The sequence below is a fragment of the Vibrio hepatarius genome (assembly GCF_011806575.1).
Classification (GTDB): Bacteria; Pseudomonadota; Gammaproteobacteria; order Enterobacterales; family Vibrionaceae; genus Vibrio; species Vibrio hepatarius_A.
This window is the reverse complement of the sequence record NZ_JAATOO010000004.1, coordinates 173015-230685: the sequence shown is the minus strand read 5'-3', so window position 1 is coordinate 230685 and position 57671 is coordinate 173015. Positions and strand designations below refer to the sequence as shown.

At 46.3% G+C, this 57671-nt stretch carries 55 protein-coding genes, 1 tRNA gene and 1 riboswitch (2 of these 57 running past the window's edge); of the genes, 33 read left to right on the top strand and 23 right to left on the bottom strand.

All coding sequences use genetic code 11. The features are described from left to right. Nucleotides 1-224: the final stretch of a DUF2066 domain-containing protein gene (locus tag HCZ42_RS04785; RefSeq protein WP_167419600.1), read on the top strand. The gene continues 1045 nt to the left of window position 1, outside the view; only the last 224 of its 1269 coding nucleotides appear in the window; its start codon lies off the left edge, out of view; the stop codon is at nt 222-224. Between the two features lie 75 nt (nt 225-299). On the opposite strand, the gene HCZ42_RS04780 is transcribed toward HCZ42_RS04785, so the two are convergent. From HCZ42_RS04780 to HCZ42_RS04765, 4 genes are read right to left on the bottom strand one after another with little or no spacing between them, the layout of a single operon-like run. Further along, nucleotides 300-725 (bottom strand): DUF2069 domain-containing protein, encoded by a 426-nt coding sequence (locus HCZ42_RS04780; RefSeq protein ID WP_167419599.1) that lies wholly within the window; start codon nt 723-725, stop codon nt 300-302. A 5-nt stretch (nt 726-730) separates the two neighbouring features. Next, nucleotides 731-1297 carry an NAD(P)H:quinone oxidoreductase gene (gene wrbA, locus HCZ42_RS04775; RefSeq protein WP_167419598.1) on the bottom strand — a complete coding sequence of 189 codons (567 nt, stop codon included), beginning with the start codon at nt 1295-1297 and terminating at the stop codon, nt 731-733. Further along, nucleotides 1294-1638 (bottom strand): arsenate reductase (glutaredoxin), encoded by a 345-nt coding sequence (gene arsC / locus HCZ42_RS04770; protein WP_167419597.1) that lies wholly within the window; start codon nt 1636-1638, stop codon nt 1294-1296. The genes wrbA and arsC overlap by 4 nt, the downstream gene beginning before the upstream one ends. A 17-nt stretch (nt 1639-1655) precedes the next feature. Beyond that, entirely contained in the window at nt 1656-3107 is a 1452-nt protein-coding gene (locus tag HCZ42_RS04765) for a beta-barrel assembly-enhancing protease (protein ID WP_167419596.1), read from the bottom strand. A gap of 236 nt (nt 3108-3343) precedes the next feature. On the opposite strand from HCZ42_RS04765, the gene HCZ42_RS04760 reads away from it, so the two are divergent. The 3 genes from HCZ42_RS04760 to HCZ42_RS04750 all read left to right on the top strand — a co-directional run bounded on the left by HCZ42_RS04760 (nt 3344) and on the right by HCZ42_RS04750 (nt 6722). Further along, on the top strand, nt 3344-3571 hold the full coding sequence (locus HCZ42_RS04760) for a sulfurtransferase TusA family protein (RefSeq protein ID WP_167419595.1): 228 nt from the start codon (nt 3344-3346) through the stop codon (nt 3569-3571). After that, nucleotides 3572-4639: an AI-2E family transporter gene (locus tag HCZ42_RS04755; RefSeq protein WP_053408313.1), complete on the top strand. Its 1068-nt coding sequence runs from the start codon at nt 3572-3574 to the stop codon at nt 4637-4639. It abuts the gene before it with no gap. 211 nt (nt 4640-4850) lie between these two features. Then, nucleotides 4851-6722 (top strand): methyl-accepting chemotaxis protein, encoded by a 1872-nt coding sequence (locus HCZ42_RS04750; protein ID WP_167419594.1) that lies wholly within the window; start codon nt 4851-4853, stop codon nt 6720-6722. 65 nt (nt 6723-6787) lie between these two features. Here HCZ42_RS04750 and bcp read toward each other — a convergent pair whose 3' ends face one another. Then, complete coding sequence (bcp, locus tag HCZ42_RS04745) at nt 6788-7258, bottom strand: thioredoxin-dependent thiol peroxidase (RefSeq protein ID WP_217702281.1); 471 nt, start codon at nt 7256-7258, stop codon at nt 6788-6790. A gap of 13 nt (nt 7259-7271) precedes the next feature. Beyond that, a complete protein-coding gene (locus HCZ42_RS04740; protein ID WP_167419593.1) occupies nt 7272-7814 on the bottom strand; it encodes a glycine cleavage system protein R in 543 nt (180 codons plus the stop codon). Nucleotides 7815-8101: 287 nt separating this feature from the next. Here HCZ42_RS04740 and dapA point away from each other — a divergent pair, with 287 nt between their 5' ends. Further along, nucleotides 8102-8980, top strand: a complete 879-nt coding sequence (gene dapA / locus HCZ42_RS04735; RefSeq protein WP_167419592.1) for a 4-hydroxy-tetrahydrodipicolinate synthase — start codon at nt 8102-8104, stop codon at nt 8978-8980. Between the two features lie 55 nt (nt 8981-9035). After that, entirely contained in the window at nt 9036-10061 is a 1026-nt protein-coding gene (bamC, locus tag HCZ42_RS04730; RefSeq protein ID WP_167419591.1) for an outer membrane protein assembly factor BamC, read from the top strand. A 68-nt stretch (nt 10062-10129) separates the two neighbouring features. Here the strand turns inward: bamC and HCZ42_RS04725 are convergent, their stop codons facing one another. Next, the gene (locus tag HCZ42_RS04725; protein WP_167419590.1) at nt 10130-11455 is read right to left on the bottom strand and encodes a Na+/H+ antiporter family protein; all 1326 of its coding nucleotides are present in this window, start codon (nt 11453-11455) and stop codon (nt 10130-10132) included. A gap of 27 nt (nt 11456-11482) precedes the next feature. Beyond that, on the bottom strand, nt 11483-12142 hold the full coding sequence (rnt, locus tag HCZ42_RS04720; protein ID WP_167419589.1) for a ribonuclease T: 660 nt from the start codon (nt 12140-12142) through the stop codon (nt 11483-11485). Between the two features lie 220 nt (nt 12143-12362). Between rnt and motY the strand changes: the two genes are divergently transcribed. Beyond that, a complete protein-coding gene (gene motY / locus HCZ42_RS04715; protein ID WP_167419588.1) occupies nt 12363-13244 on the top strand; it encodes a flagellar protein MotY in 882 nt (293 codons plus the stop codon). A 59-nt stretch (nt 13245-13303) separates the two neighbouring features. On the opposite strand, the gene HCZ42_RS04710 is transcribed toward motY, so the two are convergent. The 10 genes from HCZ42_RS04710 to HCZ42_RS04665 all read right to left on the bottom strand — a co-directional run bounded on the left by HCZ42_RS04710 (nt 13304) and on the right by HCZ42_RS04665 (nt 22172). Next, nucleotides 13304-13741, bottom strand: coding sequence for a DUF2753 domain-containing protein (locus tag HCZ42_RS04710; RefSeq protein WP_167419587.1), 438 nt, complete (start codon nt 13739-13741; stop codon nt 13304-13306). Nucleotides 13742-13851: 110 nt separating this feature from the next. Then, nucleotides 13852-14268, bottom strand: a complete 417-nt coding sequence (gene gloA, locus HCZ42_RS04705) for a lactoylglutathione lyase (RefSeq protein WP_167419586.1) — start codon at nt 14266-14268, stop codon at nt 13852-13854. A 12-nt stretch (nt 14269-14280) separates the two neighbouring features. Further along, a complete protein-coding gene (gene nth / locus HCZ42_RS04700) occupies nt 14281-14922 on the bottom strand; it encodes an endonuclease III (RefSeq protein WP_167419585.1) in 642 nt (213 codons plus the stop codon). 26 nt (nt 14923-14948) lie between these two features. Further along, the gene (locus HCZ42_RS04695; protein ID WP_053408301.1) at nt 14949-15638 is read right to left on the bottom strand and encodes an electron transport complex subunit E; all 690 of its coding nucleotides are present in this window, start codon (nt 15636-15638) and stop codon (nt 14949-14951) included. Then, entirely contained in the window at nt 15631-16266 is a 636-nt protein-coding gene (gene rsxG / locus HCZ42_RS04690; protein WP_167419584.1) for an electron transport complex subunit RsxG, read from the bottom strand. Before rsxG ends, HCZ42_RS04695 begins: the two co-directional genes overlap by 8 nt. 8 nt (nt 16267-16274) lie before the next feature. Beyond that, nucleotides 16275-17321 carry an electron transport complex subunit RsxD gene (gene rsxD / locus HCZ42_RS04685; RefSeq protein ID WP_167419583.1) on the bottom strand — a complete coding sequence of 349 codons (1047 nt, stop codon included), beginning with the start codon at nt 17319-17321 and terminating at the stop codon, nt 16275-16277. Further along, nucleotides 17321-19951: an electron transport complex subunit RsxC gene (gene rsxC, locus HCZ42_RS04680; protein ID WP_167419582.1), complete on the bottom strand. Its 2631-nt coding sequence runs from the start codon at nt 19949-19951 to the stop codon at nt 17321-17323. Before rsxC ends, rsxD begins: the two co-directional genes overlap by 1 nt. 8 nt (nt 19952-19959) lie before the next feature. Beyond that, nucleotides 19960-20541, bottom strand: coding sequence for an electron transport complex subunit RsxB (rsxB, locus tag HCZ42_RS04675; protein ID WP_167419581.1), 582 nt, complete (start codon nt 20539-20541; stop codon nt 19960-19962). Beyond that, nucleotides 20541-21122 (bottom strand): electron transport complex subunit RsxA, encoded by a 582-nt coding sequence (rsxA, locus tag HCZ42_RS04670; protein WP_053408296.1) that lies wholly within the window; start codon nt 21120-21122, stop codon nt 20541-20543. The genes rsxB and rsxA overlap by 1 nt, the downstream gene beginning before the upstream one ends. A gap of 192 nt (nt 21123-21314) precedes the next feature. Beyond that, nucleotides 21315-22172 carry a LysR family transcriptional regulator gene (locus HCZ42_RS04665; RefSeq protein WP_254868891.1) on the bottom strand — a complete coding sequence of 286 codons (858 nt, stop codon included), beginning with the start codon at nt 22170-22172 and terminating at the stop codon, nt 21315-21317. Nucleotides 22173-22307: 135 nt separating this feature from the next. On the opposite strand from HCZ42_RS04665, the gene HCZ42_RS04660 reads away from it, so the two are divergent. From HCZ42_RS04660 to HCZ42_RS04625, 8 genes are all read left to right on the top strand, one after another. Continuing rightward, nucleotides 22308-23825: an arylsulfatase gene (locus tag HCZ42_RS04660; RefSeq protein WP_167419579.1), complete on the top strand. Its 1518-nt coding sequence runs from the start codon at nt 22308-22310 to the stop codon at nt 23823-23825. A gap of 54 nt (nt 23826-23879) precedes the next feature. Further along, nucleotides 23880-25172 carry an anaerobic sulfatase maturase gene (locus HCZ42_RS04655; RefSeq protein WP_167419578.1) on the top strand — a complete coding sequence of 431 codons (1293 nt, stop codon included), beginning with the start codon at nt 23880-23882 and terminating at the stop codon, nt 25170-25172. A 9-nt stretch (nt 25173-25181) separates the two neighbouring features. Beyond that, nucleotides 25182-26165, top strand: coding sequence for an AAA family ATPase (locus HCZ42_RS04650; RefSeq protein ID WP_167419577.1), 984 nt, complete (start codon nt 25182-25184; stop codon nt 26163-26165). A gap of 14 nt (nt 26166-26179) precedes the next feature. After that, nucleotides 26180-27142: a DUF58 domain-containing protein gene (locus HCZ42_RS04645; RefSeq protein WP_167419576.1), complete on the top strand. Its 963-nt coding sequence runs from the start codon at nt 26180-26182 to the stop codon at nt 27140-27142. Continuing rightward, a complete protein-coding gene (locus tag HCZ42_RS04640) occupies nt 27142-27651 on the top strand; it encodes a DUF4381 domain-containing protein (protein WP_167419575.1) in 510 nt (169 codons plus the stop codon). Before HCZ42_RS04645 ends, HCZ42_RS04640 begins: the two co-directional genes overlap by 1 nt. Next, the gene (locus HCZ42_RS04635) at nt 27648-28712 is read left to right on the top strand and encodes a vWA domain-containing protein (RefSeq protein WP_167419574.1); all 1065 of its coding nucleotides are present in this window, start codon (nt 27648-27650) and stop codon (nt 28710-28712) included. The genes HCZ42_RS04640 and HCZ42_RS04635 overlap by 4 nt, the downstream gene beginning before the upstream one ends. Further along, a complete protein-coding gene (locus HCZ42_RS04630) occupies nt 28705-30432 on the top strand; it encodes a vWA domain-containing protein (protein WP_167419573.1) in 1728 nt (575 codons plus the stop codon). The genes HCZ42_RS04635 and HCZ42_RS04630 overlap by 8 nt, the downstream gene beginning before the upstream one ends. Nucleotides 30433-30509: 77 nt before the next feature. Further along, nucleotides 30510-31754, top strand: coding sequence for a BatD family protein (locus HCZ42_RS04625; RefSeq protein ID WP_167419618.1), 1245 nt, complete (start codon nt 30510-30512; stop codon nt 31752-31754). Between the two features lie 54 nt (nt 31755-31808). Here HCZ42_RS04625 and HCZ42_RS04620 read toward each other — a convergent pair whose 3' ends face one another. Continuing rightward, a complete protein-coding gene (locus HCZ42_RS04620; protein ID WP_167419572.1) occupies nt 31809-32801 on the bottom strand; it encodes a helix-turn-helix domain-containing protein in 993 nt (330 codons plus the stop codon). 414 nt (nt 32802-33215) lie between these two features. On the opposite strand from HCZ42_RS04620, the gene HCZ42_RS04615 reads away from it, so the two are divergent. From HCZ42_RS04615 to HCZ42_RS04580, 8 genes are all read left to right on the top strand, one after another. Continuing rightward, on the top strand, nt 33216-33854 hold the full coding sequence (locus HCZ42_RS04615) for an EAL domain-containing protein (protein WP_167419571.1): 639 nt from the start codon (nt 33216-33218) through the stop codon (nt 33852-33854). A 113-nt stretch (nt 33855-33967) separates the two neighbouring features. Next, nucleotides 33968-34489: a hypothetical protein gene (locus HCZ42_RS04610; RefSeq protein ID WP_167419570.1), complete on the top strand. Its 522-nt coding sequence runs from the start codon at nt 33968-33970 to the stop codon at nt 34487-34489. A 61-nt stretch (nt 34490-34550) separates the two neighbouring features. Next, nucleotides 34551-35072, top strand: a complete 522-nt coding sequence (locus tag HCZ42_RS04605) for a hypothetical protein (protein ID WP_167419569.1) — start codon at nt 34551-34553, stop codon at nt 35070-35072. 242 nt (nt 35073-35314) lie between these two features. Further along, on the top strand, nt 35315-37804 hold the full coding sequence (locus tag HCZ42_RS04600; RefSeq protein WP_167419568.1) for a TcfC E-set like domain-containing protein: 2490 nt from the start codon (nt 35315-35317) through the stop codon (nt 37802-37804). A gap of 15 nt (nt 37805-37819) precedes the next feature. Continuing rightward, the gene (locus HCZ42_RS04595) at nt 37820-38545 is read left to right on the top strand and encodes a hypothetical protein (protein ID WP_175579394.1); all 726 of its coding nucleotides are present in this window, start codon (nt 37820-37822) and stop codon (nt 38543-38545) included. Next, nucleotides 38545-39573 carry a hypothetical protein gene (locus HCZ42_RS04590; protein ID WP_167419566.1) on the top strand — a complete coding sequence of 343 codons (1029 nt, stop codon included), beginning with the start codon at nt 38545-38547 and terminating at the stop codon, nt 39571-39573. The genes HCZ42_RS04595 and HCZ42_RS04590 overlap by 1 nt, the downstream gene beginning before the upstream one ends. Before the next feature lie 19 nt (nt 39574-39592). After that, nucleotides 39593-40345 (top strand): outer membrane beta-barrel protein, encoded by a 753-nt coding sequence (locus HCZ42_RS04585; RefSeq protein ID WP_167419565.1) that lies wholly within the window; start codon nt 39593-39595, stop codon nt 40343-40345. Between the two features lie 64 nt (nt 40346-40409). Continuing rightward, nucleotides 40410-42890, top strand: coding sequence for an Ig-like domain-containing protein (locus HCZ42_RS04580; protein ID WP_167419564.1), 2481 nt, complete (start codon nt 40410-40412; stop codon nt 42888-42890). 117 nt (nt 42891-43007) lie between these two features. Here the strand turns inward: HCZ42_RS04580 and HCZ42_RS04575 are convergent, their stop codons facing one another. Beyond that, entirely contained in the window at nt 43008-44783 is a 1776-nt protein-coding gene (locus HCZ42_RS04575; RefSeq protein ID WP_167419563.1) for an FG-GAP repeat protein, read from the bottom strand. Nucleotides 44784-45151: 368 nt separating this feature from the next. Continuing rightward, nucleotides 45152-45227: transfer RNA gene (locus HCZ42_RS04570), tRNA-Asn, on the bottom strand. 549 nt (nt 45228-45776) lie between these two features. Between HCZ42_RS04570 and uvrB the strand changes: the two genes are divergently transcribed. The 3 genes from uvrB to luxU all read left to right on the top strand — a co-directional run bounded on the left by uvrB (nt 45777) and on the right by luxU (nt 49815). Beyond that, a complete protein-coding gene (gene uvrB, locus HCZ42_RS04565) occupies nt 45777-47807 on the top strand; it encodes an excinuclease ABC subunit UvrB (protein ID WP_167419562.1) in 2031 nt (676 codons plus the stop codon). Nucleotides 47808-48075: 268 nt separating this feature from the next. Next, nucleotides 48076-49467: a quorum-sensing sigma-54 dependent transcriptional regulator LuxO gene (gene luxO / locus HCZ42_RS04560; RefSeq protein ID WP_167419561.1), complete on the top strand. Its 1392-nt coding sequence runs from the start codon at nt 48076-48078 to the stop codon at nt 49465-49467. 3 nt (nt 49468-49470) lie between these two features. Continuing rightward, nucleotides 49471-49815: a quorum-sensing phosphorelay protein LuxU gene (gene luxU / locus HCZ42_RS04555; protein ID WP_167419560.1), complete on the top strand. Its 345-nt coding sequence runs from the start codon at nt 49471-49473 to the stop codon at nt 49813-49815. Between the two features lie 27 nt (nt 49816-49842). Here luxU and HCZ42_RS04550 read toward each other — a convergent pair whose 3' ends face one another. Further along, complete coding sequence (locus HCZ42_RS04550) at nt 49843-50730, bottom strand: YvcK family protein (protein ID WP_167419559.1); 888 nt, start codon at nt 50728-50730, stop codon at nt 49843-49845. Nucleotides 50731-50913: 183 nt separating this feature from the next. Further along, a riboswitch (molybdenum cofactor riboswitch) is annotated at nt 50914-51047 on the top strand. Here HCZ42_RS04550 and moaA point away from each other — a divergent pair. From moaA to moaE, 5 genes are all read left to right on the top strand, one after another. Next, nucleotides 51036-52025, top strand: coding sequence for a GTP 3',8-cyclase MoaA (gene moaA, locus HCZ42_RS04545; RefSeq protein ID WP_167419558.1), 990 nt, complete (start codon nt 51036-51038; stop codon nt 52023-52025). Its footprint overlaps the riboswitch before it by 12 nt. Before the next feature lie 88 nt (nt 52026-52113). Then, nucleotides 52114-52626 (top strand): molybdenum cofactor biosynthesis protein B, encoded by a 513-nt coding sequence (moaB, locus tag HCZ42_RS04540; RefSeq protein ID WP_053408281.1) that lies wholly within the window; start codon nt 52114-52116, stop codon nt 52624-52626. A 12-nt stretch (nt 52627-52638) separates the two neighbouring features. After that, complete coding sequence (gene moaC, locus HCZ42_RS04535) at nt 52639-53115, top strand: cyclic pyranopterin monophosphate synthase MoaC (RefSeq protein WP_053408280.1); 477 nt, start codon at nt 52639-52641, stop codon at nt 53113-53115. Next, on the top strand, nt 53115-53360 hold the full coding sequence (gene moaD / locus HCZ42_RS04530; protein ID WP_167419557.1) for a molybdopterin synthase sulfur carrier subunit: 246 nt from the start codon (nt 53115-53117) through the stop codon (nt 53358-53360). Before moaC ends, moaD begins: the two co-directional genes overlap by 1 nt. 2 nt (nt 53361-53362) lie before the next feature. Next, complete coding sequence (moaE, locus tag HCZ42_RS04525; RefSeq protein WP_167419617.1) at nt 53363-53821, top strand: molybdopterin synthase catalytic subunit MoaE; 459 nt, start codon at nt 53363-53365, stop codon at nt 53819-53821. A 40-nt stretch (nt 53822-53861) separates the two neighbouring features. Here moaE and HCZ42_RS04520 read toward each other — a convergent pair whose 3' ends face one another. Next, entirely contained in the window at nt 53862-54821 is a 960-nt protein-coding gene (locus HCZ42_RS04520) for a diguanylate cyclase domain-containing protein (RefSeq protein ID WP_439848983.1), read from the bottom strand. A gap of 394 nt (nt 54822-55215) precedes the next feature. Between HCZ42_RS04520 and HCZ42_RS04515 the strand changes: the two genes are divergently transcribed. Continuing rightward, complete coding sequence (locus tag HCZ42_RS04515) at nt 55216-55635, top strand: CBS domain-containing protein (RefSeq protein ID WP_167419556.1); 420 nt, start codon at nt 55216-55218, stop codon at nt 55633-55635. Between the two features lie 176 nt (nt 55636-55811). Further along, a protein-coding gene (locus HCZ42_RS04510) for a zinc/cadmium/mercury/lead-transporting ATPase (RefSeq protein WP_167419555.1) crosses the window boundary here: on the top strand, nt 55812-57671 show its 5' portion. It continues 450 nt past the right edge of the window; the window shows 1860 of its 2310 coding nt (coding positions 1-1860); it begins with the start codon at nt 55812-55814; its stop codon lies off the right edge, out of view.

Here is a 57671-nt window from a genome sequence, read left to right as displayed (position 1 = left end):
GCGTACAAGACCCAGCGACCACGCCAGCAGTAGAAGAAACACCTACAGACGTCGCGACAACGCTACCAGCGATCAAAGCTGAACCGGCAGAAACGATCCTCGTGTTTAAGTGGCAAGGCAAGCCTTATATCGCGCCCGTGGTTGAAGAACAGCCAACCAGCGAAGAAGAGGTGAGCGCGGTCGAAGATACGGTTGAGCTTGAAACGCCAGCGGCGGCGAGTTAACTTCAAAAACAATGAACAAAGAAAAGGGTCTGCATGTGCAGACCCTTTTGAGATTCTGGTGACGCATACAGCGCATTATTCAGATTCGAAACGCTCTTTCTCTTCTTTTTCAACTTTAGAAAGACGTTTGAGCTTCATGCCCAACTCTTGACCACGTGCTCTCGCATAAAGGATGTTGCCCAAAAATGCGATGGTGGTCAGTGCCAGTTCAACCAAGGCTAGCCAACGCTCTCCACCGTCAACGTAGAGAATGGTAAAGCCGTGCAAGAAGTAAAGCATCAGAACAAAGTTCGCCCAAGCGTGGGTATATGGCTTGCCAGCTAAAATTCCAGGTAGCGGTAGTAGCAAAGGAACCGCCCAAGCGATCGCGAGCGTGGTGCTGCTAATATGCGGGTGCGGTGAAAGTGATAGTTGCCACAACGCTATCCAGCTCAGCAGGGCTAAGTTGCCAAACAGAGCGAGTAGCCGGAACAGTTTCGTTTTGGACTGCATTTCCTGCATGTCTCTTAATCCTTCATTTTGAGTGCGGTAGTCGCTAAGCGTTTACCCAACTGCTGGGCAAGTTCAGCTTCTTCGGTAGTGAGCCCTGCTTGTGATGATGACACCGTGGTCGCACCATAAGGCGTGCCACCACTGGTGGTGGAGTGCAACTTAGGTTCTGAATATGGGATACCTAAAATCATCATGCCGTGGTGCAGCAGGGGTAACATCATACTTTGTAGCGTGGTTTCCTGACCACCGTGTAGCGTCGATGAAGAACTGAAAACACACGCGGGCTTATCGATCAGCTCACCAGATAACCACAGCGGCGTGGTTTGATCCCAGAAGTGTTTTAACGGCCCGGCCATATTACCAAACCAAACGGGGCTGCCCATCGCTAAGCCATCGCACTGCTTTAACTCATTGAGCGTAAGAACAGGGTCAGTCGATGGCTCGGTGCCACTGATTTCCTCAACGGTTCGTAACAAGGCTTCACAGTGAGGGATCGCTTCTATCCCTCTGGCGATTTGTCTTGCGACCGCGCGGGTTGAGCCGTGTCTGCTGTAATACAGAACGACGATCTTACAACTCATAGGATCTCTAATACTTGCTCTGGCGGGCGGCCGTGGCGTGCTTTGCCATTGTGAACAACCACTGGGCGCTCAATCAGCTTCGGGTTTTCAGCCATCGCGGTGAACAAGGCATTGTCTGAGGCATCGGCTAAGTTGAGTTCTTTGTAGATGTCTTCTTTTGTACGCATCATGTCTCTAACGTTATCCAGCTCAAGTTGAGCGTACAGCGCTTTTAGTTGTTCCACGTTAAGCGGTGTTTCTAAATATTTAACAATCTCTGGCTGGACGTTGTTTTCTTCTAGTAGCGCTAGAGTTTGACGGCTCTTTGAGCAGCGTGGGTTGTGATAAATCACGACTGACATAAACATAACTCCTATTGTTATTGTAGGGCTAAGAAACGGTCTCGCTGCACCATCAGTTGGTCAATGCGAGCGTCGTATCTTGCTTGTTGTAAACTTCCTAACTCCGCGAGTTGGCTCGCTTGAGTATAATACTGAATCGCTTTATTCCAGTTGGCTTTTAGCGCCAAAATCTCTGCGCGTGCCGCGAGGTCTTCACCGCTGTTGCCTAAATGGATGTTGGCTTCAGACAACAAGTGCCAGCCATTCACATCATTAGGGTTATCATGGGTATAACGCTGAAGAACTCTCACTGCGTCTTGGTTGCGCTCTTGTTTGATTAACACGTTGGCATAGTTAATCGTCATCACCGGGTTTTGCGGTGACGCTTTCAGCGCATTCACCAACATGGTTTCCGCTTTGGCCATTTGGTTTTGTGCGAGATAAAGGTCAGATAACGCATCGAGATAAAAATGGTTGTTCGGATCTTTTTTCGCCATCGGCTGCAATATCGCGGCTGCTTTATCGAGCTCTTTGTTGTCGAGATACACCAAAGCTCGTCCGTATTGGAAAGCGGGCTGCAGATCAGCTTGCGCTTTTTTCTCGGTTCGATCGAACCAATCTAATGACGATTTCGCATCAATACCAGCGTAGCGAGCAATCACTCTAGCTCGCGCTAAGTGGTATTCCAATGAACTGCTGATGCGAGGTGCTGGATAACGTTGCGCTCTGGCACGGCTATCGGTGATGCGGTCTTCTGGCAGCGGGTGGGTCAGTAGCATCGGTGGTGGTTTGCTCGCATAGCGGAAGTCGTCCGCAAGTCTGCCAAAGAATCTCGGCATCGCTTGAGGTTCGAATCCGGCTTTTGCCAGCGTTGATATACCAAAGCGATCCGCTTCTTTTTCGTTGCTACGGGTGTAGTTGATCGTTCCTTGCATGCTGCCTGCCGTAGTGGCGGTGATCGCCGCAATACCCGCTTGAGGAGCGGCAATTGCTAGCAACAATGAACCGGCCAATGCCGCAATCGTTGCTGGTGTGCGTTTGGCTTGCTCTTCCATACTGCGCGCTAAGTGGCGTTGAGTCACGTGAGCGATTTCGTGGGCAACCACTGAGGCGAGTTCACTCTCGCTCTGAGCGTGTAAAAATAACCCTGAGTGCAGTGCGACATAACCGCCAAAAAACGCAAAAGCGTTGATGTTGCGGTCGCGAATCATGAAGAAGGTAAAGGGCGTTTTAACGTCATCTGCGTTAGCCACCAATTTGTGGCCTAAACTGCTGATGTATTCGTTTAAGACCGGATCATTGACGATAGGTTGACTGCTACGCAACATGCGCATGTAGGCATCGCCATACTGAAGTTCTTGCGCGATCGACAGTGTGCCACTGGCAGTGGTACCTATGTCGGGTAAATCAATATTGGATGCGGTGACCGTTGGCGTCGCTAACGCGGTTGCGACACAAAGGCAGACCATAGAACGCGTGCGCTTAAACATAAACTTTAGATGATACTCCGTTAAAAACTGGTCCTAGCTTATTGTAAATAGGTAAGACTGATACTTCCTTTGACACTGATTCACACAGATGGTTTCCTAGCGGAAAGTCATCGAAACTTTAGTGACAAACGCAGAAGTCAAAAGCAAGTTAAAGGTGATTAACCATACTTTTATTTACACTGACGCGTTTAAAAAAACACTATACAATACCACCATGATAAGCATCGAGCGAAAGAATGGAACCGAATATTTTGGATTTACGCCAAGAGCGATGTCCATTGGCGCTGTTACTTGCTAAGCGTCACACTACCGGATTGGAAATCGGTGAGAGTTGTCAGATATTGATTTGTGACCCCAGCTCTATGACTGATATTAAAAAGTTTCTTCAAAAGCAATTATTTACATTTACTTGCAAAGAGAAGGATGGCTACGTTTGTATGCATGTAACGAAGGAAAAATGTTAAATGTTTGAAATGATAAGCAGTTGGTACAAAAGGCGTTTCTCAGACCCACATGCGGTCAGCCTTGTGGCGATTCTCTTGTTTGGCTTTATTACCATCTACTTTTTCGGCGACCTTATTGCACCGCTGTTGGTGGCGATCGTTCTTGCGTATCTGCTCGAGTGGCCGGTTGTTCACTTAACCCGCTTTGGTGTGCCAAGAACGCTCGCTGTGATCTTTGTTATCGTTGGTTTTAGCAGCTTGATGATGGTGGCTGTGTTTGGCTTGGTTCCGACCATCTGGCAACAGGTGGGGAACTTAATCAACGATATTCCAACCATGTATGTCGGCCTACAAGGTTTTATTGCTGAACTGCCACAACGTTATCCTGAACTAGAAAACTTCCAAATCGTTGAGTCTGTTGTCACCAATGCGAAGAATCAGGTGATCGGTATGGGCGAGACGGTACTGAAAGGCTCGTTAGCGTCATTAGTGAGCTTAGCGACATTGGCGGTATACCTGATTTTGGTGCCATTGCTGGTGTTCTTCTTGCTAAAAGATAAGCAAGAGATGATTCGAATGGCGAGTGGCATCTTACCTCGTAACCGCCGCTTGGCGAACAAGGTATGGCTAGAGATGAACGAGCAGATCTCCAACTATATCCGTGGCAAGGTGATGGAGATCCTGATTGTCGGTGGTGTGAGTTACATTACTTTCGCAATTTTAGACCTACGTTACTCGGTGCTGTTGGCGGTTGCGGTCGGCTTCTCAGTGTTGATTCCATACATTGGCGCCGCTGCGGTCACCGTACCCGTTGCGATGGTGGGTTTATTCCAGTGGGGCTTAACACCACAATTCTACTGGTTGCTATTGGCTTACGGCATCATTCAGGCACTCGATGGTAACGTTCTTGTCCCGGTATTGTTCTCTGAAGCGGTCAACCTTCACCCTGTAGCCATCATTGTCGCGGTTCTCGTGTTTGGCGGTTTGTGGGGCTTCTGGGGCGTGTTCTTTGCGATTCCACTTGCAACTTTAGTTAAGGCCGTTTGGCATGCTCTGCCTAGCCAGGACGGAGAAGAAGCTCAGGTCTAACCTGTAAATAGAAAATTCATTTGTTTTGTCAAAAAGCTCCGGATGTCACGTCTGGAGCTTTTTTTTTGCTGTTTATTGTAACGTTAACTTAAAATGTATTTAACATGAGTAAGAAAATGTAAAAGTTTCTACTCAAGAAAGCGTCAGTCAGGGCGATAACATTACTAATAAATAATAACTATATTAATAAGACTGACTATTGAGGGATTCTATGAAGTTTAGTCAAAAGATTGTTGCTGCAGCATCTGGATTGCTTTTAATTACGGTAGTTCTCTTGTCTATTCAGCAACTAAGCACCGTTAAGCAAGAAGTCGAAGCGCTTGTTGAAACCAGTCTGACTGAAATGGTCAATGGTGTGAAGAATACTATTGAGTCAGAGATGGAAAGCAAAAGAGCTTTGGCGTTGTCGAGCACAGAAGTTATTGAACTCGCACCACAAGACCGCCAAACGGTTAAAAACATTCTCGAAAATCCAACCTTAAAAGGCAGTTTCCTTGCGGTCGGTTTTGGTTACGAAGCTGATGGCTTTGTGATTGAGAACGACGACGGCTGGGAGGCCGGACCTGATTATGACCCTCGAGTTCGTCCTTGGTATATCGACGCTAAGTCGCAAGGTCAGCTTGTGGTCACCGCCCCTTATGTCGATGTTTCGTCAAAGAAAGTGATCATTTCGATTGGTACACCAGTACACGAAAATGGCCGCTTCATCGCGGGTATGTTCTACGATTTGGAGTTGGGTGGTCTGGCGGACCTTGTTAACAGCATTAACCTGTTGGATGCAGGGTATCTATTCATCGTGACGGAAGACGGTACTACGATTGCGCACCCAGATGCGGCCAATAACGGTGAGAACATGTCTAAGTACCTGCCACAAGTTTCGGTCGAAGAGGGCACTCACCAATTTGAAGCCGACGGCAAAGAATTCCGCGTTCGCTTTACCAAGGTCCCTTCTGAAAACTGGTACATCGGCGCAATTGTTGACGAAGGTATCGCCTTTGCTGCAGTGACTGAGATGCGTAACAGCTCTATCATTTACGTCGTGATTGGCGTGGTGTTGAGCGTGGCGATCCTCACCTTCCTGATCAGAGTATTAATGCGTCCTCTGGGTACGCTTAACGATGCCATTCAGGACGTAGCATCAGGGCAAGGTGATCTGACCAAGCGACTGGATACCAATACTGACAAAGAGTTTGTTCAGCTTGCAGAAGGTTTCAACCGCTTTACCGAAACACTACAAAAGCAGATTCAGCAATCCAAAGCGATTGGCGCAGAGATTTTGCGTGGTACTGAAATTACGGTACAGAGCTCTAACGAGTCTGCGACCGCGATGCACAGTCAGTTGCAAGAGCTAGAGCAATTAGCGACCGCGATGAACGAAATGGCGGCAACCGCGACGGAAGTGGCGAATAACGCCCAAGGCGCGGCAGGCGCTGCGCGTGAAGCTGACACCGCAACGCAAGAAGGTTCGACTGTGGTGAACGAGACGACCGTCTCAATTGACAACCTAGCAGCGCGTATCGACCAAGCGGTAGAAGAGGTGCAAGGTCTAGAGTCAGCAACGGCGAATATCGAAACCATCTTGAAGGTGATCAACGATATCGCAGACCAAACCAACTTGTTGGCACTTAACGCAGCGATTGAAGCAGCGCGTGCGGGTGAGTCTGGTCGAGGCTTTGCCGTGGTGGCTGATGAAGTTCGAACCTTGGCGCAACGTACTCAACAGTCAACTACCGAAATTCGCAGCATGATCGAGCAGCTACAAGCGGGCGCAAGTGCGGTGTCTGCAGCAATGAGCGAGAGTAAACACACCGCCGTTGATGCAGTCGAGCGTTCACAAGCGGCTGACAGTGCGCTGCAGCGTATTGCCGAGGCAATTCAAAGTATCAACGATATGAACATGCAAATCGCCTCTGCGGCAGAAGAACAAAGCTTGGTAGCTGAAGAAATCAATGCCAATACGATGAAGATTAAAGACCTGTCGACACAAGTATCTGAAGCTCAGAAGAGCGCTAACATCGCAATGCAAGTGCAGACAGAAAATGTTCGCGAGCAGGATGAAATACTCAACAAATTCATTGTGTAACCAAGATTGCGCAGACAATAAAAAACGCCAGCATCGAGCTGGCGTTTTGTTTCTTTGTTCGGAAATTACTTGTTTTCGTTTAAGTAATTTAGAACCACTTCGTGGTGGTCTTTGGTTTTGAACTTGTTGAAAACGTGTTCAATTACACCTTCTTCGTTGATCAAGAAGCTGATGCGGTGCAGGCCGTCGTAGACTTTGCCCATAAACTTCTTCTCGCCCCACACACCAAACTGCTCTGCAACGGCGTGGTCTTCGTCTGACAATAGGGTGAAGTTGAGGTTGTCTCGCTCGATAAATTTACCCAGACGTTTTACTGGATCGATGCTGACACCTAAGACGACAACGTTGTGTGCGTCTAGCTCCGTTTTTACGTCACGCAGGCCTTGTGCCTGTACAGTACAACCCGGAGTCATTGCTTTTGGGTAGAAGTAAAACAGTACTTTTTTGCCAGCGAAATCAGACAGAGATACTGTGTTGCCGTCTTGATCTAGCAAAGAAAATGCTGGAGCTGGAGTGCCTGCTGTTAGCGTGTTCATTCTTCTTCCTTTCTTACTTGCTGTTTTTTATAAAATTCAGTGAGCCTTGTACGGACAATTGCTGACAAAGTTCATCAAACTCTTCTTGAAGTTGCATCAGGTTACATTCTGAATCGACGCTTGCGGTAATCGCAATATGGAACTGATTGGATTCTCTAGCCACTTTTTCTTTTGCGACGGTTTGCGCGCTAAGTGACGAAAGCCCGATGTCTTTTTGTGCAAAGAACTGGGTAAAATGTTCTGTTAACCCGGGTTTATCGTCAGATTCGATAAACACTTCCAAGGTGTAAGAGGTGTCTAGCGGTGCGTGAGTAGAAGTACGCTTCATGATGGTGATCAGGTTATGTTCCTGACCAAGAAGTGGCAAGGTGGTTTCGACACGAGTGACCGATGCATTGTTGCCTGACAGCAACATGATTAGCGTGAATTCATTGCCAAAGAGAGCAATGCGACTGTCAACAATATTGCATCCAGACTGTGTGACTAGGTGGACAACTTGGTTGCATACACCTGGGCGATCTGTCCCCACCGCCGTAATCACAAGATGTTGAGTCATAGTATCACTTATTTTCTTATTAAGATTATTAATACGTTAGCTTAGCACAGATAACTTTAAGAAAAATGGCGTGACAGCGCTTTAGAATCATTTTTGTTCAATTAGCTCTAAGCCCGTAAATATCCTTACTCAGTACTGACACAGGGGCAAATAAAAGGCGTAATTTGCCAAATATCTAACATCTGATAAATATTCATCCATTTAGGTGATTTAAGCGGTGTTAAGCGCTTGTCTTTTTCAATCGGCTTAAAGTACCATGCAGAAAGAACAAATTGAGGGAGAAGGACATGTTTTCAGGAAGTATCGTAGCGTTAATTACACCATTTAATCATGATGGCGAAGTAGATTATGTAAGCTTGAAAAAGCTGGTTGAGTATCATGTAGCCGCAGGTTCAGACGGTATTGTCGCGGTTGGGACAACTGGTGAGTCTTCGACACTGACTATTGAAGAGCATGTCAAAGTTGTAATGAAGACTGTAGAGTTTGCAGAAGGTCGTATCCCTGTGATTGCAGGTACTGGTGCCAACGCTACTCATGAGTCTGTTACATTTAGCCGTTTGCTTAACAATTCAGGTATTGCTGGCTGCTTAAGCGTTACCCCTTACTACAACAAGCCAACTCAGGAAGGTCTTTTCCAACACTACAAAGCGATTGCTGAAGAAAGCGATGTTCCACAAATCTTATACAACGTGCCGGGCAGAACCGCCGTTGACCTTAAGCCTGAGACTGTGGCGCGTTTGTCAGAAATCGAAAGCATCGTTGCATTAAAAGATGCGACGGGTGATTTAAGCAGAATTGCAATTCACCGTGAACTTTGTGGCGAAGATTTTATCTTACTAAGTGGTGATGATGCGACTGGCCTAGAATTCGTTAAGCAGGGCGGTCAAGGCGTGATCTCAGTGACTAATAATATCGCTGCTGAAGATATGGCAACAATGTTCAGACTGGCGAAAGAAGGTAAGTTTGAAGAAGCTGAAATCATCAATCAACGCTTGATGCCTCTGCATAAGAATCTGTTCATCGAATCTAGCCCGATCCCAGTAAAATGGGCAGCGCATAAGATGGGCTTGATTGCGAACGGCGATCTGCGACTGCCTCTGACTGAGTTGTCAGAAAGTGCTCGCCCGATTGTTGCTCAAGCAATGTCAGAAGCTTGTATCTACTAAATTTAGGAAGAATTGCCGAAGAGAACTCTTCGGCATTTACTTATCAGGAGTTTCAATGAAATTGTCGCGCCAGCTAGTTCTCAGTTCGCTAGCTGTTTTTGTTTTATCCGCATGTTCCAGCAGTCCAACGCAGCGTCGTCAAGCAAAAGATGACTTCGAGTATTTAGATACTCCAGCGATGAAAGAGTGGAAACTAGCTGATGGTGCTACACCGCAGTTCTACACCAATTATCAAATCCCGCAAGGTGACTACCAAGGTGGTATTGGTCAGGACATCGATATTCGTCCACCGCAACAGATTCTCGAGTTAATTCCGGGCGCGCGCCCAGAGCGCAACAACGGCGAAACCACTTTATGGTTGATTCGTGAAGACGAGCTGGACAAAGTGTGGCAGTCGGCGCTGACGATGCTTGAGCAACAGAATATCTCTCTACGCGAGAAAACAGACTCAAGAGTTGAAACGGATTGGGTGGTTTGGCAAGCGGAAGACGAAGACAGCGAAGTCGGTGCACGTTACCAAATCGACCGTATTGAATCTGCGGGTCGTCACGGTTTTAAAGTATCACTGATCGACTGGCAACAAGGCGGCAAGCCGCAACCAGTTACGGTAACCAACAAAGAGCGCTACAACACGCTGATGACCAATATGGTGACAGCACACTACGATATGGAAGTTCGTGAAGAAGCGGCGCGTAAAGCTCAAGAGTTGGTGAAACACATCCCAATTAGCATGGGTACGGATCGCAGTGGTTTCCCAGTTATTATCGCGCGTACGCCTTACGACGTATTGTGGCCACGACTACCAAAACTGTTGCCGGAGATGGGCTTTACGATTGAATCTCGTAACCAGTCTCAAGGTACAGTCAAAGCCAAATACGCAGAGCCAAACGATGATTTCTGGAACGAAATTGGTGTTAATCCGGTTAACTTGAAACCAGGTACTTACACTTTCTTGTTTGGTGACTTAGGAAACCGTACTTCAGTTAACGTTACCGATGTCTCTGGTAAACCAGTAGAAGAGCAACTACTGAAAGATTTAGCACCTGTGCTAAGTGCGGTTGCGCGTAAGAACGCTGAATAAGCGCTTACTCTTTAAGACCAATAAAAAAGCTGACCATGAGGTCAGCTTTTTTGTATCTGTTTTCTCGATTACAGCGTCATCGCCGCGATCCAGCCGAAAACGATCAGAGGAATGTTGTAGTGGATAAAGGTAGGAACTACGGTTTCCCAAATGTGCTCGTGCTGGCCATCCGCGTTTAGACCCGATGTTGGACCTAAGGTAGAGTCAGACGCCGGAGAGCCTGCATCACCTAATGCCGCTGCCGTACCAACAAGTGCTACGGTTGCCATCGGTGAGAAGCCAAACGCAAGAGAAAGCGGTACGTAGATGGTTGCGATGATTGGAATGGTCGAGAATGAAGAACCGATACCCATCGTCACCAATAGACCCACAACCAACATCAGTAGCGCCGCTAGCGGTTTATTGTCGCCAATGCTGGTCGATAGTGCTTCAACCAAGGATTCGACACCACCGGTTTGCTTCATTACCGCCGCAAAACCTGCCGCTGCAATCATGATGAAACCGATCATCGCCATCATGTGTACGCCTTTAGTGAAGACATCATGTGTCTCTTTCCACGCAATCACGCCACCAAACGTAAATACCATAAAGCCAGCAAGACCGCCCACGATCATAGAACCTGTGGTCAACTGAGCAGAAAGAGCAACCACAATACCTGCGACGGCAACCAGAATGTTTTTCTTCTTGATATGGGCCATGTTGGTATCAACATGCGTCATCTCAGTCTCTTTGTACTCGCGAGGTTTGCGGTAGCTAAATAGAATCGCAGTAATCAAACCAAAGATCATCCCTGCTGCTGGCAGCAACATCGCCATTGGTACTTGACTAGCGGTAACGGTTTCCAAACCGTTCTCATGCAGGTTTTTAAGCAGGATGTTGTTTAGGAAGATGCCACCGAAACCTACCGGAAGAACCATGTACGGTGTAACCAAACCAAAGGTCAGAACACACGCGATCATACGGCGGTCGAGTTTCAGTTTGGCAAAAACGCCTAGCAAAGGTGGAATAAGAATTGGGATAAAGGCGATATGCACAGGAATTACGTTCTGCGAAGACATCGTCACCAGAATTAGCGCTACCAATACCGCGTATTTCAAACCTGTAGACGCCGCGCCATTCTCTTTGCCATGAATGCGTTTAATTACGCTGTTGGCTAACAGGTCAGTGATGCCCGATTTAGAAATCGCGACGGCAAACGTGCCAAGCATTGCGTAGCTCAGTGCGATAGTGGCACCGCCACCTAAGCCGCTTTCGAAAGCTGCGACCGCATCTTTCAGGCTCATGTCCGCGACTAGGCCACCTACAATCGCGCTAAATGTCAGAGCAACCACGACATTCACGCGTATCAGTGCTAGCACCAGCATGATACATACGGAAATTACAACTGGGTTCATAGTTTTCTCGTTTGTTGTGTTTACATATTAATTATTTTTGTCAGCATCGGCTTCAACCAGCGGCCAGCCACCAAGGGCCTTCCACTTATTGACGATGCCACAGAAAAGCTCTGCCGTTTTTTGCGTATCGTATAGGGCAGAGTGGGCTTCTTTGTTGTCAAATTCCATCCCTGCGGTCTTGCAGGCTTTAGCCAGTACCGTTTGGCCATACGCCAAGCCGCTTAATGTTGCGGTGTCAAAGGTCGCAAATGGGTGGAAAGGGACTCTTTTTAGCTGGCTGCGTTCACTTGCTGCCATAACAAAGTTATGGTCAAAGGTCGCATTGTGGGCAACGATGATGGCACGGCTACAATCCGCCGCTTTCTGCTCTTTTCGTACCAGCTTATAAATTTCTTTGAGTGCTTCAGATTCAGAGACCGCGCCGCGAAGTGGGCTGAAAGGGTCACGAATGCCGTTGAATTCAAGCGCTTCTTTTTCAAGATTCGCGCCTTCAAAGGGCTCAACATTGAAATGGATGGTTGACGCAGGATGAAGGTTGCCGTTTTCGTCCATCTTTAAAGTAACGGCACAGATTTCTAAAAGTGCATCGGTCTTGGAGTTAAATCCTGCGGTTTCAACGTCAATAACAACAGGAAAATAGCCGCGAAATCGTTTTTTTAGCGTCAATGCTTCGTTTTCTACAGTCATGTTGGCCTAAAATTGTGTGACAAGTGCAGCATTATTGCAGATTCTGATACTAAGAAAAACCGGATTGTTGAATTAATATTACGCACTTATTGATGGGTTTGTTTTCCCCCTGAACTACCCGGTATTACTTAGGGTTGGCTAGATTTTTGCATTATTCTGAATGTAACAATCAGAAGCGGCAAATTGACGCCTCAATAGCAGTAGAGAGAAGCCACACACCATGAAAAAACTGTTCGCAACCGGACTGACGTTCACACTGACGACTATCGCCAACTCTGTTCAGGCGATGGACGTCCAATATGTTGCGTCGCCACAACAGTCGCAGTGGCAAATGATCAGCAACACGCCGTTGGAATGTCGCTTAGTTCACCCTATCCCTAATTACGGTGAGGCGGTGTTTTCTTCGCGTGCGAGCAAGAAAATTAATCTCGATTTTGAGCTGAAAATGAAACGTCCAATGGGTGAAACCCGCGATGTGTCATTAGTGTCGATGCCACCTGCGTGGCGTCCGGGCGAGGGCGCAGACCGCATTACCAATATTCAATTTTTCCAACAGTTTGACGGTTACGTGGGCGGACAAACCGCGTGGAGTATTTTAAGCGAGCTGGAAAAAGGGCGTTACCCGACGTTCAGTTACCAAGAGTGGCAACGAAGAGACCAACGTGTGGAAGTCGCACTGTCTTCGGTGTTGTTCCAGGCAAGCTACAATGTGTTTAGTGACTGTATTGCCAACTTGTTGCCGTACAGCTTTGAAGACATCGCCTTTACCATTCTTCATTACGACCGCTCTAGCGTTGAGCTAAACAAACGCTCGTTGAAGCGCTTGGCGCAAATTGCTGAATACATCAAACACAATCAAGATATCGATTTGGTATTGGTCTCGACCTATACCGATTCTGAAGATTCTAAGAGTGCCAGCCAGAGCTTGTCTGAGCGACGTGCAGAAGTGTTGCAGGATTACTTTGAATCACTGGGCTTGCCAGAAGACCGTATTCAGGTTCAGGGTTACGGAAAACGTCGCCCAATCGCAGATAATGCCTCACCAATCGGCAAAGATAAGAACCGCCGCGTGGTTATCTCGTTAGGACGTACACAGATATAAACCAATCGAGCGCTCTGATATGTGCTTATAAACGGCAGAGCAGGGCGTGCTCACGTTGCTCAATTGATTCTAAACTTGGCGATCAGGTTGCAGTTGGTCGCGGTATCGATATCTTGCACCAGTCGGGCGATTTTCGGGTTCGGATGTCGCTTCATAAACTCAATCAGCGCTTTTTTACAGCAACCGAGTGAATCGACAAACGCGTCGCATTGGTTGTTTGGGCATTGAGGCACTAACGTCAGTACCTTTTCTGAGGCGAGCTTGAGATATTTGAGCTCGTACTTACTTTCGCCAACATTACGCCAGAACGTTGCCATGTTGTGGCATGAAATCACCGAAATCATCAGTCTGTCTTCAACGTCAAACTCGGTTTCTTCGCTGATACGCTCACTCAACGTTAGTGCTTGCTGGTAATGAAGAATACTGCGTAGGTGATCGTGTTCGCTCATCGCCATGTCAGCCAATAGTGTGTGTTTCTCCCATTCTGCAATGCCCATCTCATCCACTCTCCTTTAAAAAGACTGAAATGAGATTAAATGATAATTATTATCAAGTAAAGATAAATAATAAGGGCCGTGAAATGCAGCCCTTTTTTTGTCAGGTGAGATTAACCTTCCAAACCCGCGGTTGCTTGTTTGTTTTGGATAAGCTCAATCATGTAGCCGTCAGGATCTTTGACGAACGCAATGTGAGTGGTTCCGCCTTTTACTGGGCCCGGCTCACGAGTTACGTTGCCGCCAGCCGCTTTGATTGCGTCACAAGTCGTGTAGATGTCGTCAACGCCGATCGCGATGTGGCCAAATGCGCTGCCCATATCGTATTCAGTGGTGCCCCAGTTATAAGTCAGTTCGATAACTGCGCCTTGTGACTCATCACCGTAGCCAAGGAAAGCCAAAGTGTACTTGTACTCCGTGTTTTCGTTCTTACGAAGTAATTGCATACCCATAACATCAGTGTAGAACTGGATGGATTTGTCTAGATCACCTACGCGAAGCATAGTGTGTAGAATTCTTCCGTTTGACATTGTCTTGTGCTCCTAGTTTTCTGGATATACTTTCTCTTTGAATTCACAAAGGTCTTCAATAATACAGCTGCCGCAACGAGGTTTGCGTGCGACGCAAGTGTAACGTCCGTGCAGGATCAACCAGTGGTGTACATCAAGCTTAAACTCTTTTGGTACCACTTTAAGTAGTTTTTCTTCTACTTGGTCAACGTTTTTGCCCATCGCTAGCTTAGTGCGGTTTGCTACGCGGAATATGTGCGTGTCGACCGCAATCGTTGGCCAGCCAAACGCTGTGTTGAGAACCACGTTTGCCGTTTTACGTCCAACGCCGGGCAAGGCTTCAAGTGCTGCTCGGTCTTCAGGCACTTCGCCACCGTGCTGCTCAAGCAAGATCTTACACGTCTTAATGATGTTTTCTGCTTTAGAATTAAATAGACCAATGGTTTTAATGTACTCTTTAACACCGTCCACGCCGAGGTCAAGCAGACCTTGAGGTGTGTTGGCAACAGGGTAGAGTTTATCAGTCGCTTTGTTGACGCTGACATCTGTCGCTTGTGCGGATAACAGCACCGCGATGAGCAATTCAAACGGTGTGCTCCAGTTTAGCTCAGTTTGCGGATTGGGGTTGTTTTCCCTTAACCGCTCTAAGATTAGTCTGCGTTTTTCTTTGTTCATGTTGAGGCTGCTTTCCAGTGTAATAATTAGTTGGTTACACGCGCACGTTCAATAGTTTGTTTTTCTTGTTTTGGCTGACGCGCTTCGAGTTGTTTGTCGATAATGTTCTTAACCGCGATAAGTAAGCCGACACCAATAAAGGCACCCGGTGGTAGCAGCGCGAGTAAGAAACTGTTGTCAAAGTGGAAGATTTCGATACGCAATACGGTTGCCCAATCACCAAGCAGTAGGTCAGCGCCATCAAATAGAGTACCGTTGCCGATCACCTCGCGCATCGCACCGAGCACGACCAATACGCTGGTCATGCCAACACCCATCCAAAAACCGTCTTGCGCGGAAGGGAGCACGTCGTTTTTTGAGGCGAATGCTTCCGCTCGGCCGATGATGATACAGTTGGTCACGATCAGTGGGATAAAAATACCCAGAGATAGGAACAAACCGTAGGCGTAGGCGTTCATCAGCAACTGCACGCAAGTCACTAGCGCAGCGATGATCATAACGAACACCGGAATACGCACTTCTTTTGGTACGTAGTCACGCACCAATGAAACCGTGACATTTGAACCAACCAGAACCAGCAAGGTTGCGATACCAAGGCCGAGTGCGTTGGTGACGGTAGACGAGACCGCGAGTAGGGGACACAAACCTAGCAGCTGTACCAGCGCAGGGTTATTGTCCCACATACCGTTTTTAATCAGTTTTTTATGTTCACTCATTGTTGCCTCCACAGTTCAGTGGTTGACTCAAAATGGCGTCGCGATTGGCGTTGACGAACTGCACGGTATTTTTCACCGCTTTGACGACGGCACGCGGAGTAATGGTTGCGCCAGTAAATTGGTCAAACTGGCCACCATCTTTACGAACTTTCCAAGTAGACTCATTTTCATTCGTTACTTGTTTACCGGCAAAGCCAAGAATCCAGTCGGTAATGCGCAGGTCGATCTTGTCGCCTAGTCCTGGAGTTTCTTTATGACTCAGTACACGAGTACCCGAAATAGTACCATCGTGCTCAATACCGATGATTAACTTGATTGTGCCGTTATAGCCATCAGGTGCGATGGTCTCAATCGCCATTGCGGTTGGCGCACCGTCAATGGTTGCCATATAGACAGGCATCGCATCTTTGGTTCCCAATGCAGGGTCGCTGACTAATGTGCACGATTCGTACAAGCTGTTGTCATGCATCTCATGAGGGATCACTTGGTTGAGGACCGAGAGTAGTTGAGCCTGTTCCTGCTGGTGGATTCTGTCTTTAGTTAAGTAGTGTGTCAGCGCCACCACACCTGTCGACGCACAGGCGAAAATAGCAAGAATAACACCATTTTTTCGAATAGCGTTTAACATGTTAATCCTTAATGCCCGTAAGTACGTGGTTTGGTGTAGTAGTCGATCAGCGGCACGCACATATTACCTAGTAAAACCGCAAAGGCGATACCGTCAGGGAAGCCGCCCCAACTACGAATAATAAACACCATCGCTCCGATAAATGCCCCAAACACCAGTCTGCCTTTGACGGTTGTCGAAGCCGATACTGGGTCGGTTGCGATGAAAAACGCGCCGATCATGGTTGCGCCAGACAACAGATGAACGATTGGTGAAGCGGTTTCCCCTGGAGACAAAAGCATAAATAGACCACTTACGACCGTTAGGCTGAGTAAGAAGCTAACCGGAATATGCCAACTGATCACGCGCAGTTTAATCAAAGCTAAACCGCCGATAAGGTAAGCGAGATTGACCCATTCCCAACCGATTCCAGCCAGTGCGCTGAATTGTGGTTGTTGAAGAGCTTCACTTGCTGTTTTACCGGTGTGGAGCGCGGTTTTAAACGCATCCAGTGGTGTTGCCATGGTTACGCCATCAATACCCGTTCTGATTTGTTGCAGTGATAAACCATCAAGGTTGAAACCAGTGAACATGAGCGAAAGTGCGTCACCCATTGAAATCGGCGTGGTTTGCAATTCGCTTGGTGAAATCCAACTGGTCATCTGTACCGGGAAGGAAATCAGTAACACTACATATGCAACCATTGCAGGGTTAAACAGGTTTTGGCCAATGCCACCGTACAGGTGTTTCGCCACCACGATGGCGAACACCAGACCAATCGCCAAAACCCACCAAGGCGAAAGAGGTGGAATGGCAACCGCCAATAACCAAGCGGTAACTATGGCGCTGTTGTCACGCAGTGCCGACATAGGATGGCGTTTTCTCGCCACCATAACCAAAGCTTCAAGGCTTAGGGCTAAAACAATCGCGAATGCGAGCTGGAATAACGTTCCCCAGCCAAAGAAATAGGTTTGAGCAGCTAAGCCAGGCAGCGCACACAGCGCCACCCACTTCATTAAATCAGGAGTGCTGCGACGACTGTGCGCGTGTGGTGAGCTGGCAATAAAGAAGGCCACTACTCTTTCTCCTCAGTACGTTTTTGTTGTTCTTTTTCCGCTTTACGAGCTTTAGCGCGCGCGATAGCAGCGGCAACCGCGGCTTTCTTCGGATCATCTTCTTGACTGGTTTCAGCTGAAGTTTCTGGTTCCGGCTCTTGCTTAGCGGCTTCTTGCTCCGCCTTGCGGGCTTTGGCGCGCGCGATAGCAGCAGCAACCGCGGCTTTCTTCGGATCGTCTTCTTCGCTGGTTTCAGCCGAAGTCACAGGTTCCGACTCTTGCCTAGCGGTTTCTTGTTCTGCTTTGCGAGCTTTAGCGCGCGCGATAGCGGCAGCAACCGCGGCTTTCTTCGGATCGTCTTCTTGACTGGTTTCAGCAGAAGTCTCTGGTTCTGAATCTTGCTTAGCGGCTTCTTGTTCTGCTTTGCGGGCTTTGGCGCGCGCGATAGCAGCAGCAACCGCGGCTTTCTTCGGATCGTCTTCTTCGCTGGTTTCAGCCGAAGTCACAGGTTCTGAATCTTGCTTAGCGGCTTCTTGTGCTGCTTTACGAGCTTTAGCACGCGCGATAGCGGCAGCAACCGCAGCTTTCTTCGGATCGTCTTCTTCGCCGGTTTCAGTAGAAGTCACAGGTCCCGGCTCTTGCTTAGCGACTTCTTGTTCTGATTTACGAGCTTTAGCACGTGCGATAGCGGCAGCTACGGCAGCCTTTTTATCGCCTTGCTGCGTTGAAGAGTCTTCAGAGTCTGCCGAATCACTACGGTCAGCTTGTTGCTTCTTCGCTTTTGCTCTAGCGATCGCAGCGGCGACTGCAGCTTTTTTATCTTCAGTGGGTGTTCCCTCAGAACCTGATTGCTGCTGCGCTTTGCGCGCTTTAGCTCTCGCTACGGCGGCTGCGACAGCGTCTTTCTTATCATCAGACGTTGATTCTGACTCGCTTGCTTGAGCTTTCTCAGCCTTGCGTTCGCGAGCCTGACGTTTGCGTTCTTCACGCAATTTGGCCATTTCTGAGTTATCTGGCTCTTCTTGGCCAGATTGCATTGCTGCGGCTTGTTTGGCTTTTGCCTTGGCAATGGCAGCGGCAACCGCTGGTTTCACCGCTGATGTTTCTTCTTGTGAAGCAGATTTTTGCGCTTTTACGCGTGCAATCGCTGCGGCAATTGCGTCGTCCTTACCAGACTCTTTCATCTCTTTGCGACGGCTGTCGGCGGCTTTCTTAAAGCGGTTTTCTCGTTCCGCTTTATCGCGTTCCATACGCGCTTTTTTCTCTTCAAAGCGTAATCTCGCGCGTTCTGCTGCTTCGGCTTCTTCTTTGCGCGTACGGATTTCGGCTTTCGCCTGACGGTAGTACTGAACCAGTGGAATCTCGCTCGGGCATACGTAAGCACAAGCACCACATTCAATACAGTCTTTCAGGTTGAGCTCTTCACACTTTTCATACTCTTCGGCTTTGGCGTGCCATTGAAGTTGCTGAGGCAGTAGTGAAGCAGGGCAGGCCTCCGCGCATTGACCACAACGAATACACTCCATTTCGTAATGGCTTGGCGCAATCTCACGGCGAGTCGGCGCCAGAATACAGTTGGTGGTTTTGGTGATTGGCACGTTTGCGTGTGGCAAGGTAAAGCCCATCATAGGGCCACCCATAATTAAGCGGGGTAAGCGCTTGTCAGCCGAGTAGCCGAACTCGTCTAGCAGTGCTTGAACTGGCGTGCCGATCAGTGTCCAAACGTTGCGTGGCTGCTTAAAGGTATCACCGGTGAGCGTTACAATGCGCTCGACCAAAGGTTCACCGTCACAAACCGCCCGTTTTATCGCTTGTAGTGAGCCAACGTTTTGCACCAGTAATCCGATATCCGCTGGAATTGCGTTGGTCGGTACTTCTTTGTTGGTTAGGATTTTGATCAGCTGTTTTTCACCGCCCGACGGGTATTTGGTTGGGATCACTCGGATGACGATGTCTTTGCTTTTGGCAGCTTTCTGTAGCGCTTCAACCGCTTTCGGTTTGTTGTCTTCAATGCCGATGATGGTCAGTTTAGGCTTGAGAATGTGCTCAACGATCTCGATGCCTTTGATCACTTCGTCCGCGTACTCTTGCATCAGCATGTCGTCGGCGGTGATGTAAGGCTCACACTCTGCCGCATTGACGATCAAAATCTCAGTACGCGCTAAACCAGCTTGGATTTTTTTCGCGGTCGGGAAGCCAGCACCACCCATACCTGATACACCTGCTTGGCGGATCATCTCGATCAGTTCATCGGGGGTATAGCTAGTAAAGTCGCTGATCGGTTTACGCTCTATCCAGCGTTCTTCACCATCTGGCTTAATCACGATACACATTTCAGGCAAGCCTGATGGGTGTGCGGTGGTGCGAGATTCAATCGCTGTCACTACGCCTGAAGTCGGTGCGTGCACAGGTAGCATAAAGCTGGTGTCGTATTTGCTTAATGCTTGACCTTTAAGTACTTGGTCGCCAACGTTGACGATGATTGCACCCGGTTTACCGATATGTTGCTTGACCGGTAAAACAATTTCACTAGGGATGCTCGCTCGTGCGATGGCAGTTGATACGGATTGTTGTTTGTTTTCCGGCGGATGAACGCCACCTGGGAAGTCCCAAAGTGCGCCAGTTTTAATTTGTTCGATTAATGACAACATACCAGTCCTTAATTCACGCTATTCTGCGTCTTGGCAGAATCGGTAATATCAACAACAGGAATGGCGTCCAGTTGCCACTTCCAGTTCGCTGTAGTGGTTTCTACAGGAATCATTTCAATACAATCCGTTGGACACGGTGCGACACACAAGTCACAGCCAGTACATTCGTCTTTGATGACGGTGTGCAGTGCTTTTGTCCCGCCGACAATCGCGTCAACCGGACAAGCTTGAATACATTTGGTACACCCGATACACATGTCTTCGTGAATGAAGGCGACTTTTTTGATGTCATCCAGATCGTGTGCCGATTCTGTCGCTTCAACACCCATCAGATCCGCGAGTTTTTCAATTGTTGCTTGACCACCCGGAGGACACTTGTTGATCTCATCCCCGTTGGCGATGGCTTCTGCGTACGGACGGCAACCTGGATAACCACATTGACCACATTGGGTTTGTGGAAGAATACTATCAATTTGGTCAACGATCGGATCAGATTCGACCTTAAAGCGAATAGAGGCGAAACCGAGTATCGCACCAAAAATAGCTGCTAACGCCGCGATGGCGATAATTGCAATTAAAATCGTGCTCATTACAACTTCACCAATCCAGTAAAGCCCATAAAGGCCAAAGACATAAGACCTGCGGTAATCATTGCAATGGAAGCGCCTTTAAAAGGAGCGGGAACGTCGGCTGCGGCGATGCGTTCACGCATTGAGGCGAACAAGATAAGCACCAGTGAGAAGCCGAGTGCGGCACCAAAACCGTAGATGATCGACTCGATAAAATTGTGATTCTCATTGATGTTGAGCAGTGCCACACCCAATACCGCACAGTTGGTGGTGATAAGTGGCAGGAAGATGCCGAGCAGGCGGTAAAGAGTCGGGCTGGTTTTGTGGACTACCATTTCGGTGAACTGAACCACTACGGCGATAACAAGAATAAAGCTCATGGTGCGCAGATATTGCAACTCAAGCGGCGCTAAGATGTAGCTTTCCACCAGATACGAACACACAGAAGCGAGGGTCAGCACAAATGTGGTTGCTAACCCCATGCCAATAGCAGTCTCTAACTTTTTAGAGACCCCCATAAATGGACATAAGCCCAAAAACTTCACCAGTACAAAGTTGTTGACTAGAACAGTACCAACCAACAACAAAAGATATTCGGTCATAGTTATATAGTTAAGAAATTCCGATCCCGACATTATCGTGCTTTGCCCGACCAATAACAACCAAGGAAAGCTAAGGTTTTATATTTTTGAGTAAAAATTATACGAAACAATGCCACTATGGTTGAGTTTGTACGGTATTTTGCTCGGTCAAATTACTACCAAAGGGTGATGCTCAATAATTAGAGTTTAGCCTTACAACGTCAAAGGCACAGAGTTAAAGTTGTTGAGTTGCATCTTGATTGATTCACGCAATTTCATATGTGCAGGGTTATGTACTTCGCGTTTATGGTAGACAAGCTTATAAGGAATTTCGTAAATCTCGACTGGGCATTCGAGCACTTGCAGGTCGAGTATCTTGCTCCATTTGGTCGCAAATGACTTAGAGATAATGCCTAAACAGTCATGCTGAGCAACGTTCATTGCCATCCCTGCCAAAGAACTGGTTACAATCTCAATTTTACGCTCTTGTATCGCTTCTTTAGCCAATTGCTCAAATCCGGTTGTGTTTTGCCACCTTCCTGAAAATAAACAATGTGTTTCACTATAGTATTCTTGTTTGGTTATTGAACCTTGAATTCGCGGGTGTTTGCCACTGCAGATGACAACCGCTGGTTCCTGATACGCTTCTTCAACCATAAACGCGGCGTCTTTGGTGATCACCGTATCGATGACCAAGTCCATTTTCTGCCGTCTAAGTTGCTCAAATAACTGGTATTTATCTGGAGGTGATTCGTGAAATACCGCGCCATTCAATGTGTCCAGTTTATGCAAGATAGCTTCTGAGCAATACACCTCAAACGCTTTCTCTTCGAACACTGCATTGTCGATAAGGCTGATTGCTTGCTGAAACTGGGGAATCAGTTGATACGCCGTCGATGTGAGCGCGATACCTCTGCCTTTCTTAACAAATAGTTGTTTATTCACCACTTGCTCCAGACGTTTTACTGAGGCACTCACTGCGGGCTGAGTGAGCCCTAAATGCTCTGCTGCTTTAGTGTAAGACTGGAATTCTGCGACGACGAGAAAAGTTTGAATTAAGTTTAAGTCCATCACGGCACTCATAAATCAAATTTATAAATGAATAAATTGTAACCACATTTATTGTGGCTTGCTCGTAGTTTATCTTAGCTTTTGAGGGAGCTTAAGGTGAACTTCCTTTAATTTCAGTGAAATAACGGAGATGGTATGAAAAATGCGAACAAAGCAAAAGGCAAAAAGCTGGTGCTTAACACCTGCGCGCTCGCGTTAGGTGCGGCATCTGCTACCGCATACGCAGCGGAAAAGCCCAATATTTTGGTGATATTTGGCGACGATGTGGGTTACTGGAACCTAAGTACGTATAACCAAGGAATGATGGCTTACAACACGCCAAACATCGACACTATTGCCCAAGAAGGCGCGAAGTTTACCAACTTCTATGCGCAACAAAGCTCAACCGCAGGCCGCTCAGCGTTTATCACTGGTCAAATGCCAAAACGTACGGGCTTATCTAAAGTGGGTTTGCCTGGTGCGGCTGAAGGTATCTCTCAAGAAGATCCAACCATCGCCACTATGCTAAAACAGCTAGGTTACGCGACAGGTCAATTTGGTAAGAACCACTTGGGGGATCGAGACGAACATCTTCCAACTAACAATGGCTTTGACGAATTTTTCGGCAACCTTTACCACTTAAATGCAGAAGAAGAACCAGAGAACGTGGATTATCCAACTGATCCTGAGTTCAAGAAAAAGTTTGGTCCACGTGGCGTTATCCATTCATACGCTGACGGTAAAATTGAAGACACTGGTCCTCTAACGCGTAAGCGTATGGAAAACGTTGACGGCGAGTTCCTCGACGCAGCAGAAAGCTTCATTGAAAAACAAGTCAAAGCAGACAAACCGTTCTTTACTTGGTTCAACACCACTCGTATGCATAACTTCACTCACGTACCAGACGAGTACAAGGGTAAAACCGGTGCGGGCTTCTATGCTGATGGTGTGAAACAACACGATGACCAAATTGGCCATCTACTTAACAAGATCAAAGAATTGGGTGTCGATGACAACACTATCATCGTATACACCACAGACAATGGCCCGATGGTCGACTTGTGGCCAGATGCAGGTATGACACCATTCCGCTCTGAGAAAAACACTGGTTGGGAAGGTAGCTTCCGTGTACCTATGCTGATCAAGTGGCCGGGTAAGATTGAAGCGGGCAAGACTTTCAACGGCATTATGTCGCTCGAAGACTTCTTCCCTACGTTAGTTGCAGCCGCAGGTAACGATAATGTGAAAGACGAATTGCTCAAGGGCAAGAAAGTGGGTGATAGGAACTATAAAGTTTACTTGGATGGCTACAACCAACTGCCTTATCTAACAGGCAAAACAGACAAGTCAGCGCGTAACGAATTTGTCTATTGGAGTGATGATGGTGATCTTGTTGCGCTACGCCAAGGCAAGTACAAGTACCACTTTATGATCCAAGAAAACGAAACGGGTATGGATGTATGGCGTAAACCATTTACCAAGTTGCGTGTGCCACTGATCTTTGACTTGAGTATCGACCCGTTCGAACGTGGTGACAAAGGTATGGGTTACGATCGTTGGATGTACGAACGCTCATTCTTAATGATGCCAGCGATGGAAAAAGTGAAAGAGGTGATGGGGACGTTTAAAGAATTCCCTCCTCGAATGGAAGCCGGTTCATTTGTTCCTAAGTAACGTATAGATACAAGTGGCGCTCCTAGGGGCGCCACAATTCAAAGAGAGAAATGCATGAGCAAAACTTCCCCACGTCATTCTACGGCTATGCCAATCGTGCCAATGAAAACCGCGTTTAAATCCGCGCAAGGAAATGCACGTCGCTTTCACGTGATGGCCAAACCCGGCGGTGCAAAATGTAACATTGACTGCCAATATTGCTTTTATCTACATAAAGAAAACCTACTTCATCAACCAAAGCAACCGAAAATGGATGATGAAACCTTAGACGCTTTTATTAAGAGTTATATTGAGAGTCAAGACGGCGAGCAAATCGTATTTTCTTGGCAGGGCGGAGAGCCAACACTGCTTGGGCTTGATTACTTTCGCAAAGTGGTTGAGCTACAAAAGAAATACCAGCCAAAAGGTACTCGCATCGAAAACGACTTGCAGACCAACGGCATTTTGCTCAATGACGAATGGTGTGAGTTTTTACGCGAGAACAACTTCTTAGTCGGATTATCGATTGATGGTCCGCAAGAGCTGCACGACAAATATCGCAAAACCCGTAGCGGTAAACCAACGTTCCATTTGGTAATGAAAGCGATTGAGAAACTGCAACAACAACAAGTGCGATTCAACGCTCTGGTGACGGTAAACCGCCACAACGTGAAACATCCATTGGCGATCTACCGATTCCTCACCCGTGAACTTGGTGTGACTTATATCCAGCTCGCGCCAGTGGTCGAACCCAATGACTTCCACACGACCGCGCCGCAGTTCTGGAATGAGCAGATGACCCCAGAGCTGGGCAGTGAGTTAGCCAAACCGGGGCACCCAATGTCAGTCGTTACCGATTGGTCGGTCGACCCAGGTGATTGGGGTGAGTTCCTTAGTGTTATGTTTGTCGAATGGGTCAACAATGACTTGGGTCGAGTGCTGGTCAATCTATTCGAAACCGCTGTTGCTCAAGTGATGGGAAAACCTTCTCAACTCTGTATTACCGCAGAATTCTGTGGTAAAGGCTTAGCAATTGAACATAACGGCGATGTGTACAGCTGTGACCATTATGTGTATCCCGAATACAAGTTGTCGAACATTCACGACCATACGCTGAATGAGATGGCGTTTTCCACTCGTCAGTTTACTTTTGGTATGGCAAAGCGTGACTCACTACCGGAATACTGCAAGCAGTGTCCTTACCTAAAATACTGCTGGGGCGAATGTCCGAAAAACCGCTTAATCAAAACCCCAGACGGTGAACAAGGGCTTAACTACCTTTGTTCAGGTATCCGTCGCTTCTTTGATGACACCTTGCCAATGTTAGTGGGCTTATCGCAGATCTTGCAGCAACAAAATACTAAGTAAGGGGTGGGGATGAACAACGCACAACAAGCGATCAAGCAATTGATCGAACAAACAGAACAAAGTGTCATTGGTCAAAGTCATGTGGTCCGTGCTTTGGTTATTGGTTTGCTGACTAACGGACATGTGCTACTTGAGGGTTTGCCGGGAACAGCAAAAACGCGCTCGGTAAAATCTTTGGCGAACTTGCTCAATACGAGCTTTGGACGTATTCAGTTTACTCCAGACTTATTGCCGTCAGACGTCACTGGCACCGAGGTGTACCAAGAAGTCGCGGGTAAGCCACAACTGCATTTTCAACCGGGACCAATATTTAACAGCATTGTTCTTGCCGATGAAGTAAACCGTGCGCCCGCTAAAGTGCAGGCAGCGTTGCTTGAAGCGATGGCAGAAGGGACAATTACCGTGGGTGATAAAACGCACCAGCTACCTGAACTGTTTATGGTACTAGCGACACAAAACCCAATTGAGCAAGAAGGAACCTATCCGTTGCCTGAAGCGCAGATGGACCGCTTTATCATGAAGGTGACCGTCGATTATCCAGAAGATCAAGCCGAGCGAGACATTATCCGCTTGGTTCGCAGTGAAGAGCTTGGCGCCAAAACTTCACAAACGGTAATTTCAACAGAGCACATTTCTTCCGAGCTGATTCTTGAAGCGCGTCAACAGTTGCCGCATATTGCGGTCTCTGAGTTGGTTGAGGATTACATCGTCGCTTTGGTGATGGCGACCCGCAAACCGCAGCGTTACCCAGACTCTCAACTCGACAAGTGGATTGAAGTTGGGTCAAGTCCACGTGCGTCTATTGCGCTCGATAAATGTGCTCGTGCTTATGCTTGGCTACAAGGTCGCGACCATGTCCTGCCTGATGATGTTCGCGCTATGGTGCCTGCCGTCATGGGACATCGTTTTTCACTGAGTTACGATGCGCTGGCAGACGGCGTTGATCATCAACGCGTGATTGAAGAACTGTTAGATTACGTCGAAATCGGCTAAGCGCGGAGGTAGAAATGGCCAAGCCGACTCTTGCCCCTCAGTCTCAAGGATTCGATCCGCGTTTATATTGCGATTACGCCCGTTTGGTTCGCTTGCAAGATCAGGCCGAATCATTCAGCCTTTTGCCACACCTCAAAGCTGGCAGTGTTCTATCTGGACGTCATAACTCTCTGTTTCGTGGTCGTGGTTTGAATTTCGAAGAGTTACGCCATTACCAGCTCGGTGATGATATTCGTAAGATCGATTGGAAAGTGACGATGCGCACCGGCAAACCGCACGTGAGAAGTTACACCGAAGAGAAAGACCGTAACGTCATTATTTGTGTTGATCAGCGCAGTGCGATGTTTTTCTCCTCGATTGAAGTGATGAAATCGGTGGTTGCAGCGGAAATCGCTGCCATGTGTGGATGGCGAGTATTGAAAGACGGTGACCGAGTTGGGTTGGTGATTACCGCGTATCAACGCGTTTTTCATAGCAAAGCACAGCGCTCGCAAAATGAATTCTTAGCCCAGCTAAAGCGCCTTGCTCAGTCCAACCAAGCCTTGAATGTTGATGCGCACAACAGTGAACACGTCAGCTTTTCGCGCTGGCTGGAACAAGTGAAAAGAATGAAGCTCAAACAGTCGACGATTATCTTCATCAGTGATTGGCATGACTGTGAGGACCACCATCTTGACCATCTGAAACAACTTCAACAGCACAACGATGTGCTGGCAGTGATGGTCAGTGACCCGTTTGAACAGTCGTTACCAAAAGACTTAGCTAGTCTGAAGTGGGTAGTGGGAGATGGGCGCTATCAACTCAACTTAGACAGTAAAGCCAAAGTCGAAACCGCCAGCTTGCATCTGGCCGAACGAATGGCGCAGCAAAGGCAGTCTCTGACTCAGCTTATGTCGATCAAAAAACTACCCCATATCGAGCTAGATACGTCCGGAGAGCATATCGCTAAGTTTCAACAGTTGGTGGGGGGGCGATAATGGCGACTCTCCATACCCCGCCAAGTACCTATATTTTACGCAACTTGCACGATGTTACAGTGCCTGAAAGTGTCAGTTGGTGGCCACAAACCATTGGCTGGAAGCTACTTGCTTTAGCGATATTGCTTGCACTTGTGTATTGGACCTACAAAGCGCTGTGTCGTTGGTGGAACAATCGCTACCGAAGTGAGGCATTAACTGCGCTGAATGAACTCAATCCTCAAGATAACGACACAGGTAAAAGACTGTTTTCTATTTTGAAAATCGTACTGGTTTATCTCGATAGTGGTAACGCCCGCCTGTTCGATGCTGCCTTCTTAGATAAGCTCGATGAACTCTGCCCAGAGCAACCCGCTTTTAACGATCAAATCGCAAAGCTGTGGCAGCAAAGTTTGGTCAATCCGAACATTGAACTTAGTTCTGAACAAAATGCAGAACTGATCAAACGAGCGCAAGTTTGGCTTAAACAACATCGCCTAAGCGTGAAAACTCAGGAGGGTAGAGTATGAATACGTTGCTCTCTCTGAGCAGCCTAGAGTTCGCGCATCCATTATGGTTTTTGCTGTTACCACTGCCGCTGCTTATCTCTTATCTTGTGCCAGCTTATCGCACCAAACAAATGGCAATTAAAGTACCTTTCTTTCAATTGCTGGTCGATGCGATTGGAGAGACGCCGTCGGAAGGCGCGAGCCAACTAGCACCCAAATGGTGGCAACGCGCGACACTAATTATTTCTTGGTTGTGCGTCGTAACGGCATTGGCGCAGCCAAACGTGCTGGGTCAACCACAAGTGCGCGAGCGACTCGGGCGTGATGTTATGGTCGTGGTGGATTTGTCCGGTTCGATGGCAGAAATCGATTTTAACTCCAAGTCGGGCAGTAAAATTTCTCGTCTTGACGCCGCCAAAGAAGTGCTTGGTGAGTTTGTAACCACAAGAAAAGGTGACCGATTGGGTTTGATCTTGTTTGGTGATGCGGCATTTGTACAAACGCCGTTTACCGCTGACCAACAAGTTTGGCTAGAGTTACTCGAGCAAACCGAGGTCGCGATGGCGGGGCAAAGCACCCACCTTGGTGATGCGATTGGTTTGGCGATCAAAGTGTTTGAACAGAGCGCTAAATCCAATCCTCAGCAAGGCCAGCCAAAAGAGAAAGTGGTAATTGTGCTGACCGATGGTAATGATACCGGCAGTTTTGTCGAACCGATTGATGCGGCAAAAGTTGCCAAAGCGAAAGGTGTACGCGTGCATGTTATCGCGATGGGAGACCCGCAAACCTTAGGTGAGTCTGCGTTAGATATGGAGACGATTGAACGTATCGCGAGTGAATCAGGAGGCAAAGCATTTCAAGCGCTTAACCGCGATGAGTTAGCGCTCGCTTACCAAGAGATTGGTGAACTTGAACCTCAACTCTACGAAAGTACCACTTATCGACCAAAACAAACTCTACACCATTATTTGCTGGCGATTGTGGTTGTCATGCATCTGCTGGCATTCAGTTTAGCTACGCTGCAACGAAGACGATTAGCAAACTCTAGCTCAGGCTCTCTACAGGGAGAAAAGCATGTTTGATTCTCTGCCTGTTGAGCAGTTTTTCAGCCAGTTTCACTTTCTCAGACCTTGGTGGTTACTGGCGTTTGTGCCGATGGTGTTACTACTTTGGCTACGATCATTGGAAGATTCCCGACCAAGCTGGAAAGATGTGTTACCCGAACACCTACGCAGCGCGCTGACTATCGGCGACAAAGGCTGGCGAAAACAGTTGCCGCTTAAGTTACTGCTGGTCAACGTGACGTTGGCGATTATCATTTGCGCCGGGCCAACTTGGCAGCGAGAAGCCTCACCATTTGGGGAAGATAAAACGTCAATGCTGGTGGTGCTAGACAACAGTGATTCTATGCTGCAAAAAGACTTGCCGCCAAGTCGTCTAGAGCGTGCCAAGCAAAAGGTGCGAGATTTACTCGCAGCGCGAGAAGGCGGCCGAACTGGACTGGTTGTTTACGCTGGCAGCGCACATGTCGCTATGCCAGTGACGCAAGATGCAAAAGTGTTTGACCCTTTTCTTGCGGCTATTTCGCCAGACATCATGCCTGTTGACGGCAAAGACGCCTCGCAAGCCTTAGCGCTTATTGATCAACAGCTAAACAACGAACTGGGCTCGAGCGTATTGCTGGTCAGCGATGGCGTGACGCCCAATACGATTGATCGTTTTGCCGCGTTTTTTTCAGCCAGGCCTTATCAGTTGCTGATTCTCGCTGCGGGAAACCCTGATCGAGTCAGTGATAATCCGATGGACTTAGACTCATTGCGTGCGCTAGCTCGTGCCACTGGTGGGCGCTTGGTTGAAGTGAGCGTCGACGGTAGTGATATCGAAACGCTGAACCGCTTGGTGGAGCGTAACATGCAGCTCAACGGTGAATCGTCGATGCCTTGGAAGGATATGGGCTATGTACTGCTTTATCCTATTGCGCTGATCATGATGCTCTGGTTCCGTAAAGGTTGGTTGGTGCAGTGGTGTTTACTTGCGATGGTGTCTGGTTCTTTGTTGTTGCCTAAACCGGTAATGGCTCAACCAGTGCAGAGTAAAGCTGAGCAAGTTGAAGTGATTCAAAAAGTCACTTTGTGGGATAAGCTCGCGCAAAGTTGGTGGGACTTGTGGTTAACGCCGGATCAGCAAGGTCAACGCTTACTGAACGACAAACAATACCTTGAAGCGGCGAAACATTTTAAAGACCCACTACGCAAAGGTACGGCTTATTACTACGCAAGTGAATATAAGCTAGCGCATAGCGCATTTTTACAGTTAAGGCACGCCGCGACACAAGACGAGCGAGACTTAGGCTTGTACAACGCCGCCAGCGCATTGGCTCGGCAGCGAGAGTACGTCGCTGCCAGAGATTTACTGCAAACACTCGCTGCGCAAGACACACTAAGTGAGCAGCTACGTCCAGACGTTGAGCACAATCTCGCCGTGATTACCGCTTTGGTGGATGAGATTAACCGGATGAGTGAAAGTCAGGGCAAATCGGCAGAAGGGCAGCAAGAGATTTCCGTAGAGCTAGGCGAGGAGCAACCAAAAACTGGCGACGGCTATCAAGAACAGACTTCTGAAGAACTGATGACCAAAGAGTCGATAAGTGCTGAAGAGTTGTTGAATGACCAAGCGGTGGCGGATAAATGGCTCAAACGGGTTGAAGCTGACCCGAAATATTTCTTACGCACCAAATTCCAAATCCAGCTCCACAATCCAGTCGACGCGTCTAGCAGTGCCAACGAGCGAGGTGAGGAGTAACTATGTTGACTCAAAGTAAGTCGATTCAAAACTATCACTCGTTATCTCAATCTAACTTGTTGATTGATATTGGTTTTATGGTGGTGCTGGTTTTGTTGATGCCGTTTAATGGCTTTGCAGCAGAGTTGGATATTGACCAATTGCAGCGCAACCATGATGTTGAAGTCACGGCTTGGATCGGCCAGCAAGAGGACAGTGGTGCAGCGCAAGTGAGCGTTAACCAACAAGTGATTTTGAACATCGAAGTTGCGACGTCTCGTTGGTTTACTGGTGGCACCCGTATCGGCACAATCGATGTCGCCAATCTGATTGCAAAGCAACGTAACCAACTGGCCACTAACTTTATTGATACAAAAGGTGATAAAACCTGGGCTCGCCAGCGTTGGGAAGTGACGCTTTACCCACAAGCGTCGGGGAGCTTTGTGATTCCACCTGTTCCGGTTTGGGTAAAAGTCTCTGCGCCTGATGGTTCTAATGTAGCGGGCACTTTATACACGCCACCGCTCGGGCTTGAGGCGACTCTACCCACCGGGTTGGTTAGCGATACAACCCCGTGGTTTGTTGCGTCAAATGTTGAAGTAGAGCAGCAGTGGCACACCTCGCAGGAACAACTGAAAGTCGGTGATGCGATTACACGAACAGTAACAGTGAGTGCGCAAGATAGCCTTTCGGTACTGTTGCCAAATCTGCTCTCAGGTCAGTCTACTCAGCAATACCATGTCTACCCGCAACCACATCAGTTGTCGGATTTGCAAACGCGTGGCGACTATCAATCGGCTCGAACCGAACAGAGCGTGTATGTGATTCAACAAGGCGGGGATATCACAATACCGGATATCGAATTTCAGTGGTGGAACAGCAAAACTAACCAGCTTGAGACTGTGGTGGTTAAAGGGCAAAGCTATCACGTTAAACACACGCTTGCGTCTTTCCTCAAAGCCTACTCATCGTGGCTAATTGCCGCTGGTGTCGTGCTTACACTCATGGTTTCGACGACGCTTAGCGTTAAGCGTTACTACCGAAAACGGCCTGTACCTGCTTGGTTAACCTTCCGTCGTCTAGTTAGAGCCGGGCGTTGGGGCGAGGTACGTACGTTGCTGTACCGACAAACGCGTACCCATACTTCACTGTTAGAAATGACCAAAGTGGATAGCAGTGCATCGTGGCAACAAGATAGTCTACGTGTTCAATCTGGTGAACAAGACGTCAGCCTAGTTAAGCGCATGTGGCGATCGATTCCACGTAACAGACAGCGTAAGTTTGCATTGCGTGTGCCTAAAGCTATTCCGACATTAGATAAAGTGCGTCAAAACCGAGGTTAGAACGCATGATCGGGAAAACAAAAGCGCCACATCGTGAGATGTGGCGTTTTGTTTTTATCTATGGAACGCATTTTTGCGCTTTATTCTGTCGACAATGCCATGATTCGATAAAAAGTCGACGGAATCAACCTCTATCAATCTGCTAACGACCGGGGTTTTATAGTTCAGGTTTGTCACTGTTGCTAACGTTGTGCCGTGAAACGTCGATGAGGTTTTCAAGGCTGCTTCTTTTATATGTGTATTGAAAATCAGCTTTTTAACTCTAGGATTTTGTAAGAGGAAGGACGTCAGTTGGTCTACTGTATAGGCAGTCCATTCTGTGTCATAAGGCATAAATACGCTGACAAACATCAACTGATCTTCATTTTGGCTGTTAGGAGCAGGTTCTGACAGCAGGCAGAGACTATTCTGTCTGTACTTTTCAACCAGAGAAGTTAAAGCGTGTAAGTTATGGCAACTCCATGAAAAGTGTGCATGTAGATTCTGGCGGCTTAGATAAACCAAGTAGTACCAGTTATCTCGTTGCTTGTTTATTTCGTTCGCAATGCAACCATAGATATCGCCATGGAACGCCATCAGCTTTAAACAATGACGATGTATCTTCTCAATGTTTTCAGTATTCAAATGTTCATAGAGGGGAAAATCTTTATCGAATCGACTCTTTTTATATGAAAATGAATCAGAACTATTGTAACCGAATAATGAATTACTCACACCGGAGTTAACGAGATAGTTATACCATTCGTCAAACTGTTTAATTTTGGTTTTTGACAACGATATATCGATCTTTTCAACAAGATTGGAAAGATCAACATCAAAAGACTTTGCTATGGTAAGGATCTTATTGAGTGAAGGGGTCGACTTTCCTCGCTCCCAGCGCCCATAGGACATTAAATTAAGAGATTCAAAAATAGACGCTTCGGTGGTTAGACGGTTGATCATATCATTTTGAGTTAAATTGTTTTCGAGCCTTATCTGTTTTAGAAAACTACTAAACTGCATAGCTTCACGGTACCCCTTCTGAACTTGTACTGACTTTATTTTCATAGGAACTCAATTTCCTATTTTTCTTATTTTTATTTGATTTTATTATCAACCTAATGCGGATTAAACTTGGGTTTAAATATAAAACCCATTTCACATCAAGTTCTTTTGCTATATATGATGATTTGTAAGGTGATGATTTGTAAACGTTATTTTCTAAACTTTGAGACAAGTTGTTATGCTTGTTGTTAATATGAAATAATGTTTCATTATTAAAATCAGCAAGTTATGTTAATTTTTTGTGTGTTGTTTCTTTTTTTAACTTAAATTTTAAATGTGTTATATCGTCATCTATATAAGTTGGTTAAATTGACGGCGATTAAGGGTAAGTAAAGCGCTTCGTTAAAAATCTTGTAAATGGACGTTCAGTAATTCCGAGCGCTAGGCTTTAAATATAGAGCACTAGAGTGGGTAAATATGAAGTTTAAGTATGAAAAAGTACTAGATCGTCATTTGAATGTTTTTGGCTATGAAGTATTGCACCATAACGCATCAAAAATACCGTGGTCGGATGTTGATGACTCTTGGCTCAATCAAAATCTGATTGAACAACTAGAGGAAATAGTCCAGTTGTGTAGCGTTGAAGGTGCGCGTAAAAAACTGACGTGTTTTTTAAATCTAGAAAGAAAACAACTGCGAGATTTAGATTTTGTCAACAAGGTGTCTCAGTTAGTTCATCAAATTGGTCAATTTGATATCAAGGTGTGTTTCGAAATAACGGAACGGCACTACAGCGAAGTCAATAACCTTTTGCAAGTGGATGAGTTGAGAAAGTTAAAAGAAAAGTATCAACTTACGTTTTCAGCCGATGATGTTTCTTATAATGATCCTAGAGCCAAAGAAATTGAGTCTGATATTTATGACTTCGTGAAGCTAGAACCACAATTATTCTATACATCGTGTACTAATAACTTTGAAAATGTTCACAACTGGATGAATACGATAAAGGAAAAATGCTCCTGCAAGTTTATTGCTGAAAAAGTGGAAACAAAAAGTATGCATGATTCAGCGAGTACAATGCCATTTGACTACTTTCAAGGTTATTTATATCTATAAACACTTTAAACTTTCGATTTTAAAGTTGTTATTGTTTTGTCTTTATTTGAACGCAGAATAGCGCATCAGAGCTCTGACTACTTCGTATTAATTCAAATAAGGGTTATTTCTTTATGTTCGCTTCTAAGAAAAGTTTACTAGCAACGTTATTCATTGCTGGAATCGCTAGCGCATCTCTCGCCAATGCTTCGTCTACGGCAACGCTAGTATGGAATGGTGTAGTACCTGGTTCGACCGCGGGTGACGACTTGATCATTACCGGTATTGGTGGCTCTCTGACGGCGCATTCAGGCTCTCTCACTGCAAAAGAAGACGGAACGTTTATTTCAGATGAGATTGTGTTGGAAGCGCACGAGAATACAGGCGATGCGTCAGCGCCAGTTATCGGTGATTTGGCAGCGGCTTCTTGGACCTTGAGCAATGCATCACTGACTTATGACAATGTTAATGTTGACACGGCAACGTTAGCCGTTGTGGTCAATGGTTCAACATTAGCGGTGGGTGAAGGTGTTGGCGGTTCTACTGGTTTAGAAACTATCACAACTAGCGTGAAGCAAACTACATCGCTTGAACCATCGTTAGTTGCAGAGACTGCAGCTCAAGTATCGGTAACGTTTATTGCTGATGCTATTTAAACGACTATCTAAATAATGAAAGGGCCTATTTATAATAGGCCCATTCTGTATTCATGTTTTTATGAACCGTATCTTATGCTTATCGTTATTTTTATTCTCATTGAACGTTGTCGGTGCCGTTACTACGTTAACACCCTTCACTATTATTAATATCAATGAGCTTTATGAAAACTCGATCACAAACGTATTTTTTTCTCCAAGTAGCCTGAAGCTAGAAGTTTCTGACGATGGCTCAAAGTTCAATGACTCTGAATCAATGTTAAATATCGAAACTAATATCCCTAAAGTTGTATACGATATTCCGTATTCAATATCTTTTACTGAGATTTCTTCAAAGTGCATTGATCTTTTCGACAACGAATACATCTTGGATAATGAGTTTTTGGGTATAACGGTGGATAGTCAGTCTATCGGTGAAAATTATTCTGTCACTTTTTCGGACTTCAACTCAGACGATGGAATATACAAATCCTCTAACCATCGAGTTGCTTTGTCGTTTATGCCGTTCAGTGAAATCGGAGCTTCGCATGAGATCAAATCGTGCTCAGGGAAAATAGCGACAGAAATTGGGGTTGAGATCTAGTGCAACACATAAACTCAACGGCTCTTGCGTTATGCACTTGCTTGTCAATGGTTGCAAACGAAGGTCACGCCTCGACGAAGTTTCCTCAGGGTTTTGAAGATCTGTTCGTTTTAAAAGAACGGCAAATCAAGCTGCGAAATCTTGACCAAACATATACGGATACGCTCGGCCTATTGGCTACATACAACAAGGTCGCCCTTGATAAAAACAACCAAGCTAGCATAAAAAAAGTCACGGAGTTTTTGCAAAATAACGCTATTGATAACGCTTATCAGAGAGCGATCCTCAATCAGTTGATTCAGGGTGTTGAAGACAAAGATTTGTGCCGCGGTGAACTGAGTCGCTGCGAAGTGACACCTGATGAGTTCGAGTGGGTATATAACTATAATGACAATGAATTGTATCTATTCGTAAATTCAAAAATTCTCTCGTATCAAGATCACGACGAAGACAAAACCTTTTACGACCCGAGAAGTGCCGATAATGCATTGATCAACTCTTCTGACCTTTACGTGAGCAAATATTCCGACCAAGAAGGGATCTTGTCGCTAAATGATAAGGCGGTGTTAGGGTTACCTTACGGTTACCTCAAAACGGACTTTAACGCGACGACGTATAACGGAAGCTCACAGTTGTATGAGGTGTCGTACAATCTGGATGTTGAGGGAAACACCTACAACGCTGGCTACTTTGAATATGATCCCAACGTCAACTCAACCGATTTCTTAAACAATACCGCCAAAATGCCTCAGCGCTCGCTAACCTTTTCAAGCTCCAACAAATTGCTGGTAGGGGGAAAGAGTAACTATCAAGTGATCAGCTTCTATTCTCCACGTAGTGGCAGCGTTGAGTTGTATCGAGATGGTCGCTTGGTCTATCAAAATAATATTGATGCTGGCCAGAATACCATTCGATACAGCGACTTACCTCAAGGGCGCTACGAAGCTAGGTTAGATATTCTTAATTCAGGTGACTTGGTTAGTTCGCAAACCTATCAGATTTACAACAGCCAACAAGACAGTCTAGAAGTGGGTAGTGTCGATTACGCCATTTCTGGCGGCGTATTTTCCGACAGTTACTATGATTACGACCAAGATCAGGCGGCCAGTATTGAAGATGATGCGTACGGTAAAGCACTGGTCAGTTATCGACCTTTTGCATCATTGTTGCTTGGTGTTGGCGCATTGGCGACAAAAGAAAGTTCGTTAATAAATGCTGGAGCGAGATTTAATTGGCTGGATAGCGATCTAAACACAGAAATCGTCTATAGCCAGTTTGAACAAGCGGAACACTTCAACGCCAATATTGGGATTCCGAACTTAAATGTCTCTTATGAGTTCCTAAATAACGAGCAAGGTGACCCGCTCGCCAGCTTTATGTATGGCTATGCGGACTACTCACGATTCTCCGTCAATTTGTCCCAAACATTTGGCGGTGGAAAATCCTTCTACGCTATCTATACACTGAATGAAAACAGGAGCTTATCGGAATACGATGCAGACGCGATACCGCGAGACCGCATTCTATCATTGGGCTACGCCACACCTTTTGTCTTAAATTCTTGGTTGAACCTGAACTTCGATTATTCCGCAGAAGAAGAGGATACCTCGTTTAGCCTGTTGTGGACTCTGCCGCTATCGGAAACCATCGATGTGATTACTGGCCTCGATACGACTAATTCGTCTTTGGGTCAGGTGTCTACGTCGCTGAGAAAAAACAACCTATTCGACTCCGACTCCGTCAATAGCTCTTTGGAGCTGTCGAATACCTTTAGCCGCCTGCAAAGTGATATGTATCAAGAGCTGACCTTCAATGGCAGTACACGCAATCAGTATGTCGATACCAACTTGAATGCTTACTCTTCGACTAAGGGCGAAATGGGAATCAGTGGCAAGGTATCCAACACCCAAGTGGTGACGACAAACAGCGTTTCCTTTACCGATCAAGCGGCACCGTCTTATCTACTTATCGATGTTGAATCGGAACAAAACATCGATAATTCGTTGGAAAAGGGCACGTTTACGCTAAAGAAAGAACGTCAAGATAACAGCAAACTGATGGTGTATGAGGATTCCACCCTTATCCCATTGCAAGACTACACCAATTATCAAGCTTATTTTGACGCGGAAAGCGTCGACTTTTACAACAGCGGTGACAATCGCATTCAAGCCTTTTCTTACCCTGGAACGCTAAGCCGGATTAATCCGAAGATTAACCGAGTTGTCTCGTTTATCAGCGTCTTTAGGGACTTCAATGGTACGCCGATCAACCAACTAAAGTGCGAAGGCGCAGGTTGTTTGAGTGTGTCAGAAGTGGTTGATGATGTTTACCGAGTGTCAGTGCTTGAAGGTGTGGCATTCAAACTTTCCTCCGACCAATACCAGTGCTTGATTCCGAAAGAACTGGCGGCAACCAATAAGCTCAATTTTGGCGTCAATTACTGCTTACCAACCACACAAAGCGAAACCGATGCTTTCTCCGATGCACAGTCAAAGATCAAGTTTTTGGGTGTGTATCAGAGCTCACTTCAACTCAAGCAAGAGATCGCTCGCTTATCTCAGGCGGGTTTCAACGTAATAGAAAAACCGATTGGCCAAGCCAGTGCCATTTATCTCGCAACGAGCCACATGGCTAAAGAATTTGAAGCGAGCAACGGTATTGTCGACGCAATGCGAGTAATGCAACTCACCGATTTTAATGCGCAAGCACTCACGACGCTGACGAGCCCATAATGAAAGGAAACAGTGATGAATATTAATCAACCGTTACGCTATTTTTCACTCTTATTGATGCTGTTGTTACCTGTACACAGCTACGCGTTTAATGTCGATAAAATGATTGTTGTGTCTGACGAACATGGGAACGGGGTCGTTACGCTTAATAACGACGAAGAGAGAACGCTGTTTGTTGAAGCCACTGTCAACGAAATTGCCATCGATAAAGACAATAATGTGGTTAAAACCGAGTACCAAAGCGCCAATATTGAAGACTGGAAAATATCACTGACGCATACAAAACTGGTATTGAAACCCGGTGAGTCGAAGAACGTCGGTGTGCGCAGTTTGTGTAAGAGTACGACTTGCGACGACAGTCGCGACCTGATGTTTATGCTCTCTTTTGTGCCAAGTACCTATAAACCAGAGCAAGACGCGACTTCCAGTGTTGAGATCAACTATGGATTTGCACCTGTCTACATCATCCCTACGCCTAAGCCCAAATTTGATTACGCTATCAAAAACAACGGTGACGAAATTTATATCGACAACAAGAGTAATACGCTGATCAACGTTTTCATTGATAGCTGTACTCAATCTGGGCAGTTGGAGTGTAAACAGAGATTTGCGGTCGTCGCAGGGCGTAAAAAACACTTTAAATTACCTGCGAACATGCAGGCGGAAACCCTCAATGTCACCGTCACTTCCCATGATAGAAGTTACGCCAAAGAACTTAGTGTGGTTAGGAGCGAACCCTAATGCGTCACCACATTAAGTATTTGTTTTTATTCCAGGTTCTCTTTCTGGGTTCCGCATATGCAGCGTTTGATATACGTGCAGATGTTGATTCACAACGGGTTTCTTGGCGTAATGTGACGTACGCAGATGGCGATATGGTACCTAGCATGTGGGCAACACCGCCAATGCTTCGCTCGACTTCCGCTTGGGTACCCGCGACCTTTGCCGCTCAACCTCAACAAACGTTGGTCTTACTAGGATCCGGTGGAAGCAGCGCGCCAATCGTGATCGACATTGCTGGAATGGAATACAACACCGTCGGCATTACCTATACCCCATTATCGTCGTCGATGGGAGGCGGTTGTAGCCGAGACAAAGTTCAACTACCGATCATTAGTTTAAAAGGTGAAAGTTGTATTTCGTCGACTAAGTTAGTGAATAACGTCTCCGTCAACCCATTTGTATTTTATCGGCCAATTTTCAACATAAGCGATACGAGTATTACCTCTGCTTTAGCGGGACTTCCGGAAGGTATCTACAGCGGTGTGGCGCCGATTAACATCCGCTATTACTACGACAGCAACGGTATTCTGACCTACCGAAATATCAGCGAAGTACTGATGGTGAAGGTCAACTACAGCCCCGCAGATATCAGTCATGTCGTGGTCAATGGGAATGGGTTTATGGCGCCTCAATACGACACTATGTCCCGCCGTATCTCAGCGGATACCCAATACGACATTACCGTCAATGGTAATTTTACCAATGGCATTGTGTTGAACATGCCAAATCAAACTTATGAGCTGGTTAATGAAACAGATAACTCAGTAACGATTCCTTATCAAGTCGTCTGCTCAGGGTGCAATGTCACCAATTTGGTTGACTCTCAAGGACGGTTAATCACGCCAGTGAGTACGGTTGGTGCTAACTCAGGAGCCATCACCTCACTCAATTTCCTTTTGGATCTCAGTTATGACGTGTCGGGAATAGAGCTTATGTCCGGGCGTTATTCAGATGACATTGTGCTAATTATTGAGCCCGGGATATAAGATGAAGAGTTGCTACGCTATGATATTGCTGGCTTATATCTCTTTACCCTGCGATGCTTCGGAAAGTGGGGCTTCCCCTTGGCAAATTGGCGCTAGCGTCACATTTGACGCTTTTGAAAATCAGCTTAAATCTGGTGGTTCAATTGGTTATGAAGGGGCCGTTGGCTATCAACTGAGCGAACAAAATCTTCTGCTTGAAGCGGGATACAAATACGCTCAATCTTCAAATGCGACACCCCCTCGATTTGATCCGTTGTTCACAAGGTTTAAAACCTTCCTGCCTGTGAGTGATTACGCCTCACTGTATGTCGGTGGTGGTTTAGCGTATGACAAAAATACGTTAGCTCCGTTACTCAATGCGGGATTCCAATATCAACTGAGCCGCAATTGGTTCGCTGATTTAGGTTATCAAGCCGCCTTTGGTGTCGACGAAGATAATCTCTACACCTTGAATGCTTTGCTGTCTTATCGCTTTGATACTCATCGAGCACATGCGGCTTCTAATGTGATTGATGCCCCCCCAATCAATGAGTTGTTATACGAGGACAGCGAACCGGCACAAGCCGCAATTCCTCTTCAACCTCCTCGTGAAGTTCCTGATAAAAAATGCCAAGTACGTGTTGAACAATATCGGGTAATGCCGGGGGATTTTCTTGTACGAATTGCACATTCACTGAATCAAACCCTAGAGCAGATTTTAATTCTTAATCCGTTTCTGTCAGAGGATCGAGATGTCAACATCATTTATCCAGGTGAAGTCATCAATTATTAACGTTGAGAATGACGCTAATGATGACGCAGCTGCTGTTTAATCTGTCCTGTCGAGATGAATATTAATGAGTAATTTTAATAAATTGGGTTGGGGAAAGGTGTTACTTTCCACAATGCTGTTATTTGGCTTATACGGTTGCGGAAACGAAGCGGAAGACAAAGCCGATTTGAACAATGACCTTGCTAACACAGCGACGGTGGTTGCCCAAGATGCGATGTATTCGACGGGCTTTTCAGACCAATACCAAGTCGATTTGACCAGTCGCGTCTTGGTGTCTGACGGAAGCGAGTTCATCGTCACGGACGTTGAAGAGTTATCGCCAGGTGATGAATGTGATGTACAAAGTATCAATGATACTGGCTTTGTCATCGCAGCCCAGAGCTTAAAGGTGTGTGACTATCGCTACCAAGTCGCCAGCAAGTTATCGACGGAGAACGAATCACAAGCGTTGCTCCGTGTTGCGGTGAGCAAAACTCCAGAGCAGGCACAACTTCCACCTATAAGCGCTGTGACGTTGCTAAATACGGCGATAGACGTCGATCTAGCACAAGAGCTGAGCAAGCTTGGCGTGGATTTGGATGGCTTTACGCTGTCTAGCGAAACCACGTTACCTTTCAACTCGGGTAGCGAGGCAAGTACAAACCCAGTGAACAATATCCTCACTTATACACCCGCCGCAGACTTTGAAGGCATTGACCGGGTACTTTTTACCTATTCAAACGGTAGTGACCAGGTACTGATGGGTGTCCTCGATGTGGCTGTCGCGTATGAAGCGAATAAAGGTCTGACGATACAAGATAATATCGTGTACCCGCAGAGAGTGAGCATCAACCAGAAAGTTGATATCGATATTTCCCCATACGTTACCTCAGAAGATGGTGACGATTACCAATTAGTGTATGTGGGAGCATTTAATGCGGAAGTGGCGGCGAAGAATCCAACAGACACCAACAATAAAGTGTTTACTTTCCAGTCTTCATTAGTGGGTGAACACACCGTCAGCTTCGCCGTGAGTGACCATAATGGTGCGTACGAGATGGGATTGATCAAAGTTATCACTCAAGATCCGGCTCAATCAGCAAAGTGGGGAAACATTGTGTATGGTGTCAATCGTTTTACCGCGCCGACAACCGCCGCTGACGCCAATTACTTGGATATCCCATACAGCGCAATACTGGTCGATGATGGCTATGATCCTGCGATTAATATGACAGCGTATAGCTATCAAGACGCCAAAACGCTGTGTACCAATTTAGGCGCCAAACTCGCCACAGCCGACCAGTTAGAGCGGTTAGCGTCTAATGTTGATGTTAGTGGTACTTACAATTGGCCTGTCAAATACAAATATATCGCGGACCAATCAGGCTCCGGAGTACAGGTGGATATAACCGGGGCAGAGGATTCAACTGCGGCCGATGCCAACGTGTATTACCTTAGTTGCGTTTTCCCTGGCCAAATGAGCATTGTTGAAAGTGATTCAGACTTTGAAGCGGTGGCGAATGGCGTGGATACAGCGACGGTCAGTGTTAAGCTCGATTTTGGTGGCTCTGACAATTCAGGCAAAGTTATCTCAGCGTCATCTGATAGCTCAAATGTGACTTTTTCAAGTACTGCAACAACGAATGCGTCTGGAGTCGCGACATTTTCGTTCACAGATTTCAAAGCGGAAAGTATCAACGTCACTTTTAATTACGTAGACCTTCAAATAAATACCCATATTGTCTTTATTGGCGACGAGAAGACAGCGGTACTAACTCTTGCCACCATTGTCGATGGTTCTGATTTTGGTAGTGAACCAAATAAAGTTCGCGCAACTTTACGGGATGCGAACAACAACCCCATAGAAAAACGAATCGTTAATTTTAGTTCGACGAGTACGGATGTAGCGATTAGCGCTGATACTGAAACGGATACCAAAGGGGAGCAGGATGCGTCCATCCGTTGGGCTGCCACCGAGCCGAGCGTGAGCCAAACCGTGGGGATAGATGCGAAGTATAACAGAAGTGATGGTATGACGTTGAATGCATCTACTAATGTTCAGTTTATAAAAGAGAGCTTGGTTTGTGGCGGGCTCTACAATGATACGAACATGACCAATGCTTCAGGGCCTTGTTTGAAAGTCGTAAGACGCCCAGGGACTAATTACCTCTACACATCTACCCCAAGTGTGGCATTTATGGATGCCGTTGGTTATCGCTATTCAACAGACCAAATTCGAACTGAAGATGGTAGCCGAGGTCCTGCTGGAGGACGATTTATGTCTTGGAATTATAGTCTTGCGAATGTCGATGCGGGTCGTGATTGGTGTGAGAAGCTTAGTGAAATTGAGTTTTCAGGTCGCTCCAATTGGCAACTAAGCCGAACGAATATAAGTTTGTATCTAGGAAATATGTATACTTACTTTGGTTGGCCTACATCTAGCTTATACAGTGGTAATGCAACGCTTCCAGAAGAGTCTGTAGTTATTGCTTTCGACTACTTTTCAGGGTGGATGGATGGAGGATCCTATCGATACGCTTACGTATCTTGTGTCTCGCATTATTGATACAGCGCGTAGATTAAAGTTGGTGTTAGAAACAAAAAGCCCAGCTACATCGCTGGGTTTTTTATAATTCGATACGTTTACTGGTTTACTTCTACGCGAATCAGTTTTATCGGATTGCTAGTAGACATAAACCGCGCCAGATCTTGATGCAGAGTTATCACTTTGATCGCCATTAATGCCTGTTGCGCTGCTGCTTTCTCTCACTGTACTTATCACCAATCTACTACCGTTAGACGACAATGAAACAGAAAGCCCAAACCTATCAGTAGCTTCTGTATTGGAAGATTTAATATAGAACTCTTGCTCCCATAGAGAGCCATCAAAACGAAACAAATAGGCTGCTCCTGAGGCCAACGCTGAATTGTCAGTTTGTTCTCCATTCACCCCAATCGCATTGCTTCTTTCAAACAAAGCACCAACTAAGAGTGCGTTGCCTTCTGGAGATAGCGCAACAGAGTTACCGAAATAATCGGATGACTCGGCATTTGATGCAGTAAGGTAGGCTTGCTCTGACCAATCACTACCATCAAATTGATACACATAGGCAGCACCACTACTACTATTTTGACCGTACCCACCTACGCCTAATAAATTTCCATTTGAAGAAAGCGAAACGGATGCCCCAAAAAATCCAGCGCTACTGGTATCTGAAGCCTTTAGATAGGCCTGTTGGACCCAACTGCTTCCATCGAAGCGGAACAAGTAAACCGCCCCTGACGAGAACAAATCATTATTAGATTGCTCACCATTTACGCCAGTCGCGTTGCTTCTTTCACCCGTTGCCCCCACGGCTAAGGTGTTGCCGTCCTGAGAAAGCGATAGGCTACTACCAAAGCGATCACCGCTCTCTGTATTTGAGGCTTTGATATAAGCTTCTTGTACCCAATTACTGCCATTGTAGCGGAATAAATAAACTGCCCCCGCATAAGATTGAAGGTTGTTGTCTGTAGGAGGAAGAGCGTAAGTGCCTTTCAGGTCGCTACTTTCCTCGTCAGCTCCTACTGCTAGAGTACTGCCGTCTGGTGAGAGTGCGACTGCAGTACCAAAATGGTCGCCATCACCCGGATTAGAGGCTTTAACGTAAGCTTGATGATTCCAGTCCATACCATCAAAGGTAAAAATGTAAGCAGCACCAGCATTGGGAATAGAGTTGTCTGCTGAGTTTACGTTGATTCCAGGAACACCGCCTTCTTCACCTCGTGCGCCTACCACGAGAGTGTTGCCATCGGAAGATAACGAAACTGAGCTACCGAATGTATCAGAAGCTTCGGCATTTGGAGCTTTAATATAGGCCTGTTGTGACCATTGGTTGTTCTTGTACCGGAATAAATAAACGGCCCCAGAAGATGCGGCGCTATTATTGGCTTGATCACCGTTGAGTGACGTTGAATTGCTGTCTTCATAATGTGCACCAACAGCAAGTGTGTTCCCATCTGTGGATAGAGAAATAGAATTGCCAAAGTTGTCGCTACTATCAGTATTTGATGCTTTGACGTAGGTAATCAGATTAGCTAGCTCAGAAGATTCAATGGATCGTTTATTCGATAAGGCGACTAACTCTTCGTTTTTCGCCAAAATAAAATACTCAGATACGGCTGCTTCTAAAATACTACCGATATTGACCGTTCCTGTTGTACCAGAGGTAACAGTAAGTAATTCTTCACATTGGTTATTCTGTGTATTGTCTTTTCTACAGATAATGTACTCACTGGCACCGCTTGAATCATCCCAGTCAAATGTGGCGATGCCGCTATCGCTAACTTCAATTGATAACAAGTTAAATGACACGCTTTTGGTAGAAGACAAATCGCCTGTTTCTCCACATCCATTGAGCATCAGAGTAGACAATATTAGTAGAGTGGCACTTAATGCTGAAGAAAGTTTGAACATCATTGTGACTTCCTAATTCACAAGTTTAGCTATGCGATGAAACTCTTAGAGCAAGTGAGCTTTCATGCGCAAGTTGTAGGTTTTAAAGTGTTATTCACTTCAGCTAATCTTGAGTCATTGATTTATATAATAATAGAATGCGTATTGGTTATATCTATTGGTTCTTAGGCATTAAATTGTATTTGTGAGATCAGATCGAGATTTTGAGTGATCTAAGTCGTTAGTAGGAGTGTTTGGATCATCGGGGCTGGGAAGATTGGTCGGGGGCTTACTCGTATCACTAGTAGATCCGCCGAATGAAGCGTTTGGTTATTATGAATGCTAGATAAAAACAAAAAAGCCGTGTCTTTTGACACGGCTTTTTCTAAATCTGGCTCCCCCTGCGGGACTCGAACCTGCGACATACGGATTAACAGTCCGCCGTTCTACCAACTGAACTAAGGGGGAATTGCGTTTAAGCGAGGCGAATATTAGCGATGGAGCTAAAGAGTGTCAATACTTATGCCAATGAAAAAAGCCATTTTTTTTCAGATAAATTGCTTTACTTTTTTGTATCCCTTACCGGATATAGCCTGTACATAGTTATCCACTAAAATTGTGGATAAGTGTGTTAATTAAACTTGAGTAATGATATTTAGCGCGAATTTTAGATTGTTTACACTAAATTCTATTAATAGATGACAACTTATAAGTGGCTGTATGGTATAGATTTTTTGGTAAAATTGTTGTTGATATAATCGTGTTGATTTCAGAATGGAAACTTTGATAAGTCTGAAAAATACGGGATTTTGTGTATAAGCTGTTAGCTAAAAAGATGGGGTTTTCAGAGTAGATCTCTTGTAGGGCGAAAGATAATATCAGGATTGATTTTTAGGATCTAGCTATAGTTAATCAATTTTCGCAAAACAGGCGTTTATTTTTCCCTTAGCTATTGTGTATGTATATATATACAGTCACAATACCAAAAACGAATTTCACCTAGGATTGAGGCTGCGCATGAACAAAGTGTATGACTTAGTATCAGATTACCAACCGTCTGGCGATCAGCCAACCGCGATTAATCAGCTTCTAGATGGCTTAGATTCAGGTTTGGCTCATCAAACATTACTTGGTGTGACCGGCTCAGGTAAAACCTTTACACTTGCCAACGTGATTGCCAAAGCGCAACGTCCGGCAATCTTATTAGCACCAAATAAAACTCTGGCAGCGCAGCTTTATGGAGAGATGAAGTCATTTTTCCCCAACAATGCGGTTGAGTATTTCGTCTCTTACTATGATTATTACCAGCCAGAAGCCTACGTTCCTACCACCGATACTTTTATCGAGAAAGACGCGTCCATTAACGCTCACATCGAGCAGATGCGTTTATCCGCAACCAAAGCGTTGTTAGAGCGAAAAGACGCGATCATTGTAGCGTCGGTGTCTGCCATTTATGGTTTGGGTGACCCACAAGCGTATTTGCAAATGATGCTGCATATTCGTCGCGGTGACGTCATGGATCAACGCGACATTTTGCGTCGTCTAGCAGAACTGCAGTATAGCCGCAATGACGTTGCGTTTGAGCGCGGTCAGTTCCGTGTTCGTGGAGAAGTGATTGATATCTTCCCCGCAGAATCTGACCAAGACGCTGTGCGGATTGAAATGTTCGACGATGAAATTGACTGCATCAGTGTATTTGACCCATTGACTGGGGCGGTGAAACAGCGTGATTTGCCTCGTTATACCATCTACCCGAAAACGCACTACGTTACTCCGCGTGAGCGTATTCTTGATGCCATTGAACACATCAAGGCTGAGCTAGAAGTACGTAAAGCTTATTTGCTCGAAAACAACAAGCTGTTGGAAGAGCAACGCATCAGCCAGCGTACTCAATTTGATATCGAGATGATGAACGAACTCGGTTTCTGTTCAGGGATCGAAAACTACTCACGCTACCTCAGTGGTCGTAACGAGGGTGAGCCGCCCCCGACGTTATTTGACTATCTGCCACACGACGGTTTGCTGATCATTGATGAGTCACACGTGACCGTTCCGCAAATTGGTGCGATGTATAAGGGTGACCGTTCAAGAAAAGAAACTTTGGTCGAATTCGGTTTCCGTCTCCCTTCGGCGTTGGATAACCGTCCGCTGAAGTTTGAAGAGTTTGAATCGTTGGCACCACAAACCATCTTTGTCTCGGCGACACCGGGTAACTACGAATTGGAAAAATCGGCGAACCAAATTGCCGATCAAGTGGTACGTCCGACAGGCCTGCTCGACCCAGAGTTAGAAGTGCGTCCAGTGGGAACTCAGGTCGACGACTTACTTTCAGAAATTCGCATCCGCGCGGCGAAAGATGAGCGTGTTTTGGTCACGACATTGACCAAACGAATGGCTGAGGATCTCACTGAGTACCTTACAGAGCACGATGTGAAAGTGCGTTATCTCCACTCGGATATTGATACTGTCGAGCGTGTCGAAATTATTCGCGACCTACGTTTGGGTGAATTTGACGTATTGGTTGGGATCAACTTACTCCGAGAAGGTTTGGATATGCCGGAAGTGTCACTGGTGGCGATTCTGGATGCGGACAAAGAAGGCTTCTTACGTTCTGAACGTTCATTGATTCAGACAATCGGTCGTGCGGCGCGAAATGTTGAGGGTAAAGCGATCCTCTACGCGGATTCGATTACCAAGTCGATGAAGAAAGCGATGGATGAAACCAACCGCCGTCGCGAGAAGCAACAAGCGTACAACGAGGAAATGGGTATTGAGCCTCAAGCGCTGAAACGCAACGTCAAAGACATCATGGAACTTGGCGATATTACCAAAGCGAAGCGACAACGCGGTAACAAACAAGTGCCGTTGTCTAAAGTGGCGGAGCCTTCACAAAGTTACGAAGTGATGACACCGCAGCAGCTTGAGAAAGAAATCAGTAAACTTGAAGCTCAGATGTACCAACACGCTCAAGATCTTGAGTTTGAACTGGCGGCAGAAAAACGCGATGAAATTGATAAGTTGCGTCAACAGTTTATTGTAAATAGTTGATCGCTAAGCAGAATTTTAGGCAAAAAAATAGCCAATAGAAATTTATCTATTGGCTGTCATTTGTGAATACTTAAGTTCACTAACAACGTCAGTTGGCTAGGTGACCCGTTAAGGTCAATCTAAATAAAGCAGATATCGTGCCAATTAATTTTTGGGATTTCTGCTTAAATAATAATCAGAAATCGCCTTTAAATTGGTTTTTATTTGCAAAATGCAAAGCCTAATGCAATCATTTATACAAATTGCAATCGCAATCAACGGCTAGGCTATGCAAAATAATACTAATGATCCCAAAGCAAAATATCTGCTTATGGTTGAAGATACGGCGTCGGTCGCGGCATTGTATCGCTCTTACCTGACTCCGCTTCAAATCGACATCAATATCGTCGGTACGGGGCGTGACGCTATTGAAAGTTTAAACTTTCGTACACCTGATTTAATCCTGCTTGATTTGCGTCTGCCTGATATGACAGGTATGGACGTGCTTTATGCGGTGAAACAGAAAAACCCGGATGTTCCGGTCATCTTTATGACCGCGCACGGCTCGATTGATACCGCGGTTGAAGCGATGCGTCACGGCGCGCAAGACTTTTTGATTAAACCGTGTGAAGCGGACCGGCTGCGTGTTACGGTCAATAACGCGCTACGTAAGGCGAATAAACTCAAGAACGAAGCGGATAATCCAAACCAAGGTTATCAAGGTTTCATCGGCAGTAGCCAAACTATGCAGGCGGTGTATCGTACCATTGACTCGGCGGCATCGAGTAAAGCGAGTATTTTTATCACTGGCGAAAGTGGTACGGGTAAAGAGGTGTGCGCGGAAGCGATTCACGCTACCAGTAAGCGGGGAGACAAACCTTTTATCGCGATTAACTGTGCGGCAATTCCGAAAGATTTAATTGAAAGTGAGCTGTTTGGTCACGTCAAAGGGGCGTTTACTGGTGCGGCGACCGACAGACAAGGCGCGGCAGAGCTAGCGGACGGCGGCACGCTATTCTTAGACGAATTGTGTGAAATGGACCTAGATTTGCAAACAAAGCTCCTACGCTTTATTCAGACAGGTACCTTCCAAAAAGTTGGCTCGTCGAAAATGAAGAGCGTCGATGTACGATTTGTTTGTGCAACCAACCGTGATCCTTGGAAAGAGGTTGAAGAAGGGCGCTTTAGGGAAGATTTGTACTATCGTCTGTATGTGATCCCACTGCATTTGCCGCCGCTACGAGAGCGCGGTGAAGACATAGTAGAAATTGCCTATTCATTATTGGGCTTTATGTCGAAAGAAGAGGGTAAGGACTTTGTACGACTATCACCAGAGGTGGTAGAAAGATTTTCCGATTATGAATGGCCGGGTAACGTCCGTCAGTTACAAAACGTACTGAGAAACGTTGTGGTGCTCAACAATGGTAAAGAAATTACCTTGAACATGTTACCACCGCCGTTGAATAAGCCCCTAGATAACCAAATTCGTGTTGAGTTTACGGAAACGAAAGAGCCGTCAGTTCACGATATTTTTCCACTTTGGTTAACTGAGAAAAAAGCGATAGAGCAAGCGATCAAAGCGTGTGAAGGCAACATTCCAAAAGCCGCTGGCTATTTGGATGTCAGTCCTTCGACGATCTACCGCAAACTACAAACTTGGAATGCGAAGGAAACCCAGTAAATCATGGAAGTATTAAACCAGAGTAAAATCGACAGGTTAGCGAGTGAAATTGGCCAAGAAAACGTGCCGGTTTTACTTGAAATCTTTTTAGGTGAACTGGCCCAATACATTGAAACGCTAAGCCAAGAAAAGAGCTTTGATGTTGCCCGTTATCTGAAAGAAATCAGCCACGCACTGAAAAGCAGTGCTGCTAGCTTTGGCGCGGAGTCTTTATGTGCCTACGCGATTGAAATCGATGCAGCAGCGAAATCCGGTGGAGAGTTTGATACTGATTCGATTCGCAGCAAGATGTTAGCGTTGCTCGGTGAAACCAAGCAACGTTATCAGCAGATATACCAATCGCAGTAAGAACTTAACGGCTTACTGCGATAGTTTTTAGTCGCCGAGTAGTGACTCGATGGCGTGTTGTAGCTTAGCGCGGTCGTGTCGCCAATCTCGGTTTGGTGATGCCAGTGGCGTCGTCACGCAATTCCATTCAGCAAGTTCTGGGTGAGGCTCGTCACCCAGAACCACATCAATTCTTCTGCCTCTGCACGAACGCTCGCACCATTCCAATTTTTCCTGAAGTGTCATTTTGCCAGCAGGACCAAATTCCGGAGATAAGTTCTCTACGAAGATCAGTTGCGCCTTGTGGTTATTGGCAATTGCTCGACCTATTTCCGGCAAAAGCAGTGGCGGCATAATACTGGTTAAAAAGCTACCTGGTCCCAAAATAATCGCATCCGCTTGTTCAATCGCTATCACACCTTCTTTGGTCGCTGGCACTTCAGGTTCTAAATCCAAACGCACCAACTTGTCTGGCATTTCGTCAACACTGGTTTCGCCCGTGACCCATTTACCGTCAGGCGCTAGAGCACGTAAGTCAGAAGGGTGCTCAGACATCGGGATGATATTGACGTCCACTTTTAACATGTTGCGAATTAGATTGGTTGCGTCTAACGGACGGACTGATAGGTTATCCAGCGCAGTTAGCATCAAGTTACCGAGGTTATGACCGTCGAGCTCACCAGAGCCTTTAAAACGGTATTCAAACATCATCGAGCTGATGGATGGTTCGGTGATGAGCTGGTTAATACAGTTGCGGGTATCGCCCCAAGCGATGCCGCCCTGACAATTACGAATTCGACCCGTTGAGCCGCCGTTATCTGTTGTGGCGACAATGCCCGTGGCGTTGTTACCGAAGTCTTTTAGTGCCGCAAGCATACGGCCAAGACCGTGGCCACCGCCAATCGCGACGACCCGTTTTGATGAGTACAGAGTCATTAATATCTTCTTATTTTTTCAAAACTAACCACAATTTAGAGTATTACATTCATATCTGATACTCAGTAGGGGGTATTTTGGGCTTCAAGTATGTTTTTTTGACGTTTAGGGTAGAAGCACGCACAATTATTAAGTATTTTATGTATCAGCTGTCGTCTTTTAAAGTTATTTGTACTTAAGGCGATTGCCATAACTCCGAGCTCATCCAGCTAAGTTCAAATGAATAAGCTTGCTGAGCCAGTGACAAGTTGTCACAAGGGCATAGTTGGAAATGATTGTGCCTCCCGTGTTTGGAAAGGTGTTCCGTGGCGCAACAATTCGAAGATAGATTCCATCGCAAGTTTTATTACTTGCGTCTTTCCGTTACAGATGTTTGTAACTTTAAATGTACTTACTGCTTGCCTGATGGCTACAAGCCTTCGGGGCAGAAAAACTCGTCCTTTTTATCGCTTCCAGAAATTAAACGCGTAGTCCGCGCATTCGCAGATTGTGGCACGTCAAAAGTGCGTATTACGGGTGGCGAACCTAGCTTGCGCAAAGACTTCACCGATATCATCCACACCGTGGCTGAAACCAACGGCATCAATAAAGTGGCGACGACAACCAACGGCTATCGTATGGAAAAGCAAGTCGCTGACTGGAAGCAAGCAGGCTTAACACATATCAATGTGAGCGTGGATAGCCTTGACCCAAGAATGTTCCATCAAATTACTGGTGAGAATAAATTCTCTCAAGTCATGTCAGGCATCGACCGCGCGTTTGAAGTGGGCTACGAACAGGTCAAAGTGAATGTGGTTTTGATGAAAGATCTAAACTCTCACGAACTGCCAGCCTTTCTTAACTGGATCAAAGACCGACCAATTCAGCTGCGTTTTATCGAACTGATGCAAACCGGTGAGATGGATGAGCTGTTCCAAAAGCACCATGTCTCTGGTGTTGGCATCCGTAATCAGTTGATTGCTAATGGCTGGCTGTTGAAAGTGAAAGCCAACAATGATGGTCCGGCGCAGGTATTTGTCCATCCAGATTATCAAGGTGAGATCGGTCTGATCATGCCGTACGAGAAAGACTTCTGTGAAAGCTGTAATCGCCTGCGCGTTTCTGCGACGGGTAAGCTGCACTTGTGTCTGTTCGGCGACCACGGCGTAGAGTTGCGCGATTTGCTGCAACAAGACACGCAAGAAGCCGCATTAATCCAAAGAATTCAAGGTCAACTACAAACCAAATCTGTCAGTCATTTTCTTCATGACGGCAACTCCGGTATGACGCCACATCTTGCGTCAATCGGTGGTTAGTAGCGGCCAAGCAAATACGTCATACACATTAATTTCGCCAAGCACTGGCTCGGCAGAAGCAAACTATTTGAAGTAGGTAGGTGAACAAATGGGTCACGCAGAAAGTAAATTCCAACCAGCAAACATCGCAGTACTCACCGTGTCGGATACTCGTACTGAAGAGAACGATACCTCGGGTCGTTACTTGGTTGAACACGCACAAGAAGCGGGTCACAACGTGGTCGATAAACAAATTGTTATCGATGACATGTACAAGATCCGTGCAATTGTCTCTCAGTGGATTGCCGATGAAAACGTACAAGCGGTCATGATCACTGGCGGTACTGGATTTACTTCACGTGACAGCACGCCTGAAGCGCTTAAACCACTATTCGATAAAGAAGTTGAAGGTTTCGGTGAGTTGTTCCGCATGGTGTCTTACGAAGAAATCGGCACATCAACCATTCAGTCTCGTGCTATTGCTGGTTTTGCTAACCACACGGTGATTTTTGCTATGCCAGGTTCTACGGGCGCTTGTCGTACTGGCTGGACTAAGATCATCAAGCAGCAGTTGGATGCAAGCCATCGTCCTTGTAACTTTATGCCTCACCTAGCGGTATAAGCGGGGATTGTTATGAGCCAATTTACTCATATTAATGCCTCTGGTGAAGCCAACATGGTGGACGTGTCGGCAAAAGCAGAAACCGTGCGTGAAGCTCGCGCAGAAGCGTTTGTTCATATGGCACCTGAAACCCTGCAATTGATCGTTTCAGGCCAACACCATAAGGGTGATGTTTTCGCTACAGCGCGTATCGCGGGCATCCAAGCGGCGAAGAAAACGTGGGATTTGATCCCGCTTTGTCACCCGTTGCTGCTATCAAAAGTGGAAGTGCAACTTGAAGCGATTGAAGCAGAAAACAAAGTGCGCATTGAATCGGTGTGCAAACTGGCGGGTAAAACCGGTGTTGAGATGGAAGCGTTGACGGCAGCATCGGTCGCCGCATTGACCATCTATGACATGTGTAAAGCGGTACAGAAAGATATGGTGATTGGTCAGGTTCGTTTGTTGGAGAAGACAGGCGGCAAGTCGGGTCACTTTAAGGCGGAATAATGATTAAAGTTCTATTTTTTGCGCAAACTCGCGAACTCGTTGGCATCGACGAGATGGAAGTGCCAGCCGAGTTTGAAACGGTTGAAGCGCTCAGAGCGTATTTGGCAAATCAAGAAGGCAAATGGGACCTCGCGCTTGAATCAGGCAAACTACTGGCAGCCGTAAACCAATCTATTGTTCCTCTGGAACACGCTTTGTCTGATGGTGATGAAGTCGCATTTTTTCCTCCGGTAACAGGTGGCTAATGATGGATTCACGAGTTTCGGTTCAATTTGACGATTTTTCGGTTGGTGCTGAGTACGAAGGTTTATCTCAAGGCTCCGCATCTGGCGCAGTCGTGACATTCATCGGCAAGGTACGTGACATGAACCTTGGTGATAACGTGACTGGTTTGTCGCTGGAACACTACCCAGGGATGACAGAAAAAGCGCTGATGGAAATCTGTGATGAAGCAGAAAAACGTTGGCCACTGCTTAAAGTGCGCGTCATCCACCGCGTAGGTGACTTAGATATCGGTGAGCAAATCGTATTTGTCGGCGTATCGAGTGCGCACCGAGGTGCAGCATTTGAAGCGTGTGAGTTCATCATGGACTACCTAAAAACCAAAGCGCCATTCTGGAAGAAAGAACGCACGACAGAGGCGACGCGTTGGGTTGAGTCTCGAGACTCAGATGCCAAAGCGGCCGAGCGCTGGCAGTCTAAATAAAACATCAAAACGCTCTCATACTGAGAGCGTTTTTTTATCGCTATTCATTGAGCTGATGGATACTGCCACGTTGCCTATTTTTGGCGAAAAACAGCGCTTTATCTGCAATTGCGACGATCTGTTCAGCGCTCTTTTCCCTTGTCACCGAGGCGCAAAACTGCATGCCAATTGTAATGGTCAACTGCTTTGCAACACTTGACCCGCTATGAGAAATATTTAACCCGAGAATTGCTTGTCTCAGGCACTCTGCGCGGTAATAGGACTCGGCTTGAGACACCCCTGTCATATAAATCAAAAACTCATCTCCACCATAACGAAAGCAAAGATCTTGCGGCGTAGCCCAAGTGAGAATCGCATTGGCGACGGTTTTCAACGCATCATCCCCGCGTAAGTGACCGTAATAGTCGTTAAATTGCTTAAAACAGTCGATATCTATCATTAAGATTGCGGAACTCGTGTCTTGTGCTTTGGTTGAGTCAAACGCAGCGGGCAACAAGGAGTCTAATGCGTATCGATTATAAAGTTGGGTCAGGTGGTCTTTATGAGTGAGCTTTTCCAGTTCAGCCTGTTGGTGCGCAAATTGCTCCAACGCGAGCTTATATTCAGTAATGTTTCGTACGGTCCAAAGAACAAAAGGGGCATTAGGCAAAGGGATAACAAACGCACTAAAGTATTGTGGTTCGGTCGGTCCATCGATGCCTTCAAAACAGGAGATTTCTTTTGGATCAAGCGAGTACTCGAGCTCAGTAGCTTGTCCGCTATCGATGACTTCGACAATGATTTGGTAAAACCGTTCGGCAGTTTCTAAAGGTAATACTTGGTGTTGTGTCAGTCCAATCAAGACCTCTGGATTATGGTGGCACTTGGCATTTTTACCTCCCCATGCATCTATATAGGTCCCTGACTTATCGATGAGATAGGTCGGTTCTGGAACCGCGTCAAACACCATGTGAATCATTTCAGGGTTGTCGGCAATCGCCTCTAATAGGGTTGAACTCACTCAAATATCCTTACAGCCAACGAGAGTACTACTTATAGTTTAGACAGTTTCGATAAAGCAGTAGTTAAGGTCGTCAAAATAATGTCATGATTCTAACGGTGAATTATTATATGCCTCCAGTCTTATTATTGTGACGAATGGATTGTTAGATGTTGAGATAAATATAGATACTTGTCGCTCTCGGGGTTGGATTTTTTTCGCCGCGTCTTATTTTTGAGATATTGGCAAACGTGAAACGTGCTCAATCCTTGTTGAAACCTTGACTATTGGGCTACTGCTTTTGATTGATAGTTTAGAACGATTGTAAAAATTGGCGATTTCCATTTAGTAAAATCAAGAAATTAGACAACAATTACCTTATACCCAGTGTGACTGGTGCGTTAAGGAGAAAGCAATGGAATCATTAAAAGTAAAAGACTATATGACACTACAAGCGGTGACTTTCACTCCTGATATGTCATTAAGTGCCGCACTTCACAAGGTTCTGGATTCAAGATATTTAGGTGGGCCGGTAATCGATGAAAACAAGAAAGTAATTGGTTTTCTATCGGGCCAAGATTTACTCGAGAAACTACTGAAAGTGTCATACTACTGCCAAGACACTCATATCGTCAGAGACTGTATGCATCCTGGAGTGCTCTCAGTAGGGCCTGATACGTCAATCATCGCATTGGCAGAAATGATGACTCAAGCTAAGCCTAAAGTGTATCCAGTAATCGATGATAACAAGAAGCTGGTCGGCATTATTACCCGACGAGATGTGTTGCGCGCGATTGGTAAAAACATCAACGAGTGCTTCAAACATCCAGTTTAGAGCTTGAGTTGTGACAAAAACGGCGCCGAGAGCGCCTTTTTTGTTTTTATCTTTGGGCGTGAGTCTAAATCGCTAGCATCGAGAGCAAAATCTCAGTAGAAATTAAAAAAAGTGTTTGACCTTAGAGTAGACTCCAAGGTTTATGCTAAGGGTGTACATCAAATGGAGAGTATACTATGTGCACAAAACACCAAGCATGCCGCTCTGAGAAAGTCGCGCTAAATCCATCACAAACAAGTTCTTGTTCTAGCCCGAAGATCACTTCTATCAAACAAGCGGGCGTTAGCGCTGTACCATCGGATTGCTGTTCATCGACCAGTTGTAGCAGCGGGGGGGAGCATAGCGATGAGGAAAGCGACCCCAAACTGCTTTCGACCAACGGCTTAACCCATAGCTGGAAAATCGACGGGATGGATTGTCCATCTTGCGCACGAAAAATAGAAACCGCGGTCAACAAAGTGGAAGGCGTTGTGGAAGCCAAAGTTCTGTTTACGACCGAAAAGCTGATCATTAATGCCAGCCACTCAGGTGTTGCGAGCTTAGTCGAGCAAGCCATTTTAGATACTGGGTTTACGTTCCAAGCCCCAACATCGACGCCCAAAGCACCCAAACCATCCGGTTGGAAGAGTGTGGTGGTGCAAAATTCCAAGATTATCGCAATAGCCTCCGCGATGGCTGTTGCCGCAATGATTTCGCCAGTTTTCCCTTTGGTGAGTGAATGGATGTTTATCTTCACCTGTTTGGCGGGTCTGTATCCGATTGGACGAAAAGCGATTGCGTTAGCAAAATCGGGCACACCGTTTGCGATTGAAACTCTAATGAGTGTCGCAGCGATCGGTGCATTGTATTTAGGTGAGACCGTCGAAGCTGCGATGGTGTTACTGCTGTTCCTTATTGGTGAGCAGCTTGAAGCATTTGCCGCCTCCAAAGCACGTAGTGGTGTGCAAGCTTTGATGGAATTGGTACCCGAAAACGCAATCAAAATCGTAGATAGCCAGCGCATTGAAGTAAGCGCCAGTGAGTTGCAACCTGGAGACATTATTGAAGTCTCGCCTGGTTCTCGATTGCCGGCAGATGGCCGTTTGAACGAGGGCGTTGCCAGTTTTGATGAAAGTGCGTTGACGGGCGAATCAGTACCGGTAGACAGATCGGAAGGCGAGGGCGTAATGGCTGGCGCTGTGGTGGTCGACCGTGTAGTTCGTTTAACCATTACCTCTAAACAAGGTGAAAACGCTATCGATCGTATTCTCCATTTGATTGAAGAAGCGGAATCACGCAAAGCACCACTTGAACGTTTCTTGGATAAATTCAGTCGTTGGTACACGCCGTTAATGATGGTGATTTCGCTGTTAGTGATTGTCGTACCGCCAATGTTTTTCGCGCAGCCATGGGAAACATGGGTCTACCGCGGATTAGCATTGCTGCTGATTGCTTGTCCTTGCGCGTTGGTTATCTCTACGCCAGCGGCAATTACTTCTGGGTTAGCCGCAGCGGCCAGTCGCGGCGCGCTGATCAAAGGCGGTGCAGCGTTAGAGCAGTTGGGTAAAGTGCAAACAGTCGCGTTTGATAAAACCGGCACGCTCACGCAGGGCAAGCCGGAAGTCACAGACTTGGTGGCGTTACATGGCTGGGATGGTTCAGATCTACTCGCCAAAGTGGCTGCTATTGAAGTCGGATCTAGCCACCCGCTTGCTGTATCTCTAGTTAATAGAGCGAAGCAACTGAATATCGATATTCCAGAAGCCGATGACAAACAAGCGCTGGTGGGTAGTGGTGTCACTGGTGTGGTTGATGGTGTTCGTTACCATGCGGTTGCTCCGAGTAAGCTCAGCATTGCAATTAGCGCTGACCTTGAACAACAAGTTCAGCAGTTGGAAGACAGTGGTAAAACCGTCGTCGTTGTTGTTGAAGAAGAGCAAACGCCAATTGGTATCGTCGCGTGGCAAGATACATTAAGAGAAGATTCGGCACAGGCTGTTGAAGCGCTGAAAAACTTGGGTATCAACGCCGTGATGTTGACTGGCGATAACCCTCGC

Excerpts from the sequence above, each read along its gene's own strand:
- HCZ42_RS04780 (WP_167419599.1), bottom strand. The coding sequence starts at position 725 with ATGCAGGAAATGCAGTCCAAAACGAAACTGTTCCGGCTACTCGCTCTG.
- wrbA (WP_167419598.1), bottom strand. The coding sequence starts at position 1,297 with ATGAGTTGTAAGATCGTCGTTCTGTATTACAGCAGACACGGCTCAACC.
- arsC (WP_167419597.1), bottom strand. The coding sequence starts at position 1,638 with ATGTCAGTCGTGATTTATCACAACCCACGCTGCTCAAAGAGCCGTCAA.
- HCZ42_RS04765 (WP_167419596.1), bottom strand. The coding sequence starts at position 3,107 with ATGTTTAAGCGCACGCGTTCTATGGTCTGCCTTTGTGTCGCAACCGCG.
- HCZ42_RS04760 (WP_167419595.1), top strand. The coding sequence starts at position 3,344 with ATGGAACCGAATATTTTGGATTTACGCCAAGAGCGATGTCCATTGGCG.
- HCZ42_RS04755 (WP_053408313.1), top strand. The coding sequence starts at position 3,572 with ATGTTTGAAATGATAAGCAGTTGGTACAAAAGGCGTTTCTCAGACCCA.
- HCZ42_RS04750 (WP_167419594.1), top strand. The coding sequence starts at position 4,851 with ATGAAGTTTAGTCAAAAGATTGTTGCTGCAGCATCTGGATTGCTTTTA.
- bcp (WP_217702281.1), bottom strand. The coding sequence starts at position 7,258 with ATGAACACGCTAACAGCAGGCACTCCAGCTCCAGCATTTTCTTTGCTA.
- HCZ42_RS04740 (WP_167419593.1), bottom strand. The coding sequence starts at position 7,814 with ATGACTCAACATCTTGTGATTACGGCGGTGGGGACAGATCGCCCAGGT.
- dapA (WP_167419592.1), top strand. The coding sequence starts at position 8,102 with ATGTTTTCAGGAAGTATCGTAGCGTTAATTACACCATTTAATCATGAT.
- bamC (WP_167419591.1), top strand. The coding sequence starts at position 9,036 with ATGAAATTGTCGCGCCAGCTAGTTCTCAGTTCGCTAGCTGTTTTTGTT.
- HCZ42_RS04725 (WP_167419590.1), bottom strand. The coding sequence starts at position 11,455 with ATGAACCCAGTTGTAATTTCCGTATGTATCATGCTGGTGCTAGCACTG.
- rnt (WP_167419589.1), bottom strand. The coding sequence starts at position 12,142 with ATGACTGTAGAAAACGAAGCATTGACGCTAAAAAAACGATTTCGCGGC.
- motY (WP_167419588.1), top strand. The coding sequence starts at position 12,363 with ATGAAAAAACTGTTCGCAACCGGACTGACGTTCACACTGACGACTATC.
- HCZ42_RS04710 (WP_167419587.1), bottom strand. The coding sequence starts at position 13,741 with ATGGGCATTGCAGAATGGGAGAAACACACACTATTGGCTGACATGGCG.
- gloA (WP_167419586.1), bottom strand. The coding sequence starts at position 14,268 with ATGTCAAACGGAAGAATTCTACACACTATGCTTCGCGTAGGTGATCTA.
- nth (WP_167419585.1), bottom strand. The coding sequence starts at position 14,922 with ATGAACAAAGAAAAACGCAGACTAATCTTAGAGCGGTTAAGGGAAAAC.
- HCZ42_RS04695 (WP_053408301.1), bottom strand. The coding sequence starts at position 15,638 with ATGAGTGAACATAAAAAACTGATTAAAAACGGTATGTGGGACAATAAC.
- rsxG (WP_167419584.1), bottom strand. The coding sequence starts at position 16,266 with ATGTTAAACGCTATTCGAAAAAATGGTGTTATTCTTGCTATTTTCGCC.
- rsxC (WP_167419582.1), bottom strand. The coding sequence starts at position 19,951 with ATGTTGTCATTAATCGAACAAATTAAAACTGGCGCACTTTGGGACTTC.
- rsxB (WP_167419581.1), bottom strand. The coding sequence starts at position 20,541 with ATGAGCACGATTTTAATTGCAATTATCGCCATCGCGGCGTTAGCAGCT.
- rsxA (WP_053408296.1), bottom strand. The coding sequence starts at position 21,122 with ATGACCGAATATCTTTTGTTGTTGGTTGGTACTGTTCTAGTCAACAAC.
- HCZ42_RS04665 (WP_254868891.1), bottom strand. The coding sequence starts at position 22,172 with ATGGACTTAAACTTAATTCAAACTTTTCTCGTCGTCGCAGAATTCCAG.
- HCZ42_RS04660 (WP_167419579.1), top strand. The coding sequence starts at position 22,308 with ATGAAAAATGCGAACAAAGCAAAAGGCAAAAAGCTGGTGCTTAACACC.
- HCZ42_RS04655 (WP_167419578.1), top strand. The coding sequence starts at position 23,880 with ATGAGCAAAACTTCCCCACGTCATTCTACGGCTATGCCAATCGTGCCA.
- HCZ42_RS04650 (WP_167419577.1), top strand. The coding sequence starts at position 25,182 with ATGAACAACGCACAACAAGCGATCAAGCAATTGATCGAACAAACAGAA.
- HCZ42_RS04645 (WP_167419576.1), top strand. The coding sequence starts at position 26,180 with ATGGCCAAGCCGACTCTTGCCCCTCAGTCTCAAGGATTCGATCCGCGT.
- HCZ42_RS04640 (WP_167419575.1), top strand. The coding sequence starts at position 27,142 with ATGGCGACTCTCCATACCCCGCCAAGTACCTATATTTTACGCAACTTG.
- HCZ42_RS04635 (WP_167419574.1), top strand. The coding sequence starts at position 27,648 with ATGAATACGTTGCTCTCTCTGAGCAGCCTAGAGTTCGCGCATCCATTA.
- HCZ42_RS04630 (WP_167419573.1), top strand. The coding sequence starts at position 28,705 with ATGTTTGATTCTCTGCCTGTTGAGCAGTTTTTCAGCCAGTTTCACTTT.
- HCZ42_RS04625 (WP_167419618.1), top strand. The coding sequence starts at position 30,510 with ATGGTGGTGCTGGTTTTGTTGATGCCGTTTAATGGCTTTGCAGCAGAG.
- HCZ42_RS04620 (WP_167419572.1), bottom strand. The coding sequence starts at position 32,801 with ATGAAAATAAAGTCAGTACAAGTTCAGAAGGGGTACCGTGAAGCTATG.
- HCZ42_RS04615 (WP_167419571.1), top strand. The coding sequence starts at position 33,216 with ATGAAGTTTAAGTATGAAAAAGTACTAGATCGTCATTTGAATGTTTTT.
- HCZ42_RS04610 (WP_167419570.1), top strand. The coding sequence starts at position 33,968 with ATGTTCGCTTCTAAGAAAAGTTTACTAGCAACGTTATTCATTGCTGGA.
- HCZ42_RS04605 (WP_167419569.1), top strand. The coding sequence starts at position 34,551 with ATGAACCGTATCTTATGCTTATCGTTATTTTTATTCTCATTGAACGTT.
- HCZ42_RS04595 (WP_175579394.1), top strand. The coding sequence starts at position 37,820 with ATGAATATTAATCAACCGTTACGCTATTTTTCACTCTTATTGATGCTG.
- HCZ42_RS04590 (WP_167419566.1), top strand. The coding sequence starts at position 38,545 with ATGCGTCACCACATTAAGTATTTGTTTTTATTCCAGGTTCTCTTTCTG.
- HCZ42_RS04585 (WP_167419565.1), top strand. The coding sequence starts at position 39,593 with ATGATATTGCTGGCTTATATCTCTTTACCCTGCGATGCTTCGGAAAGT.
- HCZ42_RS04580 (WP_167419564.1), top strand. The coding sequence starts at position 40,410 with ATGAGTAATTTTAATAAATTGGGTTGGGGAAAGGTGTTACTTTCCACA.
- HCZ42_RS04575 (WP_167419563.1), bottom strand. The coding sequence starts at position 44,783 with ATGATGTTCAAACTTTCTTCAGCATTAAGTGCCACTCTACTAATATTG.
- uvrB (WP_167419562.1), top strand. The coding sequence starts at position 45,777 with ATGAACAAAGTGTATGACTTAGTATCAGATTACCAACCGTCTGGCGAT.
- luxO (WP_167419561.1), top strand. The coding sequence starts at position 48,076 with ATGCAAAATAATACTAATGATCCCAAAGCAAAATATCTGCTTATGGTT.
- luxU (WP_167419560.1), top strand. The coding sequence starts at position 49,471 with ATGGAAGTATTAAACCAGAGTAAAATCGACAGGTTAGCGAGTGAAATT.
- HCZ42_RS04550 (WP_167419559.1), bottom strand. The coding sequence starts at position 50,730 with ATGACTCTGTACTCATCAAAACGGGTCGTCGCGATTGGCGGTGGCCAC.
- moaB (WP_053408281.1), top strand. The coding sequence starts at position 52,114 with ATGGGTCACGCAGAAAGTAAATTCCAACCAGCAAACATCGCAGTACTC.
- moaC (WP_053408280.1), top strand. The coding sequence starts at position 52,639 with ATGAGCCAATTTACTCATATTAATGCCTCTGGTGAAGCCAACATGGTG.
- moaD (WP_167419557.1), top strand. The coding sequence starts at position 53,115 with ATGATTAAAGTTCTATTTTTTGCGCAAACTCGCGAACTCGTTGGCATC.
- moaE (WP_167419617.1), top strand. The coding sequence starts at position 53,363 with ATGGATTCACGAGTTTCGGTTCAATTTGACGATTTTTCGGTTGGTGCT.
- HCZ42_RS04515 (WP_167419556.1), top strand. The coding sequence starts at position 55,216 with ATGGAATCATTAAAAGTAAAAGACTATATGACACTACAAGCGGTGACT.